Source organism: Winogradskyella luteola, from assembly GCF_019203985.1.
In the GTDB taxonomy this organism is placed as follows: Bacteria; Bacteroidota; Bacteroidia; order Flavobacteriales; family Flavobacteriaceae; genus Winogradskyella; species Winogradskyella luteola.
The window spans coordinates 1-57,671 of the sequence record NZ_JAGSPD010000014.1; the positions used below are offsets into that span (position 1 = coordinate 1).

Annotated in this window: 56 protein-coding genes and 1 other RNA gene (1 of these 57 running past the window's edge); 27 read left to right on the top strand and 30 right to left on the bottom strand. The window is 34.2% G+C overall.

The features are described 5' to 3' along the window. Nucleotides 1-187 precede the first annotated feature (187 nt). Both KCG49_RS14050 and KCG49_RS14055 read left to right on the top strand, forming a co-directional pair. Nucleotides 188-1,543 carry a serine hydrolase domain-containing protein gene (locus KCG49_RS14050; protein WP_218547387.1) on the top strand — a complete coding sequence of 452 codons (1,356 nt, stop codon included), beginning with the start codon at nucleotides 188-190 and terminating at the stop codon, nucleotides 1,541-1,543. A 196-nt stretch (nucleotides 1,544-1,739) separates the two neighbouring features. Beyond that, nucleotides 1,740-2,543 (top strand): alpha/beta fold hydrolase, encoded by an 804-nt coding sequence (locus KCG49_RS14055; RefSeq protein ID WP_218547388.1) that lies wholly within the window; start codon nucleotides 1,740-1,742, stop codon nucleotides 2,541-2,543. A gap of 21 nt (nucleotides 2,544-2,564) precedes the next feature. On the opposite strand, the gene KCG49_RS14060 is transcribed toward KCG49_RS14055, so the two are convergent. The 6 genes from KCG49_RS14060 to KCG49_RS14085 all read right to left on the bottom strand — a co-directional run bounded on the left by KCG49_RS14060 (nucleotide 2,565) and on the right by KCG49_RS14085 (nucleotide 7,653). Beyond that, nucleotides 2,565-3,629 carry a T9SS type A sorting domain-containing protein gene (locus KCG49_RS14060; protein WP_218547389.1) on the bottom strand — a complete coding sequence of 355 codons (1,065 nt, stop codon included), beginning with the start codon at nucleotides 3,627-3,629 and terminating at the stop codon, nucleotides 2,565-2,567. Between the two features lie 35 nt (nucleotides 3,630-3,664). Beyond that, entirely contained in the window at nucleotides 3,665-4,759 is a 1,095-nt protein-coding gene (locus tag KCG49_RS14065; protein WP_218547390.1) for a hypothetical protein, read from the bottom strand. Then, nucleotides 4,749-5,147 (bottom strand): lipocalin family protein, encoded by a 399-nt coding sequence (locus KCG49_RS14070; RefSeq protein WP_218547391.1) that lies wholly within the window; start codon nucleotides 5,145-5,147, stop codon nucleotides 4,749-4,751. Before KCG49_RS14070 ends, KCG49_RS14065 begins: the two co-directional genes overlap by 11 nt. A 93-nt stretch (nucleotides 5,148-5,240) precedes the next feature. Beyond that, a complete protein-coding gene (locus KCG49_RS14075; protein ID WP_218547392.1) occupies nucleotides 5,241-5,783 on the bottom strand; it encodes a hypothetical protein in 543 nt (180 codons plus the stop codon). A gap of 24 nt (nucleotides 5,784-5,807) precedes the next feature. Next, on the bottom strand, nucleotides 5,808-6,824 hold the full coding sequence (locus KCG49_RS14080; RefSeq protein WP_218547393.1) for a C45 family autoproteolytic acyltransferase/hydrolase: 1,017 nt from the start codon (nucleotides 6,822-6,824) through the stop codon (nucleotides 5,808-5,810). Nucleotides 6,825-6,834: 10 nt separating this feature from the next. After that, the gene (locus KCG49_RS14085) at nucleotides 6,835-7,653 is read right to left on the bottom strand and encodes a class I SAM-dependent methyltransferase (RefSeq protein WP_218547394.1); all 819 of its coding nucleotides are present in this window, start codon (nucleotides 7,651-7,653) and stop codon (nucleotides 6,835-6,837) included. 208 nt (nucleotides 7,654-7,861) lie between these two features. On the opposite strand from KCG49_RS14085, the gene KCG49_RS14090 reads away from it, so the two are divergent. Beyond that, a complete protein-coding gene (locus KCG49_RS14090) occupies nucleotides 7,862-8,647 on the top strand; it encodes a LamG domain-containing protein (protein WP_218547396.1) in 786 nt (261 codons plus the stop codon). Between the two features lie 60 nt (nucleotides 8,648-8,707). Here the strand turns inward: KCG49_RS14090 and KCG49_RS14095 are convergent, their stop codons facing one another. Next, nucleotides 8,708-9,625: a helix-turn-helix domain-containing protein gene (locus tag KCG49_RS14095; protein WP_218547398.1), complete on the bottom strand. Its 918-nt coding sequence runs from the start codon at nucleotides 9,623-9,625 to the stop codon at nucleotides 8,708-8,710. 44 nt (nucleotides 9,626-9,669) lie between these two features. Next, nucleotides 9,670-11,109: a T9SS type A sorting domain-containing protein gene (locus KCG49_RS14100; protein WP_218547400.1), complete on the bottom strand. Its 1,440-nt coding sequence runs from the start codon at nucleotides 11,107-11,109 to the stop codon at nucleotides 9,670-9,672. Between the two features lie 433 nt (nucleotides 11,110-11,542). Here KCG49_RS14100 and KCG49_RS14105 point away from each other — a divergent pair, with 433 nt between their 5' ends. Beyond that, on the top strand, nucleotides 11,543-11,905 hold the full coding sequence (locus tag KCG49_RS14105) for a DUF4870 domain-containing protein (RefSeq protein ID WP_218547402.1): 363 nt from the start codon (nucleotides 11,543-11,545) through the stop codon (nucleotides 11,903-11,905). Nucleotides 11,906-11,977: 72 nt separating this feature from the next. Here the strand turns inward: KCG49_RS14105 and dnaN are convergent, their stop codons facing one another. From dnaN to KCG49_RS14135, 6 genes are all read right to left on the bottom strand, one after another. Continuing rightward, nucleotides 11,978-13,096, bottom strand: a complete 1,119-nt coding sequence (dnaN, locus tag KCG49_RS14110) for a DNA polymerase III subunit beta (protein ID WP_218547403.1) — start codon at nucleotides 13,094-13,096, stop codon at nucleotides 11,978-11,980. 133 nt (nucleotides 13,097-13,229) lie between these two features. After that, the gene (gene gldG / locus KCG49_RS14115) at nucleotides 13,230-14,891 is read right to left on the bottom strand and encodes a gliding motility-associated ABC transporter substrate-binding protein GldG (protein WP_218547405.1); all 1,662 of its coding nucleotides are present in this window, start codon (nucleotides 14,889-14,891) and stop codon (nucleotides 13,230-13,232) included. Next, a complete protein-coding gene (locus KCG49_RS14120; RefSeq protein WP_218547406.1) occupies nucleotides 14,881-15,375 on the bottom strand; it encodes a hypothetical protein in 495 nt (164 codons plus the stop codon). The genes gldG and KCG49_RS14120 overlap by 11 nt, the downstream gene beginning before the upstream one ends. 2 nt (nucleotides 15,376-15,377) lie before the next feature. Further along, complete coding sequence (gene gldF, locus KCG49_RS14125) at nucleotides 15,378-16,100, bottom strand: gliding motility-associated ABC transporter permease subunit GldF (protein ID WP_218547407.1); 723 nt, start codon at nucleotides 16,098-16,100, stop codon at nucleotides 15,378-15,380. 149 nt (nucleotides 16,101-16,249) lie between these two features. Further along, the gene (locus tag KCG49_RS14130) at nucleotides 16,250-16,546 is read right to left on the bottom strand and encodes a putative quinol monooxygenase (RefSeq protein ID WP_218547408.1); all 297 of its coding nucleotides are present in this window, start codon (nucleotides 16,544-16,546) and stop codon (nucleotides 16,250-16,252) included. A gap of 3 nt (nucleotides 16,547-16,549) precedes the next feature. Continuing rightward, complete coding sequence (locus KCG49_RS14135; RefSeq protein WP_218547409.1) at nucleotides 16,550-17,386, bottom strand: SAM hydrolase/SAM-dependent halogenase family protein; 837 nt, start codon at nucleotides 17,384-17,386, stop codon at nucleotides 16,550-16,552. A gap of 153 nt (nucleotides 17,387-17,539) precedes the next feature. Between KCG49_RS14135 and KCG49_RS14140 the strand changes: the two genes are divergently transcribed. Both KCG49_RS14140 and KCG49_RS14145 read left to right on the top strand, forming a co-directional pair. Continuing rightward, nucleotides 17,540-18,493: a PhoH family protein gene (locus KCG49_RS14140; RefSeq protein ID WP_218547410.1), complete on the top strand. Its 954-nt coding sequence runs from the start codon at nucleotides 17,540-17,542 to the stop codon at nucleotides 18,491-18,493. A 45-nt stretch (nucleotides 18,494-18,538) separates the two neighbouring features. Further along, nucleotides 18,539-19,486 carry a phosphoribosylaminoimidazolesuccinocarboxamide synthase gene (locus KCG49_RS14145; protein WP_218547411.1) on the top strand — a complete coding sequence of 316 codons (948 nt, stop codon included), beginning with the start codon at nucleotides 18,539-18,541 and terminating at the stop codon, nucleotides 19,484-19,486. 13 nt (nucleotides 19,487-19,499) lie between these two features. Here the strand turns inward: KCG49_RS14145 and KCG49_RS14150 are convergent, their stop codons facing one another. The 5 genes from KCG49_RS14150 to rlmD form a co-directional block, all read right to left on the bottom strand. After that, complete coding sequence (locus KCG49_RS14150) at nucleotides 19,500-19,856, bottom strand: hypothetical protein (RefSeq protein ID WP_218547412.1); 357 nt, start codon at nucleotides 19,854-19,856, stop codon at nucleotides 19,500-19,502. Next, nucleotides 19,856-20,380 carry a DinB family protein gene (locus tag KCG49_RS14155; protein ID WP_218547414.1) on the bottom strand — a complete coding sequence of 175 codons (525 nt, stop codon included), beginning with the start codon at nucleotides 20,378-20,380 and terminating at the stop codon, nucleotides 19,856-19,858. Before KCG49_RS14155 ends, KCG49_RS14150 begins: the two co-directional genes overlap by 1 nt. A 148-nt stretch (nucleotides 20,381-20,528) precedes the next feature. After that, nucleotides 20,529-21,284 carry a DUF6048 family protein gene (locus KCG49_RS14160; protein ID WP_256260023.1) on the bottom strand — a complete coding sequence of 252 codons (756 nt, stop codon included), beginning with the start codon at nucleotides 21,282-21,284 and terminating at the stop codon, nucleotides 20,529-20,531. Further along, entirely contained in the window at nucleotides 21,250-21,828 is a 579-nt protein-coding gene (locus KCG49_RS14165) for a DUF6452 family protein (RefSeq protein WP_218547416.1), read from the bottom strand. Before KCG49_RS14165 ends, KCG49_RS14160 begins: the two co-directional genes overlap by 35 nt. Before the next feature lie 30 nt (nucleotides 21,829-21,858). Further along, entirely contained in the window at nucleotides 21,859-23,340 is a 1,482-nt protein-coding gene (rlmD, locus tag KCG49_RS14170; RefSeq protein ID WP_218547418.1) for a 23S rRNA (uracil(1939)-C(5))-methyltransferase RlmD, read from the bottom strand. 99 nt (nucleotides 23,341-23,439) lie between these two features. Here rlmD and KCG49_RS14175 point away from each other — a divergent pair, with 99 nt between their 5' ends. The 4 genes from KCG49_RS14175 (at nucleotide 23,440) to rocD (ending at nucleotide 26,465) form a co-directional block, all read left to right on the top strand. Further along, nucleotides 23,440-23,946, top strand: coding sequence for a hypothetical protein (locus tag KCG49_RS14175; RefSeq protein WP_218547420.1), 507 nt, complete (start codon nucleotides 23,440-23,442; stop codon nucleotides 23,944-23,946). Further along, the gene (locus KCG49_RS14180) at nucleotides 23,947-24,498 is read left to right on the top strand and encodes an RNA polymerase sigma factor (RefSeq protein WP_218547422.1); all 552 of its coding nucleotides are present in this window, start codon (nucleotides 23,947-23,949) and stop codon (nucleotides 24,496-24,498) included. Between the two features lie 128 nt (nucleotides 24,499-24,626). Next, nucleotides 24,627-25,013, top strand: coding sequence for a DUF6768 family protein (locus tag KCG49_RS14185; RefSeq protein ID WP_218547424.1), 387 nt, complete (start codon nucleotides 24,627-24,629; stop codon nucleotides 25,011-25,013). A gap of 171 nt (nucleotides 25,014-25,184) precedes the next feature. Next, a complete protein-coding gene (gene rocD / locus KCG49_RS14190) occupies nucleotides 25,185-26,465 on the top strand; it encodes an ornithine--oxo-acid transaminase (RefSeq protein ID WP_218547426.1) in 1,281 nt (426 codons plus the stop codon). 74 nt (nucleotides 26,466-26,539) lie between these two features. On the opposite strand, the gene KCG49_RS14195 is transcribed toward rocD, so the two are convergent. Continuing rightward, entirely contained in the window at nucleotides 26,540-26,875 is a 336-nt protein-coding gene (locus tag KCG49_RS14195) for a CCC motif membrane protein (RefSeq protein WP_218547428.1), read from the bottom strand. A gap of 8 nt (nucleotides 26,876-26,883) precedes the next feature. After that, nucleotides 26,884-27,183, bottom strand: coding sequence for a DUF2752 domain-containing protein (locus KCG49_RS14200; protein WP_218547430.1), 300 nt, complete (start codon nucleotides 27,181-27,183; stop codon nucleotides 26,884-26,886). 91 nt (nucleotides 27,184-27,274) lie between these two features. Here KCG49_RS14200 and KCG49_RS14205 point away from each other — a divergent pair, with 91 nt between their 5' ends. Further along, nucleotides 27,275-27,493, top strand: a complete 219-nt coding sequence (locus tag KCG49_RS14205) for a hypothetical protein (protein ID WP_218547431.1) — start codon at nucleotides 27,275-27,277, stop codon at nucleotides 27,491-27,493. Beyond that, a complete protein-coding gene (locus tag KCG49_RS14210) occupies nucleotides 27,483-28,040 on the top strand; it encodes a DUF8465 domain-containing protein (RefSeq protein WP_218547432.1) in 558 nt (185 codons plus the stop codon). The genes KCG49_RS14205 and KCG49_RS14210 overlap by 11 nt, the downstream gene beginning before the upstream one ends. Before the next feature lie 15 nt (nucleotides 28,041-28,055). Here KCG49_RS14210 and KCG49_RS14215 read toward each other — a convergent pair whose 3' ends face one another. Next, the gene (locus tag KCG49_RS14215; RefSeq protein ID WP_218547434.1) at nucleotides 28,056-28,991 is read right to left on the bottom strand and encodes a hypothetical protein; all 936 of its coding nucleotides are present in this window, start codon (nucleotides 28,989-28,991) and stop codon (nucleotides 28,056-28,058) included. Between the two features lie 108 nt (nucleotides 28,992-29,099). On the opposite strand from KCG49_RS14215, the gene KCG49_RS14220 reads away from it, so the two are divergent. Further along, the gene (locus tag KCG49_RS14220; RefSeq protein ID WP_218547435.1) at nucleotides 29,100-30,245 is read left to right on the top strand and encodes a cysteine desulfurase family protein; all 1,146 of its coding nucleotides are present in this window, start codon (nucleotides 29,100-29,102) and stop codon (nucleotides 30,243-30,245) included. Here the strand turns inward: KCG49_RS14220 and KCG49_RS14225 are convergent. From KCG49_RS14225 to KCG49_RS14235, 3 genes are all read right to left on the bottom strand, one after another. Then, nucleotides 30,235-32,052, bottom strand: a complete 1,818-nt coding sequence (locus KCG49_RS14225; protein WP_218547437.1) for a T9SS type A sorting domain-containing protein — start codon at nucleotides 32,050-32,052, stop codon at nucleotides 30,235-30,237. The two genes, KCG49_RS14220 and KCG49_RS14225, sit on opposite strands and share 11 nt — an antisense overlap. Before the next feature lie 137 nt (nucleotides 32,053-32,189). Continuing rightward, nucleotides 32,190-34,655: a TonB-dependent receptor gene (locus KCG49_RS14230; RefSeq protein WP_218547439.1), complete on the bottom strand. Its 2,466-nt coding sequence runs from the start codon at nucleotides 34,653-34,655 to the stop codon at nucleotides 32,190-32,192. A 103-nt stretch (nucleotides 34,656-34,758) separates the two neighbouring features. After that, a complete protein-coding gene (locus KCG49_RS14235) occupies nucleotides 34,759-36,447 on the bottom strand; it encodes a M23 family metallopeptidase (protein ID WP_218547440.1) in 1,689 nt (562 codons plus the stop codon). 177 nt (nucleotides 36,448-36,624) lie between these two features. Between KCG49_RS14235 and KCG49_RS14240 the strand changes: the two genes are divergently transcribed. The 4 genes from KCG49_RS14240 to rny all read left to right on the top strand — a co-directional run bounded on the left by KCG49_RS14240 (nucleotide 36,625) and on the right by rny (nucleotide 39,139). After that, the gene (locus tag KCG49_RS14240; protein ID WP_218547442.1) at nucleotides 36,625-36,915 is read left to right on the top strand and encodes a coiled-coil domain-containing protein; all 291 of its coding nucleotides are present in this window, start codon (nucleotides 36,625-36,627) and stop codon (nucleotides 36,913-36,915) included. Between the two features lie 22 nt (nucleotides 36,916-36,937). Further along, a complete protein-coding gene (locus KCG49_RS14245; RefSeq protein ID WP_218547444.1) occupies nucleotides 36,938-37,225 on the top strand; it encodes a cell division protein ZapA in 288 nt (95 codons plus the stop codon). 57 nt (nucleotides 37,226-37,282) lie between these two features. After that, nucleotides 37,283-37,428, top strand: a non-coding RNA gene (gene ssrS, locus KCG49_RS14250) — 6S RNA. Between the two features lie 133 nt (nucleotides 37,429-37,561). Then, nucleotides 37,562-39,139, top strand: coding sequence for a ribonuclease Y (gene rny / locus KCG49_RS14255; RefSeq protein ID WP_218547446.1), 1,578 nt, complete (start codon nucleotides 37,562-37,564; stop codon nucleotides 39,137-39,139). A gap of 159 nt (nucleotides 39,140-39,298) precedes the next feature. On the opposite strand, the gene KCG49_RS14260 is transcribed toward rny, so the two are convergent. Continuing rightward, a complete protein-coding gene (locus KCG49_RS14260; protein ID WP_218547447.1) occupies nucleotides 39,299-40,450 on the bottom strand; it encodes a sensor histidine kinase in 1,152 nt (383 codons plus the stop codon). Nucleotides 40,451-40,507: 57 nt separating this feature from the next. Beyond that, on the bottom strand, nucleotides 40,508-41,416 hold the full coding sequence (xerA, locus tag KCG49_RS14265) for a site-specific tyrosine recombinase/integron integrase (RefSeq protein WP_218547449.1): 909 nt from the start codon (nucleotides 41,414-41,416) through the stop codon (nucleotides 40,508-40,510). Nucleotides 41,417-41,635: 219 nt separating this feature from the next. Here xerA and KCG49_RS14270 point away from each other — a divergent pair, with 219 nt between their 5' ends. The 4 genes from KCG49_RS14270 to KCG49_RS14285 all read left to right on the top strand — a co-directional run bounded on the left by KCG49_RS14270 (nucleotide 41,636) and on the right by KCG49_RS14285 (nucleotide 43,831). Further along, nucleotides 41,636-42,154 (top strand): outer membrane beta-barrel protein, encoded by a 519-nt coding sequence (locus KCG49_RS14270; protein ID WP_218547451.1) that lies wholly within the window; start codon nucleotides 41,636-41,638, stop codon nucleotides 42,152-42,154. A 160-nt stretch (nucleotides 42,155-42,314) separates the two neighbouring features. Continuing rightward, complete coding sequence (locus KCG49_RS14275; protein WP_218547453.1) at nucleotides 42,315-42,854, top strand: hypothetical protein; 540 nt, start codon at nucleotides 42,315-42,317, stop codon at nucleotides 42,852-42,854. 82 nt (nucleotides 42,855-42,936) lie between these two features. Further along, the gene (aroQ, locus tag KCG49_RS14280; RefSeq protein WP_218547455.1) at nucleotides 42,937-43,356 is read left to right on the top strand and encodes a type II 3-dehydroquinate dehydratase; all 420 of its coding nucleotides are present in this window, start codon (nucleotides 42,937-42,939) and stop codon (nucleotides 43,354-43,356) included. A 1-nt stretch (nucleotide 43,357) separates the two neighbouring features. Then, nucleotides 43,358-43,831 (top strand): porin family protein, encoded by a 474-nt coding sequence (locus KCG49_RS14285; RefSeq protein WP_218547457.1) that lies wholly within the window; start codon nucleotides 43,358-43,360, stop codon nucleotides 43,829-43,831. A gap of 337 nt (nucleotides 43,832-44,168) precedes the next feature. Here the strand turns inward: KCG49_RS14285 and lpdA are convergent, their stop codons facing one another. The 3 genes from lpdA to msrB all read right to left on the bottom strand — a co-directional run bounded on the left by lpdA (nucleotide 44,169) and on the right by msrB (nucleotide 46,817). Continuing rightward, entirely contained in the window at nucleotides 44,169-45,545 is a 1,377-nt protein-coding gene (lpdA, locus tag KCG49_RS14290; protein WP_218547458.1) for a dihydrolipoyl dehydrogenase, read from the bottom strand. 127 nt (nucleotides 45,546-45,672) lie between these two features. Beyond that, the gene (locus KCG49_RS14295; protein ID WP_218547460.1) at nucleotides 45,673-46,227 is read right to left on the bottom strand and encodes a DinB family protein; all 555 of its coding nucleotides are present in this window, start codon (nucleotides 46,225-46,227) and stop codon (nucleotides 45,673-45,675) included. A 104-nt stretch (nucleotides 46,228-46,331) separates the two neighbouring features. Beyond that, nucleotides 46,332-46,817: a peptide-methionine (R)-S-oxide reductase MsrB gene (msrB, locus tag KCG49_RS14300; protein ID WP_218547462.1), complete on the bottom strand. Its 486-nt coding sequence runs from the start codon at nucleotides 46,815-46,817 to the stop codon at nucleotides 46,332-46,334. A 231-nt stretch (nucleotides 46,818-47,048) separates the two neighbouring features. On the opposite strand from msrB, the gene glgA reads away from it, so the two are divergent. From glgA to KCG49_RS14330, 6 genes are all read left to right on the top strand, one after another. Then, entirely contained in the window at nucleotides 47,049-48,260 is a 1,212-nt protein-coding gene (glgA, locus tag KCG49_RS14305; protein WP_218547464.1) for a glycogen synthase, read from the top strand. Next, on the top strand, nucleotides 48,257-49,525 hold the full coding sequence (locus KCG49_RS14310) for a glucose-1-phosphate adenylyltransferase (protein ID WP_218547465.1): 1,269 nt from the start codon (nucleotides 48,257-48,259) through the stop codon (nucleotides 49,523-49,525). The genes glgA and KCG49_RS14310 overlap by 4 nt, the downstream gene beginning before the upstream one ends. 128 nt (nucleotides 49,526-49,653) lie before the next feature. After that, a complete protein-coding gene (locus KCG49_RS14315; protein ID WP_218547467.1) occupies nucleotides 49,654-51,591 on the top strand; it encodes an alpha-1,4-glucan--maltose-1-phosphate maltosyltransferase in 1,938 nt (645 codons plus the stop codon). Between the two features lies 1 nt (nucleotide 51,592). Further along, on the top strand, nucleotides 51,593-53,224 hold the full coding sequence (locus KCG49_RS14320; RefSeq protein WP_218547469.1) for a trehalose synthase: 1,632 nt from the start codon (nucleotides 51,593-51,595) through the stop codon (nucleotides 53,222-53,224). A 3-nt stretch (nucleotides 53,225-53,227) separates the two neighbouring features. Then, nucleotides 53,228-55,237, top strand: a complete 2,010-nt coding sequence (glgB, locus tag KCG49_RS14325) for a 1,4-alpha-glucan branching protein GlgB (protein ID WP_218547470.1) — start codon at nucleotides 53,228-53,230, stop codon at nucleotides 55,235-55,237. 182 nt (nucleotides 55,238-55,419) lie between these two features. Further along, nucleotides 55,420-57,671 carry the 5' portion of a glycoside hydrolase family 31 protein gene (locus KCG49_RS14330; protein WP_218547472.1) on the top strand. The gene runs 166 nt beyond the window's last position, so 2,252 of the gene's 2,418 nt are visible here — the first part of the coding sequence; its start codon is at nucleotides 55,420-55,422; its stop codon lies off the right edge, out of view.

Genomic DNA, 57,671 nt, shown 5'->3' on the forward strand with positions numbered 1-57,671 from the left:
CCCAACAGGTATAGCTTGAACACAGACTTGTTTTTAGATTTTTTATTTATTGCCCTTTTAGAGATTTTTTGAATTTACCTTATAAGAATACATGCTATCCTCTTGATATCAAAAAGTGATTTTTTGACAATCATTTTTTATCTAATCAAATTAGATTTGCTCTTTCAATACAAAAATTTTCTATCAAATGTTTGTTATAAAAAGAGTGATGGTTATAATTGGTATTTTTTTTAATATACTGAGTTATGGTCAAGACGTAAATAAAAAGCAACTCGATCAATATTTTAATGAAATAGCCAATCAAAATTCCTTTATGGGAGGAATAGCGATCTTATCAAACGATAGAGTAATATACACACGTAACATTGGCCATGCTGATATCGAAAGCAATACAAAAGCAGATATCAATTCAAAATATAGAATTGGTTCTATCTCAAAAACTTTTACTGCTGTTTTAACCTTAAAAGCCATTGAACAAGGTTGTATTGATATTGATGAAACCTTAGAAAAGTATTTTCCATCCCTTAATAATGCGGATATAATAACCATTGAGCAGCTATTATATCACAGATCGGGTATTTATAATTTTACGGATGCGAAAGATTACGACAATTGGAAAACAGAGCCAAAGACCAGATCAGAAATGATTGAAGTCATTAAAGATGGAGGCTCAGTTTTTGAACCTGGTACTAAAACAGAGTACAGTAATTCAAATTATGTATTGTTATCATATATTATAGAGGATTGCTTTAAAATGTCTTATGCCGATGCCATACAAAAACACATTGCCAAACCGCTCAATATGGTAAACACTAAAATGGGTAAGGACATTAATCCAAAAAATGGGGATTGTAATTCTTATGTGTTTTATGAAGATTGGACTAAACAAATCGCAACTGACATGTCAATTCCATTAGGTGCTGGTGCAATCATAACTACACCTTCTGAGCTTGTAGAATTCAGTAATACTTTATTTAATGGTAAACTTTTGGATGAGAAAAGTCTATCAAAAATGAAAACCATAAAAGAAAACTTTGGAATGGGAATATTTCCAATTAATATAGAGAATAAAACAGCATTTGGACATACTGGCGGAATTGATGGCGCATCTGCCTTATTCTCATACATACCAGAAATCAATACGTCTTATGCAATTATTTCTAATGGCAGTAATATGAATAACTATGAAATAGCTACCGCTGTGGTAAAAGCCATATATAATCAACCATTGGATGAAATGATAGCACAACTTCTTGAGTCTGAAAGTAAAACGGAAAGTGTTAAAACATATACTGGAGAACTTGATGCATACGAAGGTGTTTATATAAATGAAGATCTACCGTTTAAGTTAAATATCAGAGTTGAAAACGAGCAACTTTGGGCACAAGCTACAGGTCAGGATGCAATTCCCTTAGAGCGCTTTGCGCCTAATAAGTTTAGATTTAAGCCCGCCAATATTGTACTGCACTTCAATCTTGATGAAAAAACGGTGACTCTCAACCAAAGTGGGGCAGAGTTTAAGTTTGGTATAGAAAAAAAATGAAGAATTGATTGGTGACTCGTTTTCATAATAATAGTTAAAGTTGATACCAATAGTAAGCTTCCGTAAGTTTTAATTGTTCAAATAAACTAAATCTTTCATCAATCAATCAATTGGTTTTTTTGGAAATTACGGAAGCTCTATTGGTTTTTCAATTGTTAGTTAAAAGACTAATGTAAATACTTTATATACCATTTAGATGACAAGCCTCATCAGTTTGGATAATAGCCAAATAGAATATCGATTTTCAGACAAAAACCATTGTGAAACTTTACTCTTTCTGCATGGTTTGGGTGCAAATCTTTCACAGTTTGATGAACAATATATTTTCTTTAAAGACATTTACAATGTTTTATTGGTTAACTTAAGGGGTCACGGAAACTCCAAGGTGGCCGAACCGTCAAATGCTTGTGATTACCAATTATCAAAAATCGCAGAAGATGTCACCGCCTTAGTAAATATTCTTGGGATTAAAAAAGTGCATCTTGTGGGTAATTCTATGGGTGGAAATATCGGTTTTGAGATTTTAAATAGTCATGGATACCTCTTGAGTTCACTAACTACATTTGGTACAACGGTGAAATTAAAAGCGTCTTGCTGGCATATTTTAACCTTGCGGTTACTATACAAACTTATTCCCAAAGCGTGCATTGCTGAGATATCTTCATGTACAGGTCGTACGCACCTTTCGAGACAAAAAATTAAGAAAATGATGCTTTGTGCGCAAAAGTTAACATTACAGCTTGTGCTTCCAAACATTTCTGAATTCGATTATTGCTCCGTGATAAGAAACTCTAAAATACCAATATTGGTAATTAAAGCAGAGAAAGATAAGAGTATTAACAAAGCCATAAATAGCACTGTAGAAGAAATAGAAAATAAGAAGAACGTTCAGCTCATTTGCATGAAAGATGTTGGGCACTTTGCTAATTTAGATAAACCACACCATTTCAATAACATGTTGAGAGCTTTTATAGCTAGTAAATCAAGAATCTCTAAATAAATATGTAAAGGGAATCTATTTTCATTTTTTTACGAACATAAGCGGTTCGCTGATTCCACTTCCAAGAGATAGATAATAGATACCACTTTCTAAATCAACAACATTTATTTGCTTGCCAGATTCATAGATGCCTTTTTTTACTTCTTGGCCTAATATATTGTATATGCTGTATGGAATATCGCTGTTTATGTTTTTAAGCATTAACTTCTCTGAAGCTGGATTTGGATAGAGTTTTATTTGTTCGATATTGGGTTCATCATTGACACTTAAAGCACCGTCGAATTTAGAGATTCTATTCAATGAAGCCTCGATAAAGTAGATGGTATTCCCAGAAATTTCTAGTTCATAAGGAAAGTTAAGTCCAGAAACAATTTCTTGTGTTGTAGTTATTGGTAGAATAGTTGATGTATCAATTCTAGAAATATTTTGATTTCCTAGTTCCGTTACAAAGAGATCATCATTGACAAATTCTATATCCAATGGGTTACTTAAGGTTGTAATAACATCTATTGGTGTTGGGGTTGATAATGCTATGTCTATTTTTATAATCTTATTTCCATCTCGTTCTACAATATAAAGTTCGTTGTTATTGCCGGCTAAACCCCAAGGGCCATTGAGCCCTGTAAGTACTGTTGTGAGTTGACTGGGAATTGAGCCAGATATATCGGTTTTGTATACTATACCGGCACTGTAATCTGCTATAAACAGTTCATTCCCCATAATAGCCATACCTCTTATGTCTGAAATGCCTGTAACTACATCAACTGGTGTGGGATTAACGCTGGTAGCATCAAACCTTATAATTTTATTACTGCCTATATTGGCTACATATAGAAAATTGCCGTCAAGTAAGATTTCATTTGGGAAATTTAATCCTGTAGAGAGTACATCTATTTTGCTAGGGTTTGCTATAGTTACATCTATTTTGATGATCTTGTTCGATGAATATTCTGAGATAAATAATTCATCATTTAATAAAGCTATGCCCAGTGGGTTATTAATATTGTCTATTACTTCTTGTATTTGTGCGCTAGCAGACTTTACAATTAAATATAGCATTATTGTAATGATTTTAATCTGTTTCATAAACATTGGTTTTATAGATTTTTATTTTATAATTTTTAAAAATTGAAACCTACTGAAATCTCAAGTCCTATATCTTGAGTATAAATTTCTGAGTTTTGAATTTGCTGAAAAAATTCTACGCCGAGAACCAATCCATAGTTTTGCCATGGAATGATTTTCATGCCTTGGCTTGCACCTACACCAATCAAAAATTTATAGATGTCATTATCATTACCAAGGCGTCTCTTTACTTCAACACCTATGGGTATATTAACACCAACAGTACCATAAACCCCAGATATTATTTTTTTGTATCCAAATATTCCTGGCCGTAACATCGTTGCATCAACGTACTCAAATCCTTCTCTACGGGCAAAATTATCTTTGACATCGTAAAATTCTATATTGATTTCGTAGGGAATAATAAAAGCACTGTTGTCATCTAAGAATCCTGTATATCCCAAAGCCCAGCCGTTATGATATGTACTTGTTAAAATCTGTCTGTACTCAATGATGTTGTACCAATTGTTGAGTTTATTGTCGTCATTTTCATCAAAATTAGATATGTCAAAATGCGTTGATGATTTATCGATAGAACTATTTTTATGTTCTATAAAAGCAAGAAAACAGTATTCTAAAGCAGCTCTTATGCGCTGATCATGGCTTAAAAACACATCTTCTATAATAGAGGTAAATCCAAATACAGATGCGGCAAAAACTTGGTCTTCGTTGCGTTGAATACGATATAATTCTTTGAGTTTTCCTTTTCTCATTTCGCAAAATGATAGATCTACTGTAGCCCTGGAAATGACTTCTTCTGTATTGCGACGTGTTTCTTGAATACTTAGAGCATTTATTTTTACATAAATTTTTTGGCTATCTGAAGTTTCTACCAATGAACTATCTATAAAAGATTTTACGGCGTAAGCAGCATTTGGAAACAGTTGAAGTTTTACAGTTTCACCCTTTAGGTTTTTATGAATTCCGAGGTTCTTTTCTTTGCGGTCATCTATAATTTCCTTGATGTAGAATTTAATATTACCACTATCAAAAGGCACAGTTTTCAACTTAATGAAATCTTGACCACTAACTACTATAGAAAATAAAACAGCAAAAAAGAACAAGTACTTCATGGCAGCATTATTTTTCACATGTACTATAATGAATTTCGGTATAGCGGTAATAGTCTAAATCGAATATGGCAACCAAACTATATGTACCCAAACACTTAATCCTTAGCTTATCTACTTCCTCGGTGTTGTATTTTAACTCTATGTATTTACCGTTGATGTTTAACATCCATGTTCCAAAATATGTTTTATCTTCCATTTTAGTGGTAAAAGTCATATCTCCATTAAATTGAATATAGTCTTCCTTTTCGATCTCTTCAGGTGCGTAATATTCTCCTTCTTCATAATACTTTTCTAGTTTCCATGTTTTTAAAAGTGCGGTTTTGGAGAGTTGTTGAGCACTGATTTTGTGTGTAATTACACCTAATGTTATGATGCAAAAAATTATAATTCTTCTTCTAAAATCCATGTAATATTTATTTTATAGTCTTGCATATAAAAAGTGCTTAAAATCCAAAGATGAATCATGGTAGTATCTGTTCAGTAAACATTTTACTCAATGTTATCTTATAGAATAGAACTCTTCTGTTATAGTATATTTTATTTCTTCATCTTCCTTAAAAAGAAAAAAAGCTGCTCCCCAAAGCGTTGAACTATCCTCCTCAATTTTTGAAGCCATCAAGCTATACAAGTCTTGCCCTTTCATTTTAAGAAAATCTTCTTTACTTATCCATTTAATACTGTCCCATCCAGACTTGGGTTTAAGATTTCCAGTTTTATAATTGGCTACATAAAACATTCTTAATGCTGCTTGTTCATTAAAGCTATACGTAAAAGAGAATATACCTCCTATTTCGGGTTTTGTAATTTCAATACCCATATCCTTTGCCAAATTATTTAAGGACTGATTAATGGATTCAGATTGATTATATCTTAATGCGGGAACATTCCAAGTATCACCATACTTTACGACAATAAGCTCGTCTTTCTCATTACATATTAATAAGCGTTTTATGGTATAGTTGTCCAATTGTTTTTCGGTTTCTTGTCCATATGAAAAACCAAAAACAAGAAATAGAGTGAAAGTGAAGTAGATTGTTTTCATTGCGTGTTTCATAATTAATTTTTATTATTTATCTAATTTTTTTGATTGCTTTTTTAACCACCAATCTAACCTTGTTTCAGTTTTATAATTGGTAATCCTGGGTTTTGTTTCTGCTCTTTCTATGGTTAGAGAATTCAGTTCTGCAACCACAGACCATATAGTGCCGAACTTTTCCTGTCTAAGATTAAGACAGACACAGGGGTCTGATAATATTTCTTTGGCTTTCTGTAAATCTAATTTTGATAGCTCTTTTAAGCTTTGGTATATACCTTGGTAGCGTTCTATACTCTTTGACCAGCCAACTTTTCCTTTGTCATAAGGTTGCATCTCTTTTGAGGCAAATTGATTGGTAATATGAAGGTATGCTTTGCCCTCTGTCGGTTTTATAACATGAGTTTTTTCAGGGGCAGACTCAACAATCGCCATATCTCCATTTGCATCGGCAATTAAAAAATTATTAGAAGACGCAGCTTTGGCTTTTTTTATTATGGTTATAGCTTCTTCTATATTATAAGCGTTTTCTAATACTTTTCTTACAATAAAATGAAAGCTCACACCTGGCTGTATTGTGGTTCCGTTTACAAAAGACATTGCTATGAAGACCCCTTTTTCATTAATACCGTCAGATCTACCAATAAAAACATCTGATTGTGAGATATAGGCCAGTTTATTTGTTGGTGCTATTAAACTGCTTTCTGTGAATTTTTTAAATTGAAAAAGCATATCATAGTTCCTCCCAATTACCATAGAGTCTCTATTTTTAAATGCAAAGACACTACATCTACCATTATAATCGAAAGCAACTAAGCTTAGCAAAAATGATGCTACATTATACGGGTGATCTTTAATACCATCTGCAAATCCATAGATTTCATCCATGATTTCTGGGTAGAAGCGTTGTAGTTCAACCATGCTTTCCTCACCAAAATCTTTTTGTCTTGTTTCGATATGTGGTAGTTTAAAACCAGCTTTTTTATGTAACAGATTGCCGTACTTATATCCCATATCGTAAAAACTGCCATATAATCTTGGGTGATACATAATTTTATTTTTATTTCTTTACAGCTACCATTATATGTGGGCTTAGTGCAAGAAGATTTTTATCATTTTCCGTGATTTGTAGTAACTCTTCTAAGGTTTGTCTTTTCTTTGGGGTAGACATATTTGAGAAGTAATCCTTATCTAACCAAATGATTCCTTCTACTGCGTAAGTATTAAGATATGAGAAGCTTTGTTCTAGCAGTTCACCCTTTAAATCTTCAGGCTTATGATAATACGCTTCTGTAAGTAGCCAGGGTAGAGAAGTAGGTGGATCATGCAAACTGGTTGTCAGTTCCCTCTTGCACATCTCAAAAAAATCACTATTATGAATATGACCATTCATCAGACCAGCAATGGTAGATGCTGTATAGTTTATACCAAAGACCAAACAAATACCATCTTTTCTTAGTACACGATGAGCTTCTTGTATAGCTTTAACTCTTTCTGTGTGGTCTTGTAAATGATAAAGTGGACCATGTAGTATTATTAGGTCAGCAAAATTTGAAGGGTAATTGAGTTTTTGTGCATTTCCTTGTTTTATAATTATTGGTCTTGCTAATTTCTTATTTCGGTTTTCTACTAGCTTTACATGCTTCATTACAGGCTCAATAAGATGAACTTCGTGTCCATTGTTTGCCAACCATTCTGAGTACTTTCCTGTGCCACCACCTATATCCATTATAATTGAATGGTCTTTGTTTATGTGTTTTTTAATAAGTTGTTTAATCCTTTCAAACTCAAAAACTCCCATTCCGCTTTCCAGTCTGGTTTCTTCAGATGCTTTTGTATAAAAATCCTCAATTTTTTTGCTAATGAAAGTATTGCTCATTTCGTCCGTTTTTTGCTTAAAAACAAACCTCTAAACTATTAATACAAATTGTATTGTATTTGTCAAAAAATCAATATTTATATATTATTAAAAACCAGATTATTATTTACTTTTTGACAAATGAAATTGTTTTACTAGAAATAGGTTTGTAGAAAAATTGCTGTACAGAACACATTTGTGCAGCCTAATTATTAAACAAATTTATGTTATGAAAAACAATTTATTATTTCTTTCAATCCTAGCTTTAACGCTAGTAGTGTCTTGTTCAGATAACGATGACAACTCAAATGACACCGTTAATTTATCTCAGGGATTGGTTGCTCATTATTCTTTAAATGGTAATGCAGATGATGCCAGTCTAAATAATTTTGATGGTACTATTACAGGAAACCCTGAGCTTTTTGAAAATGCCATAAGTGGTGATGGAAATTCCTATAAGTTTACAAACGACAATCCTTTTATAACAACATCCGTAGAGATCGATAATAATCTTGGTTCTGGGAGTAGCTTTTCAGCTTGGGTTTATCTCAATGATACTGATTTTACAGGTAGAATACTCTCGAATTTTAATGGAGATGACCCAAATGATGCTAATTGTAACAAAAGAGTAGGTTTTGTTTTCGGTGTAACCGATAATGGGGCAATCAATGTGTTTTATGCTTCAAGTTCGCCGCTTTACTATGGGAGAATCACTGCAACAGAGTCTTTAGAAACAGAAAAATGGCATCATATAGTAGCTACATGGGATGGCAGAAGAACTTCTTCAAGTTTTAAAATCTATATAGATGGAGAAAGAAGGGATGTTGACGATTTTCAGGCTGGGCAAGAAACATCGTTTTGCGATAGTTATATACAATCAGACCAGCCATTTCTCATAGGATTAGGAACATGCGAAACGGGACCTTGTTCACCTTTTAAGGGTGCCATTGATGAGGTTAGAATTTATGATAGAGTAATTAATAGTGACGAAATAGAATCACTTTCCAACGAATAACATTTTAAGAACTAATTAGTTAAATAAGGTTTGTGAGGTGTTAATTTATCCTTGCAAGCCTTATTTTAATATTAATTTTGAAGGCGGATTTTTATAGGCTTTTTTAAAGAGTTTGCTGAAGCTATATATGTCATTAAAGCCTAAAGCATCTGTAACTTCACTGACAGAGTATTGATTGCTCAATAGCATTTCTTTTGCTTTCATCATTCTAAACGAGTTTGAATATTGATGCGGAGTTTTACCAAAAACAGTTTTAAAGGAACTGTACAGATGAAACTTAGATAAGCATGAGATATTTGATAATTCATCTAAAGAAATCTTCTTATCCAAATTATCATGGATATATTCTCTGGCAATAAGGAGTCGCTTTAGAGTCTCTATCTTAGTAGACTGTTTTTTAACGTTGATATTGTTTGCATGCCTGTAAGCTCTAATTTGATCTTTGTGCAGAGCATCAAGAATGGTAAGTGAAAGTTCCTCGGCATCAAAAAATTCAAATTCCTCTCCCAAGCTTATATCATGAACCTTTTTTAATAATAAGCCACTTGGATAATGATTTGCAGAAAAGGTTTTCTCGATGAAAAAGTTTTTATCATCTTTTAAATGGAATGGATTGTTCAGGATGGATTTGGTATCTGAATGAAAAAAAGTATCAAATTCTTTTTTCAATTTTTTAGTAACTACTAGACTGAGTACATCAATACATTTTTCTTCTTCATTTAAATATATCCATCCATCACTGGGATTTGTTACGATAAAAGTATCGTTATTCAGCGTTTGTCTTTTGTTGCGCCACTCAATACTACCATGCCCTTTTTTAAAGAAAATAATAACAAGATTATTATTCTCGTAAGCATAACTTTTCATGTGCGTATTAAACCGCATCATGTAGTTAGAATCAGAATGAAAGTCGGGTGCAGTTGAATGCACCTTCTTTGCAAAGTGATCGTAGTATTTATCGATATAAATTTTTTTCAAAATTCAATAGCACATAAGTTAATAAGACAAAACTAAAGAAAAGCTTATCGAACTACTATTTTTGTGGTCATTTCTTTGTTGTCCTTAGTGCGTAATTTTAAAAGATAAAGGCCACTTTTAAAGTCTGATACATCAATAGTCTGATTTTTTGATCGTAAAATTAAATGGCCTAAGACATCGTAGATAAGTATGTCTTTTAAAAACGTTTCGTCTTCAATTGATACATTAATAATTTTTGATGTAGGGTTAGGATATACCAAAACGTTAATTAGGGAATTGTCAGGCAAAGATAAAACACTTGAAATGTCATAGGCTTGTGCAAGTCCAAAATTGTTTGTTCTAAGGTAGTTTCCCAAAGCTAAAATATTTCCACTATCAGAAATTGCTAAAGCACCACGTAAGCCGTCTATGGGAATAGTAATTCCCCTTTGTACGTAATTGTTACCATCAAACTGATAAATACTCACAGATCTGTCATCGACGTTATTTGCTGAAGGACTTAAAACCGTAGCAACATTTCCGTTTGCAGAAAGTTCAACTGAGTTACCAAAAAATTGCTCTGACGTATTGCCTTGTATTGCATTTCCGACTTGTGTCCAGTTTTGATTTGTAAAGTCATAAAAAGTTACTTTCCCTGCTCTGAATGTAGATTCACTATCAAATGGAATTCCTACGGCAATTCTATTTCCGTCGTTGGTTATGGAAACAGAGGCACCAAGCCTTACTTCTTGGGCATTACCTAATATATCGGTACCTTTTTGTACCCATTGATTGTTTTGAAACTCAAATACCTTAACCATTCCCGCATTGGTAAAGGCAGAATTATCTCTTGGTGTACCAATTGCTATTGTAGTACCGTTATCTGATAAATCGATGTCCAAACCAAAGAAAACGGTTGAGGTATTGCCACTTATTTCACTTCCAATTAAGTTCCAAGTGTTACTAGCAGAATCAAAATCAAAAACATAGACCAAACCGGTATCATTACTAATATTAGGAGAACTTGCAGCAATTCTATTTCCATTGGAATTTATATCTACACTAAAACCAAAAAGAGCACTTTGAGCAGCACCATAAAGTTTTTGTCCTTTTTGAATCCAATCCGTTCCATTAAAAGTATAGACAGTAACACCACCAGAATTTACGCCGCCTCCGCTACTAGCAGGTGAGCCTACTATTAAAGTTTCGCCATCATCAGAAAGTTTTACACTTGCTCCAAAAGCTTCGCTGTAAACTCCAAATAAGGAACTGCCTTTCTGAACCCATTGATTATTGATAAGACTAAACACTTCAACTTCGCCTACGGCTACAGTATTTGGATTACTGTTTCTATTTCCTATTGCCATTGTAAGACCATCTGAAGACAATGCTATTGAATAACCGAAATCTTCACCAAGCCTGTCAGCTAATAGGTTTTGACCAATTTGTATCTGTGACAATAAGATTATTGGGCATAACAAAAGTATATAGGTAAGCTTTTTCATAGACTTGTTTTTTCTACAAAAATAATATGAGATCACTTTTTTGGTTTGTCAAAAACTCTCTTTTCTTATTGTTTATGTGCTCCTTAAAGTGAGCCGTATTTCGTGTTTATATTTTTTCTTAATCTGATATTTATCATATTTCTAAGGGAATCCTTATTGTAATTTTACCGTTAGAAATTAAATATGAATATGATGATTAATAATTTAATAGCATTAGTTTATGATTGGTCAATGGGAGTAATAATGATTGGGGTGTTTGCCCTAGTTTGTATTATTTTAATCGGTGTTCTTGTCAATTTTATGTCAAGTGGAAAAAAGAAAAATGATATTAAAGAGGACTAAGTCTCCTTTTTAAGGAATATAAAATATTTGTATTCTTTTTTGTAACATTTCTAAGTAATTTACGTCATATAGGTGTAAACATAAATAGATTATGGAATCAAATTATCACACCTTAAAACGTACAGACAATCAATTATTGATGATTACGCATTTGGCACAATTACTTACTTATGTCACAGGTTTCGGTGGATTAATAGTACCGCTGATTATTTGGGCGACGCAAAAAGATAAAGTAGATGGCATGGATGCTCATGGTAAATCAATTTTGAATTTTCAGTTAAGTATTATTGTCTATTGTATTCTAAGTATTCCTCTAATGATCGTATTTGGATTGGGTATATTATTATTGATACTCATAGGAATTTTAGCATTTGTAATGCCAATCATAAACGCAATAAAGGCTAGTAATGGAGAATTACCTAGCTATCCATTATCTCTTAATTTTGTTAGTTAGTTATTAAAGAAATGGAAATGAAAAGGCTTACCAACTGGTAAGCCTTTTTTAGTTGTACTAATGTGTAACTTTTTAATTATTTAGCATCACAGGCATCACAAGCATGGTTACATGCTCACCCTCATCCAATCCATCAATTGGGGTTAAGATACCAGCTCTGTTTGGCAAGCTCATTTCTAACTGTACATCATCAGAGTTTAGGTTATTGATCATCTCTGTTAAAAAGCGTGAGTTAAAACCAATTTGCATATCGTCTCCTTGATAATCACAGGTTAAACGCTCTTCTGCTTTATTGCTGTAATCGATATCTTCTGCTGAAATATTGAGTTCTGCACCTGCAATTTTCAAGCGAATCTGATGTGTCGTTTTATTGGAGAATATACTAACACGACGTACAGAGTTTAAAAACTGCGTTCTGGCGATAACTAATTTATTTGGGTTCTCTTTTGGAATAACTGCTTCGTAATTAGGATACTTGCCATCAATTAGTCGGCAAACCAAAACAGAATTATCAAACGTAAATTTAGCGTTAGATTCGTTATACTCAACCAAAACATCATCATCGCTTCCTGCCAAAATACCTTTTAATAAATTTAATGGTTTCTTAGGCATAATAAATTCTGCTGATTCAGTAGCACTTACATCAGCTCTTGTATATTTCACTAATTTGTGAGCATCCGTAGCCACGAATGTTAAATTGTCTTGAGAGAATTGGAAGAATACACCACTCATAACTGGTCTTAAATCATCATTACCAGCAGCGAAAATAGTTTTGCTTATGGCTGTGGCCAATATATCTCCCATAATGGTAGTTTTGCTTGCATCTTCTACCGAAATCGCATTAGGGAACTCCGCACCATCTGCATAGGCTAGTGCATATTTACCATGATTAGAACTGATTTCTACTGTATTGTTTTCTTCAACAACAAAAGTTAAAGGTTGCTCAGGAAACGTTTTTAAAGTATCTAATAATAAACGTGCAGGTAAAGCTATGCTGCCTTCAGAATCACTTTCTACATCAATGGTTGAAGACATCGTTGTCTCTAAGTCACTTGCAGAAACGGTTAATTTCGATTGGCTTAATTCAAATAAAAAATTATCTAAAATAGGTAGTGTGTTGCTGTTATTAATTACACCTCCCAAAACTTGAAGCTGCTTTAATAAATAAGTACTTGAAACAATAAATTTCATGCTAATTATATATAGTTTATTACGTTTTAATTTGTCTTACAAATATATCCCAATAGATGGGTTTTGTAAAACAAACTTATTAACAATATATTTTTATAAAAGTGGTATTCTCGTTATATGAAAACGGGCATATCTAAGTGTATTTACGTTTCCTCAAATAATTGAAGCCAAACCCAAATAAAGCCAAAAGCAACAGCGGTAAGGCAATGTTTATGAATTGCCATTTGCCTTTGTTTTCTTTAATGATATCTGAATCTAGATAGGCAATATTAATTTCTTTGACTCTAATGTTTATAAGTCCTGTGTCATCCAACAAGTAATTAATGGTGTTTAAGAGAAATTCCTTATTTCCATATTCAAAACCTCTATAATCAACACCAAGCTCTAGAGGTCTATTTCTTCTAACATCGTTTTTTATAACATCACCGTCAGAAATGACTACGATTTTTGTTGGCTCGCTTTTAGACTTAAAGTTTTTTACCTTAAATGGGAGTATACGTTTGTCATAAACCGATGTAAATTCACCATCTAAAAGTACAGCTAGATTTTGTGGGCCATTACTGTAAGTCGCTTCATTTGGGGTTTTGGTAACATCTGATAACGAAATTTGTGCAGGCGCACCTTCTAGTTTAGAACGCGGGGAACTCTGCAATAGAATTGTTTTGTCAATTCCGTTTTTTAATGTATCCATCGGACTTGCAAAATCATATCTTACCAAATTGAGATTTTTTGTAATTGGATGATCGGGGTTGGATGAAGCTAAAGGAGAATATTGCCATTGTACTGGCTGCAGTTGAGCTTGACTACCTTCGCCAATCGCTAACATTATGGGTGCAGAATATAAATCCTTTACCAAACTGTGATTTACCCTAACCCCATACTTAAAGAAAAAATCATTAAGATTTAAATCGCGCATTATGGAAACAGCAGTGCCACCATTGTATAAGCTATCCTTATCCATAATTACAGATTCAGTTAGCCATAAGCTTTTTCCTCCATTCATGGTGAATTGGTCTAGGACTAATTTCTCCTCTTCAGAAAATGCTTCACTTGGTTTAGCGGCTACAATTAAATTGTAGGTTTTTAGCTTGTCTAAAGTACCTTGGGGATTTGTGGCCACACTATCTAAAGTAAATTGTGCCAGATTGTAGTAAGGTTGAATGGTTTTTAGGAAATCTGCAATATAGATGTCGCTCAATTCTCCATTGCCTTTTAAAACCGCAACCTTCTTTTGTTTTGGTTTCACTAATTTGCTAAACCCATCAGCAAAAGCATATTCCAATGATTGTACAGAATTATTAATTTGCTCTTGTAGACCTTGGGTAATACTTCGTTTCAAGAGTGGTATTTTAACTCTTTTTTCCTTGTAACTTGCGTAAGCCCAAGGAAAAATAAGTTCTTGAGTAACCTTACCTGTATTAGTATCTGTATTGACATAAGGCTCTAAACCAGATTTCGTAAGCTCTTCAATAATTTGTTCTCGTGTAGCTTCATCTTCAATAGGATTGATGTAATTAACTTTAATGTTGTTGGTCTTCAGCTGAAATTCTTCAATAATCTGACGTACTTCAGTTTGAAGTAATCGAAATTCCGAAGGAAAATCACCTTCTAAAAACACGTCAATAATCAAAGGGTAATCTATATCTTCAACAAGAAGCTTTGAAGCTTCAGAAAGTGTGTAGCGTTTATCTTTGGTTAAATCGAAACGGCCATATAAATTGCTGGAAATGAAATTAATGACGATTAATCCAACGATAACAACGAGTATGTAAATAAGTGCTTTATTATTTTTCATCCTCGTATATAATTTCTTCTTGATAGTGTCTTAATGCTTTAACTTTATCATTTTCAAAAGTGATTTCAACACATTCTTTCTCATGATTGAAAGCTCCTGGCTCTATACCTAAGCCATAATTCCATCTGTCTGTGTCATGGCCTTTCTTGGTGTCATCCCACGACAACCATTCATACATGCCAAGTGTGTGCGCAATTTTTTTTCTTGAAGTACCAATAAGCGTATCAGATTCAATAATATCATCAATCATTTCGTAACGCAAAGCCGGTTTCTCTATCCAAGCTTCTGCATCAAAATACTTTTGGTGGTGGTAGTTGCTCACAATATTTACAAAAGGATAGAACATATAGAAATATACAAAAGGTGTCAATATTAGACTAATTAAACCCGTGAGCCATTTGCGGCGATCTACCGTGTTCAAAAACAAAAAGAGTAGTGTAAACACCACAAGCATAAAAATGACTAAAAAAGGAGTGATAATCATAATTACTGTTTTTGAATTCTAAGTTTCGTGACTATTAAAAATGCTAGGGCAATGCTAATGAAATAAACCAAGTCTCTTGTATCTATTACACCACGACTCATGCTATTGTAATGTGCTGACATACCAAGATTTTCCATATATACGACATCGCCGAAAACTTTATAATTTGAAAGACCTTCAAAACCAAAATAGAAAAAGAAACAAATGAAAACAGCTATTATGAATGCTACAATCTGATTGTCGGAAAGGGTAGAGGCAAACACTCCGATAGCGGTATATGCAGCAATTAAAAATAAAAGTCCAAAATACGAACCAATAGTACTTCCCATATCGAGGTTATTTTCTGGATTTCCTAATTGTGAAACGGTGTACACATAAAGCAAAGTTGGAATCAGTGCCAAAAGAATTAACACTAACGCACCCAAATATTTACCTAAAACAATCTGAAAACGAGAAATGGGTTTAGTTACCAATAACTCTAAAGTACCTTGTTTCTTTTCATCACTAAAACTGCGCATGGTTACTGCTGGCACAAGGAAAATTAATATCCAAGGTGCTAACAAAAAGAAAGACGACAAACTCGCCAAACCATTATCTAGAATATTGAAATTACCTTTAAATACCCATAGAAATAAGCCATTTAACAGTAGAAAGACACCGATAACCAAATAGCCTATTGGTGAAGCAAAGAAGATGTTTATTTCTTTTTTTAGGATTGCTAACATTTTATATATTCAGTATTCAGTATTCAGTATTCAGTATTCAGTATTCAGTATTCAGTATTCAGTATTCAGTATTCAGTATTCAGTATTCTAATTTTTATATTCACTCATCACTCATCACTCATCACTCATCACTCATCACTCATCACTCATCACTTAAGCGAAGCTAACTTATCCACACTCCAAGCTTCAGGCTTTGCATTAAATAAAGGTTTTGTTTTTGCCCAAACCGCCTTAAACAACTCTGAATGCCTGTAATTATTTAAATCGCTTTCAGCATTCCAATAACTATACGTAAAAAAGATGTTGGTATTGTTTTGATCGCGATATAATTCTAAAAAATTACAGCCTTCAAAATTTCTAATCTCATGTTTATTAGTTTCAAAATTAGCTAAGAATTCATCAATCTTAGAAGGTTCAAAACTCATTTTTACAATTCTTACTAACAAAGCCTAAGATTTAAAAAAGTTTATCGTTACGGTATCCATGGTTTTCAATCCCATTAAAGTAGATGCACTACCAACAGTACTACAATTGCTTTTATAGACAGCAATTTCTAAATATCCAGAAGAATTAAAAACGACAAGCCCTTTGCCTTCGTCATTTCGCTTAGACTCTTCAAGATTGAAATTTACAATATCGCTATACTTACTATGTATTTTTTTGAACTTATGGTTACGGGCTGAAATTTCATAAGCTCTTGTCTTTTGAACGTCCTCAAAAAATTTCTGTTTAATATTGGTCACAACATTACCATAATTATCAATATAAATAACACTGCCAATGATTTGATTTTTTTCATCATTAACAAATGGAATTAAATTTTTAATCGGTTTAATGGTGTTAATAACTTTTCCTATAATTTCAAGTGTACCTCCACGAGCAATATGACAGGCCACTTTTACAAACACATCTAAAACAGGAAAACTGGTTTCGATTTTATCATGAATGTTAATTTCTACGATTTTTTCTGGAGCAATTTCAGCACAAATCATACTCATTATACCATTGTTAGCACATATAAAGTAATGGTCATCTAAATTAACTGCAATATGCTTGTTTTCAGGACTTAACTCAGAGTCAATTCCTATAATATGAATTGTACCCTTCGGAAAACTACTATAAGCATTTAAGATAATATATGCCGCTTCGGAAATATTAAATGGAGATATGGAATGTGAAACATCTACAATTTTTACATCCTCTAGCTCACTATAAATCGCACCTTTTATGGCTCCAGCAAAGTGATCTTTTTCACCAAAATCAGTCGTTAAAGTGATTATTGCCATGGATTAATTGTTGATATTTTTTTTAGAATCGAGGTTGTAAAATTCTTAGATTTGTTTGTGTACAAATGTGACACAAAACTAATAAAAGAAAACAGATTAACACACCAAACGAATTTTAATATTTATTTGGTGTTAACTAAATAAAGCACGCTTTTGAACGAACTTATCTTAGAACTCGAAGAAATTACTCCAAAAGAATTCTTCGGTGCGCAAAATGCAAATATCGAACTTTTAAAAAAATACTATCCGAAACTGAAAATCGTAGCCAGAGGCAATAAAATTAAGGCCTATGGTGATGAAGACCTCCTCGAAGAGTTTGACCATAGAATGACGATGTTAATGAAACATTTTGGTAAATACAATAAACTAGACGAAAATGTCATAGAGCGTGTCCTTACCAGTAATAGTAGCGATGATTACAATACTTCGACAAAAAGTGGCGAAGTTATAGTACATGGGGTTGGAGGTAAATTGATTAAGGCACAAACTGTAAACCAGCGTAAACTTGTAGAAAGTGTTCGTAAAAACGATATGGTATTTGCTATTGGCCCTGCAGGTACCGGTAAAACCTATACTGGTGTGGCACTGGCTGTACAAGCCTTAAAGAGTAAGGAGGTAAAGCGTATTATTCTAACACGTCCTGCAGTCGAAGCTGGTGAGAATCTTGGTTTTTTACCTGGTGATCTAAAAGAAAAATTAGATCCTTATATGCAACCGTTGTATGATGCCTTGCGCGATATGATTCCTCATGAGAAATTAGATAATTACATAGAAAAAGGTGTAATCCAAATTGCTCCATTGGCCTTTATGCGTGGACGCACTTTAGATAATGCTTTTGTAATTTTAGATGAAGGACAGAACACTACACATGCACAAATGAAGATGTTCTTAACACGTATGGGCAAAAACGCTAAATTTCTATTGACTGGCGATCCAGGTCAGGTAGATTTACCACGTCGTACCATTTCTGGATTAAAGGAAGCCCTTTTAGTTCTGAAAAATGTCGAAGGTATCGGTATGATTTATCTCGATGATAAAGACGTGATTCGTCATAAGTTGGTTAAAAAGGTAATCGCGGCATATAAGAGTATAGAGAATAGAGATTAGTCGTATTTAGCAGTAACAGCATACAGTTAAACGCACAAACAAAAAATGAGTAATACAATAATAGATACTAACTTCAACTTTCCTAACCAGAAATCTGTTTATAAAGGAAAGGTTCGAGAAGTGTATAACATCAACGATGAGCAATTGGTAATGGTTGCCACGGATAGATTGAGCGCTTTTGATGTGGTAATGCCAAAAGGAATTCCTTATAAAGGTCAAATTCTAAATCAGATTGCGACTAAAATGATGAAGGATACCGAAGATTTAGTCCCCAATTGGTTAGTGGCAACTCCAGACCCTAATGTGGCTGTGGGACACTTGTGCGACCCGTTTAAGGTAGAAATGGTAATTAGAGGTTATATGTCTGGGCATGCGGCTCGTGAGTATAAAGCAGGTAAGCGATTACTCTGTGGTGTGCCAATGCCAGATGGCATGAAAGAAAATGACAAATTCCCAGAACCTATTATTACACCAGCGACAAAAGCAGAAAAAGGGGATCATGATGAAGATATTTCCAGAGAAGCTATTTTAAAACGCGGTATTGTATCTGAAGCAGATTATGTTGTACTCGAAGATTATACCAGAAAGTTATTTCAGCGAGGAACAGAAATTGCAGCTGAACGTGGATTAATTTTAGTAGATACTAAATACGAATTTGGTAAAACCAAAGACGGTAAGATTGTATTAATAGACGAAATTCATACACCAGACTCTTCACGTTATTTCTATGCGGATGGTTATCAAGAACGTCAAGATAGAGGTGAAGCACAGAAACAACTCTCTAAAGAGTTTGTACGTCAGTGGTTAATAAGTAATGGTTTTCAAGGTTTAGAAGGGCAAACCGTGCCATCTATGAGTAATGAGTATATAGAAACTGTTAGTGAACGCTATATTGAACTCTACGAAAATATCACAGGTGAAACGTTTATAAAAGCAGATCTTTCTGATATTCAGAGTAGGATAGAGGCTAATGTTTTGGATTATCTAGGTTGATGCCTTTTGTATATTACTCTATAACTATTTCTATATTTTTATTTGGTATAGGTTTTTCGATTAATTGAAAAATGAATAGATTACTACGTTTTACTTTGAGACTTTTCTGATTTATAAAATCAATTTTGTATCTATCTCTTTTTGGTATATCCAAAGAAAATATTTTCTTAGATCTACTGCAGTTCGAATAGTATTGAACGCGCCATATGGTTCCTTTTGGTCTTATTATTTTCCCATTGGATAAACTAGTCAACTTAAAGCTAAAATCTCCAACCGTGACACCCCAACCTCCAAGAACATTAACTTTGTATATTCCAACAGGTAATTCTACTATTACACCAGAGTTATGGATGTTAATAGGTGGTAACATTAATATCTTGATTTCAAAGTCTCGATATGGTGCTCCACATGATGCGCCGTCCACATAATAATTTCCCGTACTGGCATTTTTCCCATCAGCGGATGGGGAAGTATTACCGTATCTAAATTCTTATCACTTATCTTCTTGGTTTTATACTGTAATTTCTTGCTTTCGGTTTGTAATCGATTAAGAATGTAATTTTTATCCTCAAGTTGTGGTACTTTCATGTTTTCCGACCCTTTAAAGGTTTTACCTTTAGCATCTTCTAAGCGTTCTTGGTAACGCTTTACTATGGCATTATAATCTCTAACGGGTCTGTTGGCTTTACCAAACTTATAGCGCAATAGAAACTTGGGCATGCTCAAAGCATTATTGAGTGGTTTTATACTCTGTAATAAATGTAGTGTTTGTTGCCCTTGCGTCCACTTGCCTTTGGGGCCTTCAGTCCAGGATTCTTCAGGTTGTTGTTGCAACCAATGAATTAATTCAGAATGTTTGGCTTCAATTAAATCTGCAATAGCTTCTTTGTTCATAGATGCAATTTTTATAAACAAAAGATAGGGATTTATTTCTTTAGAATCAAGACCGCCTATTTTGACTGGCTAAATACAAGTCGTTTTTATAAATATAAGTCAAAACGAATTAATGCAAATATGGAATTTAGCTTTTGGTATTTAGAATTTACTCTTCTTCCTTTTCTTGTACCACAACTTTATTTTTTTTGAAGATAGGCACTAAGTAAGATAAATTCAATCCAAAACCTACGCCAAAACTACCACTATCATAGGTTCTGTTGAATCCAGGGATGTAAAGGTTTTCATAATCGTCTGGGGAGGTTTCTGAAACTAAAAACTTAAGCTGTGTATTTATACCAGCAAACAAATTATTAAATAATTCTGCTTTTATCCCTATTAGTATTTCGCCCCAAATTGCAGTTAGACCGTCAAATTCTGTGCCTTCTTCTACTGAAAATTGCTGATTCCAATACTGGTTATTTACATTGTATACTTCGTAGCTGTTTAATGTTTGACTAAAGGTACTCGCACCTACTCTAAAACCAACATAGATCATGTTTTCCATATCTAACCAATTTTTATAAAAATTGAGGTCAATTCCACCTTTAAAGTAGCTTCCTTTTGTGGTATTGTTTAAGACATCGTTATCAATGGTACGCTCTTCATTACCAATCTCACCAGCCAAATAGATTTTTTTTGTGAGACGATAATCTCCCATAATTTCAAATCCTGAGTAGTCGTCATCTAAAAATGTGCGTGCTAGTTTACTCATATCTGCACCCAAACGCAATCCATATTTTTGCTTATAGACCAAAGTATCCTTTACGGTTTTCTTGTTTTCTTGTGCAAATGCCATTGTTGATAACAACAGCAAAATAGCGAGACTTTTAATGGAAGATGCGAACATGTACTGTGTTTTCATTTTCTATGTTTACGACGTCTATTTCTATATCGTCAATCCAATCATCACCATCACTATCTATGGTAATATCTAGTTCCGTAAAAATACTTTTGTACCCGCAGGCTCTAGAGACGTATTCAAATTGCGGTATGTATGAAATTTCAATTATATCTAAATTAGATGTAGCTGTTGGGTCATCATCTATACGCAGATTTGTATCTTTTTCTAATAAAAAGCGTGTTGTAACGTCATCACCTTCTGTTCCGATTAATAGAGGTAACCCAATTGTATTACTGTTTACATCGAATAAAACAGTACCATCATACTCAACAATAGAATCTGATGATTCTGTCGGTGGTGTAAATACTCCATTTTCATCAACAAACAATTCCTCGCCGTAAACAGATATTCTAGGTACATTTTTTAAATCCTCAGGGCTGTCAACATCATAAAACTCAATAATTAATCTTGGCGTGGTAGAAGTACTCTCTGCACAGATATCGTCGCGTTCACATGAAAATATTGCAAGGAACATAAAAAGAAGTAAAAATTGTTTTCTCTTCATTAATCTATTATGAATGTTTCAGTTTATAATTTAGTTAGAATTATTTGTTAAATGCCCGTTAAGAGTTTCAAACAAAACCACAGTTTCTATATGCGCTGTGTGTGGAAACTGGTCAACTAAACTTAACTTTTTTATATTATATCCTGCTTGCATCAATTGCTCTGTATCTCTGGCTTGCGTAGCAGGATTACAAGATACGTAAACCAAACGTTCTGCATTAAGGTTTATTATTTTTTTAAGGGTTTTAGGTGCTATACCAGCTCTTGCTGGGTCTAAAATAATAGTTCTAATTTTGTTAGTGTATTCTGGGTGCTCGTTTAAAAACTTACCAACATCGGATGCGTAAAATTTTAAACCTTTAATATGGTTACGTTTGGCATTTTCTTTAGCATCTTCAATAGCGGAAGCCACAATATCTACACCTACAATTTTAGTATTATTAGCTTTACTCGCTAAGATTTGTCCTATTGTACCAGTACCGCAAAACAAGTCCAAAACCACAGTATTATCTACAGCATCTTTATTTTCTAAAGCGTAATCTACGACTTTAGAATATAATTTTTCTGCACACTTAGGATTGGTTTGAAAAAAGCTTTTCATGCTGATTTCAAAATTTAAGTCTAATAATTCTTCAACAATTTTATCCTCACCATAAACAAGATTTATGTTTCCGTTGGTAGCTATAGTGCGATCACCAACTTCATCATTAATAGTATGAAGCAATCCAGCGACTCTATTCCCAAATAATTTAACCAAATAATTAGCAAATTCATTTAAATTAAATTTTGGTAAATCATAAGATGTCGTTACTAAATTAAATAACAGCTTGTTAGTCTTGTACGACTTACGAACTACAAAATATCTAAAAAAACCTTCTTTTTTTGGTCCATGCCAAGGAGCTAAGCCAGTCGCTTCACAATACTGTCTTATGGCTTTAAGGTGATTCTCCAATTCGGCATCAAATAATCCTGAGTCTTTGTTTAGGTTTTCACCACACCACCAAAGACCACGTCTTTTAAACCCAAGAGTAAATTCGTCGACATCGGTTTTTTGGTCTCTATCGTAACCAATTGCAGAAAAACCATATTCCATTTTATTGCGATAATGGAAGGTATTGGGTGATTTTATAAATTCATCAAACTTTTCTTCTATATCTGTAACCTTGCCGATACGCTTAAACAGTTCTAGTGTGCTTTGTTTTTTATAGTGATGCTGCCTTTCTAATGGTAATTGAATGTAGGGTGCTCCGGGAATATCTTGGTAGTGCATTTCAACTTCATCGTCAGATGCTTTTAAAACATCGATCAATTTACACTCAGCATATTTTTTACTCGATTTTTTTACCTGAGCTTTTACCAATTGACCAGGAAGTGTATTGGGAACAAACACAACAAATTCACCATGCTCATTACGAATACGGCCAATTCCCTTGCCACCAAAGGCATAATCTTCGATTAAAATTTCAATAATTTGTCCGCGTTTAACAAATTTGTTGCGTTCTCGTCTTGGCATGTATTGTCAATTAGAGTGCAAATATAGTCGCATTTTAGACTATCTTTAAAAAGTTTGAAAATAAATTGAACCTTTTTAAACCTTCTTCGTCTTTAGAGTATGCAAGTGGTAAATTTTCATAAAAGAGTTATCCATGAGCCTAAAGAAAAAGTTTCAGAATTATTGAAGACTTTAGCTAGCTCAGAGGATTTGGTGTGGCCTTACGAAAACTGGCCAGCTATAAGATTTAATGATGGTTTGAAGGTGGGAAGCAAAGGTGGTCATGGTCGAATTCGCTATACGATTACTGAGTTTGAATTAGGAGACTATATTAAATTCGAGTTTTCTAAACCTGAAGGATTTAATGGAACACATAAGTTGAAAATTAAAGGAATTGATGATACCTCTTCAGAAATATTTCATGAAATAAAAATGCAAACGTCTTTTAAAGCATTATTGCTTTGGGTTTTTATGGTGAAGTGGCTTCATAATGCATTGATTGAGGAGGCTTTTGACAAAGTTGAAAATCATTTTACAGAAACCAAAAAAGAAAGCAGATATAACTTTTGGGTAAGATTTTTAAGAGAGGCTTACAAGAGAACATCATTTCAAACCAAGTATAGCTAATTGAAAACAGATTACCACATAGATGAAAAATTAGTGAATGCCTACAAAGCTGGTGATAAAAGAGCTCTTGCAACTTTGGTGAAACGATGGCATAGGTTGTTTTGTGATAAAGCGTATTGGTTAGTAAAGGATAAAGATGCTGCAAAAGATATAGCACAAGACAGTTGGGCAATAATTATAAATAAAATAGATAAGCTTAAAGAGCCAAAGCAGTTTAGATATTGGGCATATAGAATTGTATGCAATAAGTCAACAGATTGGTTGCGATTACAATCTAAAAAGCAGAATAAAATAGTTGTACACGATTTAAATATTGAAGGCTCAACTAGCACATATTCAGAAAATGAAGAATTGAGGCAAATTGTCTTAAAAGCTATAAATGCCTTGCCCATTGGGCAAAAGAAAGTAATTAAATTGTTTTATTTAGAATCGTATAGTTTAAAGCAGATAAGTGATTTACTGGGTATATCGGTAGGAACAGCAAAGTCCAGACTGTTTCACGCTAGAGAAAAATTGAAAGCAGAACTATATCTTAATAAAGATAAATTTTAATAATTAACGTCTGTCACATTGATAGTGTCATACTGAGCGCAGTCAAAGTACAGTTGAGATGCGTATAAAAATAAAATGAATATTAACTGTTTCTCATTTTCATGAGAACAACAAAATAAATTTTTGAGATGAAAACTAATATGGAAGACATAGATCGTTTAATTAAAGAAACACTAACAGAAGAAGAGGCAAAGTTTTATGATGACTTAGAAGAACAAAATTTATGGCAGATGGTATCAGGAATTTTTTCTGGTAAAAACAGCTGGATTGTTTATATGATGAGTATGGTACAACTCATCTTTTTCGGAATCTTTATTTATTGCGCCATTCAATTCTTTAATGTAGAAGCTACCAATGATCTTATAAAATGGGGAGTTTTTGGAACCGTAAGTTTAATGGGATCTATTATGTTAAAACTATTCTCTTGGATGCAGATGGATAAGAAAGCCATTATCAGAGAAATAAAACGGTTAGAACTGCAAGTATCATCGTTGTCCGGAAAAATTTCTGAGTAAGTTTTATATACAGCAGATTATTTATTAATTTGCACGCTCTCAGGGATGATTTCTTTCCCACGCTGCTTTTTCGGGCCTCACCTTCACTCAGAAGTTTCTGTGAGCAAAGTCTTCGAAAGAATAAAGGTAGATAAGGAATGGTTATTTTTTTAATTTAAAAACGATATTAAAATGGCTGTTTTAGACCACATTTCATCGCAAGAGGCGATGGCACTAGAAAACAAGTATGGAGCACAAAATTACCACCCATTACCAGTAGTACTGAGTAAAGGCGACGGTGTTTTTGTTTGGGATGTCGAAGGCAAAAAGTATTACGACTTTTTATCAGCGTATTCTTCATTGAACCAAGGGCATTGCCACCCAAAAATTGTGAATGCTATGACTGAGCAGGCACAACGATTAACATTAACCTCAAGAGCATTTTATAACGATATGCTTGGACGCTACGAAAAGTATGCGACTGAGTTTTTTAAGTTCGATAAGATGTTGCCAATGAATTCAGGCGCCGAGGCCGTGGAAACTGCAATCAAACTTTGTAGAAAATGGGCTTATGAGGTAAAAGGTATAGACTTGAACAAAGCAGAAATTATTGTTTGCAAAAACAACTTTCACGGAAGAACAACAACTATCATTTCGTTTTCTAACGATCCTGTAGCACGAAAGAATTTTGGCCCCTACACAAATGGATTCATAAAAGTAGAGTATGATAATCTAGAAGAACTGGAAGCAGTTTTAAGTTCCAACCCTAATATAGCTGGGTTTATGGTAGAGCCAATTCAAGGAGAGGCTGGTGTTTACGTACCTAGCGAAAATTACCTAAGAGAAGCTAAAGCACTTTGTGAAAAGTACAATGTCTTATTTATAGCCGATGAAGTACAAACGGGTATTGCGCGCACAGGCCGTTTATTGGCAAGTTGTGGTAATTGTACATGTTCTGATAAGAACTGTTCTGGTACGCCAGATGTAAAGCCAGATGTACTAATTCTTGGTAAAGCATTAAGTGGAGGTTTATATCCTGTCTCTGCTGTAATGGCTAATAATGAAATAATGAACGTAATTCAACCGGGAAATCACGGAAGTACATTTGGTGGAAACCCTATTGCAGCTGCTGTTGCTATTGCTGCACTTGAGGTTGTGAAAGAAGAAAAACTAGCCGAAAATGCAGATTACCTCGGAAAAGTTTTTAGAGCAGAGATGAATAAGTTTATTGAAACCTCATCTATCGTAAATTTGGTTAGAGGTAAAGGTTTGTTAAATGCTATTGTAATTAATGATGACGAAGACAGTGATACAGCATGGAATATTTGCTTAAAACTAAGGGATAATGGATTATTGGCAAAGCCAACACATGGTAACATTATTCGTTTTGCACCTCCTTTGGTAATGAGCGAAGAACAGTTATTAGATTGTGTTTCTATTATAATTAAGACTTTAAAAGCGTTTGAAGACTAATAGAAGTTGATTCTTTATATAGCAAAAAAGCGATTCTACATAGAATCGCTTTTTTGCTATATATCTTTATAAGTTTATTGACCTTGGGCTTCTAGTGCTTCTTGGTAGGATCTCATAAATTCGTCATACATTTCATCCCAACCAACTGTAGCAATTACATAAATCACTCTTATTATCATTAAGACATTTATTATAACTGCAACTAACGCAATAATTTTTGCAGTATTCATTGATTTCACCTGAGATTGGTCATAACCATCAGGGTCAGCATTTACTTGCTTTAAATTATTTTTTGCTATAAAATAAGCAATACTTGACGGTATAATTCCTAAGCCCGCTATACAACAACATAAAATACCTAAAATAGATAAAACATAAATTATTGCAGGGTTGAGTTTCTTTTCTTCCATTGTTAATTTTATTTAAGATAAAGTTTAAGTAAGTAATTGCCTATGATGGTAACCACATTCAGAATAGCCAATATAGTAATAATTTTAGTTCCTTTTTTAAAATTTTTAAAACTGTTTACGATTATAAAACCTAATAATGCCATAAGCGTATATACAGCAGGATACATAATAAAGGCATCAATAAATTGACCTTCAATTAAAAATGCAATAGAACGTTGAAGCCCACAACCCATGCAGTCAAACCCAAATAACTTCTTATTAAGGCAAGGTAACATGTAATCATCAAGTCCTTTAAGTACCAAAAACATAATGCTAAAATAAGGTTTTGCTTAATAATTTTATAATTGCTGTTCTAAATTGTTCAAAACCTTATTTTTGTACCTGCAATCTTATTTCATAATGAATATATCTAGACTTATAAGTTTTATATGTATAGTTACAGGTGGCATCATTGCCATCTATGCACAAGCAGAAGAACAACAAAACACCTATTTATTAATGGGTGGCATCGTACTACTCATGTTTGGTGTCTATAGAATATCGAGGCATATTCCAAGTAAGTATGATAAGCAAGACGAAGAGACTTTTGTTAAAAGTGAAAAGGAAGATGAAGATTAAGATTGGAGATAGTGTTGAGACCATTGACGATAACATTTCTGGAACTGTTATTAAAACATCAGGAGATATTATAACTATTGAAGATGCTGATGGTTTTGAGTTTCAGTTCGAGGCCAATGAGTTAATGATTTCCAATTCTAAAAATGCTTTGGAAAATGCCATTCACAATTCTGATATTGAAGCTGTAAAAAAGGAAAAAGAGACTACAAAACGAAAAAATGTGCCTGCTGTAAAACCCAAAGAGCGCAACGCACCTAAGTTTGAAGTTGATTTGCACATCCATCATTTAACAGACTCCACGAGAGGCATGACCAATTTTGATATGCTCAATCTACAGTTAGATACAGCCCGTAGACAATTAGAATTTGCCATTAGAAAGCGTATTCCGAAAATGGTATTTATACATGGAGTAGGAGAAGGAGTGCTTAGACAAGAATTAGAAACATTGTTCGGTAGATATAATAATGTAAAGTTCTACGATGCCGATTACAAAACCTACGGCTTGGGCGCTACCGAGGTTAGAATATTTCAGAATATTGAGGGGTAGTTATAATTATATGCCTCATTCTTGCTCTACATCGAATGAATAAATTAATGTACCAAGATCAATTTGCTCTGATGAGAGTATTTGTAGATTAATACCAGTAACCATAAAATTAACTGTTACTGATCTTGTATATTCATTATCATCAGTTACTCCTAAATCTGCAAAGGAATCATCTGCTTCAGAATATAAATATCTATAAACATCCATACCCTCAGTATCTACAACTTCGTTAATGCTAGCTCTTGGATTTTTCTCACCACTATCATCTTCCAATCGTGTATCTACACCATCATTATCATCGTCCTCATCTAAATAATCTGGGTCCTCGTCTCCATCAGTATTTAATGGATTTGTAGTAGGGTCACCATCGCCATCTAAATCATCGGTATCAATCTCAAGACTGGTTGGTACATTGTCATTATCATCATCCTCATCTTGGTAATCTGGAATTCCATCATTATCCCAATCTTGTGCATTGGGGTAATCGCCATTTTCATCCATCTCACCTCTGTTTTCTAAATCAGAGGGAATGCCATCACCATCATCATCTTCTATTGTCACAGTAACATATACTGTACCAGAATCGGCTTCGTAATCTTCAACAATATTTAGGTTTGCTGGCGGAATAGGATCACATAGCTCTCCATCCTCAACAGCTCTATTGTAGGTTCTGTATATAAATCTTATTGACGAACCATTGATAGTTAACTCTGTTGGCATGTCAACAGGAGTAGGTTCCGTATATGGAAAATCTTGATTATTTGCCCTAGGTATTATCAATGATAAAGACTCATTAGGGTCTTCCCTCAAATCATATATTAAAAAGGATTCTGTATTATTGGTACAAAGGTCTAGTACTTGGTCAAATTCTAAATCAACAGTTATAATATCACCATCGTCACAGGTGATTAAACTTAGAAAACAAAAACATATAAATAAACGACGTATCATAGACTCAAATTTGAACAAAAATAACGGATTTGTAAAATTATAACGTTGCATTATCCAAATAATTTTATTTACGATATTTTTGCAACACCTATTAAAGTTAAGTTACATATGAAGCAGGTATATTTAGACAATGCAGCTACTACGGCCTTAAGACCAGAAGTTATAGAGCGAATGACAGATGTACTTCAGAACAGTTATGGTAATGCGTCATCAACACATGGTTTTGGACGTGCTTCTAAAGCTCTTTTGGAGCAATGCAGAAAAAATATTGCGAGCCACTTTAACATCTCTGCTTCAGAAATTGTGTTTACTTCTGGAGGGACCGAAGCTGATAATTTAGCACTGCGCAGTGCCGTGAGAGATTTAGGTGTTACGGAAATCATTACATCTAAAATTGAACATCATGCAGTTTTGCATACCGCAGAGCAATTAAAGGGTGAATACAATATAAAATTGAACTTTGTCAATTTGGATGATTGTGGCTTGGTGGACTATGAGCATTTGGAAACGTTGTTAGATAATGCAGATAAAGCCATTGTGAGTTTGATGCATGTTAACAACGAAGTTGGTAATATTTTGGATGTCGTTAAGGTCGCTAGACTTTGTAAACGCAATAATGTACTCTTTCATTCAGATATGGTGCAATCTGTTGGGCATTTTAAATTAGACTTGAAGGAGATTACTGTTGATTTTATGGCAGCTAGCGCACATAAATTTCACGGCCCCAAAGGTGTTGGGTTTTGTTATGTAAGGAAAGAATCTGGTTTAAAACCATTAATTTTTGGAGGTGAGCAGGAGAGAGGTTATAGAGCTGGCACTGAAGCTGTGCATAATATTGTTGGTATGGACGAAGCGCTAAAAATGGCTTATAATAATCTAGATGTTGAAAAAGCATACGTGTCTGGTTTAAAAACGTATTTTATTGAACAACTGGAGAGTAGTATACAAAATGTAAGCTTTAATGGAGGTTGTAAGGATGTTTTAAATAGTACATATACTCTAGTCAATGTGTGTTTGCCCATTGCACCCGAAAAAGCACCAATGTTACAATTTCAATTGGACCTAAAAGGAATTGCCTGTTCTAAAGGTAGCGCATGCCAAAGTGGAAGTAGTAAACAATCTCATGTGCTTACAGCAATTCTTGATAATGAAAACTTAAAAAAGCCTTCAGTGCGTTTCTCCTTTAGTATTTTTAACACAAAAGATGAGTTAGACTATGTTATAAATGTCTTAAAGGAATTTGTTAATTCTTAACAATAATCTTTTCTGATTTTACGATGTTTGAGTCAGAAATGACTTTAACGATATAAACAGCATCACTTAGATTAACTGTAGACAATTTATATCGATCAGAAACACCATCATATAGGCTATTTAGCATTCTCTTACCTGAAATATCAAAAACCTCAATTGATTTCACATTCAGTCCGTTAGGATTTAAAACTGAAAGTTGACGCAAACTATTATTTTGATTTATAGTAAGTTTACTAATTTCAAAGTCATCAATATTAAGAGATTCACCAGGTACAAATACTATTTCAAAACGCTCAGCGTAATTACCGGGGTCAATATTCAACTCGTAATCTTGTTCTCTAAGATTTACATAGAGTTCATTTTCAATATCATGGATATATATGTCTTGGGCATCATCAAAATTTTGAATATCAAAAACCCTGAAACGTAAAGGCTGTTGATTTTCTACATCAATAACCAATGGGATGGTTAACATTTCATCAAAAGGATATGCCAAACCAGAGTATATATCATCATTTTGGGTAAAGTAAGCATCTGTAGCTAAATTATTTGAACGATGTAATTCTAGACCTCTATCATCCCCAAAAGTGGCACTGTCAAGAAAATTCAATAAAAGCTGTCTTGTATATTGCCCTTCACTAACAGTAAAATCTATATTAATTCTAAACCTTTGGCAATGCGCAGGGACAACAGGTAAGCCATTGTCTTGGTAGTCTACATCTGCATTAGAGTTTGTATTTGCAACATTAGCACCTCTAAAGAAATAACTATTTGCTCCTTCTTTTTGAAAAACACGATGAGAGTTTTTTGTAGTCACCACATTTGTAGTACCAGTTCGCCCTTCAACCATAAAACCCTGTCCTATTGGAATATAGCGTCTTGCTTGTTTTGTGCCACCAGGAGGGCCAGGAGGTATACCTACTGTGTTACCAGCACCATCATAGGTTTCGAATTGAGCAAAAGCGTTTGATATTATTGTACCAAAAGCATCAATTGTGAATTCGTGATAACCACCGATGTAATCTGTTACATTATGAGAAGCTACGGTACCATCTTGTTCCCAGTAAAAAAGGGTTCCGATTATTTCGTTAACGTTGTCCGAATCGTGTATAAAAGCAGCAGAATCCATAGCACTTGGGTACGGATTACCAACCAGTGTAAAATTACCATTAGAAACAGGATTTGTTATCGTTCCGTTATTCGGCTTACCTCTAAAGTCATAAACTTGACTTCCTGTAGTTGCAGTACCATTACCTTTCATGGTAAACCCTAAACCTGGATCTATTGCACCACTTTCACCTACATACACCCAATCTGAATAATTAGACGATGTTTCATAAGTGTATAACCAACGGTTAGAAATCGTTAAAGGGGATGCACTACCATTAAGACCACCAGTAAACAATGCTGGCACGGATGTTATAAGTCCATCTACATCATTCAATAAATTTACTCTACTTGTTTCATTACCACTAAGTGTAGAGTTATTGCCCACGGGTGAACACCAGTAGTTATAGCTCCATTGATTAACCGTACCTGTTTGGTATATACTGAGTTTACCTTCGCCAGAATTGCCAGTAGGCGCGGTTAAATCGCCTTGTATCAATTGTGCCTCGTTGCGCAAATAAATATGACTGTTGTTTTCAAGGCTAATATCATCAGTTACAAATAGTGGTGCCGTAGTCGGTCCACTTGTAAAAGCAGTACCGTCTACATAGACATAACTACCGTTACTTACAAATAAATCGGATTGTGCTGAAGCTATACTAAAACATAGCATTAGGCACGCAATCGGGGTGTATTTCATGCTTAATAAATTTATAACTATAGCTTAGATAGGGTAACCTAGAGTGTATTATATGATTGCAAATTTATGAAATTCAATACTATTCTTACAGTTATAGAACGAGAAATTCGGTAGTTTCATCAAATATTTCGATATAATCAAAATCTAGCCGACAATCTTAAATTAAAAACACGTGGTGTTAAAAAGTTAGGAATAGCAAATTGACGTTTGGTATAGACATCTCTTACCCAAGTATTGGTAATAGTGTTTTGATTGTTAAACATGTTATAGATTTCAAAACCAAGAGAGAGTTCTTTAAACTTCTTTTTCCAACGTGCATTGTATGTTTTTGTAGGATTGACCAACTCTAGTGAAATACCTAAATCTGCACGTCTGTAATCACGCAAACGTATCTGAAAATCATAAGGATCTGCATAACTCGGTGAACCACCAGGTACGCCAGTATTATATACCAAGTTAAGATACATCTTTAAATTGGGCATGTTTGGCACATAATCTTGAAACAAAGCACCAAACTTTAAACGCTGGTCTGTTGGCCTTGAGATATACCCGCGATTATCTATATTCTCTTCAGTTTTTAGATAACCAAAACTAAACCACGATTCCGTACCAGGTACAAACTCACCATTTAATCTCATATCCAATCCATAAGCATAAGCCGTAGCATTATTTTTAGCCCTATATCGAATCCTTACATTTTCTAAAGTGTAAGGATTAACGTCGGTTAACCCTTTGTAGTACGCTTCAGTAACAAGTTTAAAAGGTCTATCCCAAATCTTAAAACTGTATTCGTTGCCTAATACAATATGAAATGATTTCTGCGCTTTTACATTGGGTTGTACTACACCAGAAGAATCTCTTAACTCTCTATAAAAAGGAGGTTGGTAGTATAAGCCACCTGCAACCCTAAAAAGCATATCCTTGTCCCAGTTGGGTTTAATGGCAAACTGTGCTCTTGGACTAAAAACCGTTTGGGTGTTGCTTTCAATGTTTTCTCCACTAACAGTCCAGTTGTGTGCCCTAATACCAAGATTATAAAAGACCTCGTTATCTCCCCATTCTGTGCGCTTGCTATACTGCGCAAAAGCTTGTATACGATCAATCTTCACTCTATTGAGTGCTCTAATATTTTCAAAAGCAGTCAATGGACCTTCAAATGGTTGGTAGGGTTGAAGGTTGGGGATGCTAAAGTTTGGTGGTCTAATGGAGAATCCAGCAGAATCAATAATTTCATATTCCACTAAGCGATCTCTAATATCTTCATGTGTGTATTTTACAGACCACTCAACCGTACTTTCCTCATCAATTTTGTAATCTCCACGATGTTCGGCATTAATAATAAAAGCATCCAAATCGTTACGAGCATGTATTAATTGTGAGCCAATGCCTTCGCTAAATTCTACTTCACCTAAATTTTCATCGCCAATATTAGTGTTAACTTCACCCAAACGGTATTGGGCAAAAATGTCGAAATATTCTTGTTCTAGAGTATGGTATGCGGAACCAATAAACTTTAAAGTTAAATCTTCGTTGACAAAATAATTAGCCTTCAAAGCACCAAAATACGTCTGGTACTGATCTTCTTCGTTGCCTTCATAAAATACCAACAAAGCCACAGGTTCTTGTAAAGTCCCGAAATTGGTTTGTCTGTTCTCTGGTTGAAAATTGTATTGATTTAAAGAAATGTTTCCAAGAAAATTTAAATGAAACTTATCTGAAAAGCGATAGGTTAAATAGGTTTGGGCGTCTGCGAAAACAGGTTCTACGTTACCTTCGGTTTCTAGATTGTTTAAAATTAGACTGTTGTCTCTGTAGCGTACGCCAGCAATACCAGAAAACTTGCCGTCTTTAGAAATGGCCTCTGCGGCAACGCTTCCTCCTAAGAAGCTTAAATCGGTTCTTATACCAAAAGCCACAGGATTTCTATATGTTATATCTAATACCGATGATAATTTATCCCCGTACTTAGCCTGAAAACCACCAGCTGAAAAATCTACATTCTGAACCAAATCCGTATTTACAAAGCTTAAACCTTCTTGGTTTCCAGAACGGATTAAAAACGGTCTGTAGACTTCTATCTCATTAACATACACCAAGTTTTCGTCAAAATTTCCACCACGTACTGAGTACTGTGTACTTAATTCATTAGAAATATTTACACCAGGTAAGGTCTTTAGAATATTTTCTACACCTGGCTGCGCACCTTTTATGTTTCTTAATGTAGCTGGATCTATGGAAACAAGACCATCAATTCTTGTTCTAGTATTATTGTTGATAACAACATCTGGTAATTGCTCAACTTCAACTAACATAACAGGATTGAATTCTAATTCCTGACCATTTTTTAAGTTGAATTTTTGCACTACACGACTATGACCAACATGAGTAAATTCAATAGTAACTTCGGTTCCTGAAGGAATCTTTAGTTCATAAAAGCCATTAGCATTTGTCGCCGTACCTTCTCCAGAAGAAGCTTTAATGTTTACGTTTTCTATGGGATTATTGAACTCATCAAGGATGACACCTCTTATCGTTGCGGATTGCGAAAAGGAAAATGCACTAAAAAGCAAGCTTAAGAGGATAATGAAATGTAAGCGTTTCAAATATTAGATTTTTAGTTAGGTTTTAGAAGCCAAACCTTAGAAATCGAACCAAATTGTTTTTGTTCTTGTTTCTAAATAGTGTAGCGGTCTAAGATCTATTTAATTATTTTCTAAAAAATGTTGCTTCAAATGTAGAACTATTTCCAACATTATCGGTAACAATTATCTTTAATTCGTTCTTTGTATCCTTAACGATGTTATCGTTAAAATCGTGTACAAGCATTTTGGTTTTGTAATCATACTCCATTAAGATCCATTTTCCGTTTACGGTGGCTCTGTACTTACTAATTCCTGATAACTCGTCATCAATTTTCACTTTAAGGTATCTGTATTTGCTCAACCATTTTTTGTCTTGAAAATTAACAGGCGTAATTGTAGGTGATACCGTGTCCATTGCCAAAGTATAGGTACCAAATGTTTTACTGCCGGCACTTAGAACATTACCCTTGCGCTTGGTACGCACATAACTTGGTTTTTTGTAATATCCATATAATCTTGCAATAAAAATCTTGTCTAAATGCTCTGCTTTGTAACGACTTAGATCATAGTTGATGTAAAAGTTTTTTTGAAGCGGGATTTTATCTTCATGTAGATGAAGCGTGTCTGAACTCACCTTAAAATCGATTAAAGCATCTTCATATAACGTGTTTTCATAAAATTCTACAGTGACATTACCAGATTGTAGGGTAGTAGGTTGGCCGCTGTAAACCAAAGACATTTCAGAAGCATCGTTCTCTAAACTATTTTCAAGTTTCTCTTTCTTTCCAGTTACAGGGATGTTTATCCATGTTTCGTTATTGTTAAAATCCCTAATTCTTACTTTGTAGACTGAAGATGTGCTGTCTTCAACATTTATGTAGCCATTATCATAAGCATTTTTATATAGGCTTAATGGATTATTTTTTTGAATAAATAACTTTTGAATTCTAGAACGTTTGGTTTTAAAATATTCATAATCAATCAAACGCTTAATGTGCTTGGCTTCAGCAAAACTAAACCTTTTAAAATCTATTTCTAGACTTTTATTGCCATTAAAAAATGTTTGAATATTGCTTACTCCATTATTGTTTGGTGCTAAATCTTGTTTGTCGTAAGAGGTTATCCCGAAACCGATATTACCATACGCCGTAATTTTTTCAACTTCGTAATAATCACTTTTCTGTGGTATTAATCGTAACGGTACACGTTTGTTTTTACCATTGATAATGGCATTTTCGTCCTTAGGATAAGCGTAAACTGCTGAAACAAAAGGCTGTTTAGTGTCTTTTACATTTATACCAAAAAGCATTGGGTTGATAGGACGTTCTTGATTATCTCTGATTTCAAAATGTAAGTGCGGTCCGCCAGAGCTACCTGTGTTGCCTGAGTAGCCAATAACCTCGTCTGGAGCAATTACGAGTTCATTAGCACTTGGGAATACTTCAACTTCAAAACTTTCCTTTTCGTATTGGCAATCTTTAATATACTTTTCTAAACGTTCTGAAAGCTTTTGAAGATGTCCATAAACTGTTGTATAACCATTTGGATGCGTAATGTATATGGCTTTACCATATCCGTAATGCGAAATTTTTATTCTGCTCACATAGCCTTCGGCAGAGGCATACACCTTTAAACCCTGTTTTTGTTGCGTCTTAATATCTAAACCTGCATGAAAGTGTGAAGATCGTAATTCTCCAAACGTACCAGAAAGCACCAAGGTAATATCTAGAGGGTTCCTAAAATAATCTTGAGGATATTCGGATTGCGCATATACTGAGCTTGTAATTAAAAAAAAGAGTAAAATTTTTTTCATAAGTTATCTGATTCAGCTAAAATATCAATTTGATTAAGATTTGCAAATGCTAAAACTGTATTATTTTTCTTAACGTATTAATTGTGTAGCTATTATGAAGATGAAAAATAATTGTAAAAGAATTGTGTTTTTTCATCAGGTATGTTAACTTTGTTTCAACAGTATTGAATTACTTTAATGAGTAAAATAGAAGACATTGTTGATGCTTTAGAGAATAAAATCAGTAAGGTTTTACACAAGCAAGAGGTCTTAAAGCAGACCAATACCAATCTCTCTGAACAATTAAAAAAGCAACAGCAAGAACTTCTTAGCCAACAAGAAGAAATAGCCTCTTGGGCAGAAAAGTATGAAACACTCAAAATAGCAAATTCAATGCTTGGTAGTGACGAAAATAAACGAGAAACAAAGCTCAAAATAAATGCACTTATCAGAGATATTGACCATTGTATAGGTCAACTCTCAGAATAAAGTTGTAAATTAGTAAGACTAAATGTCAAATCAATTAAAAATTAAGCTTTCAATTGCCAATAGGGTTTATCCTTTAACAATTAATCCTAAGCAAGAAGAAGGTCTAAGAAAAGCCACAAAAAAAATTGAGGTCATGATTGGGCAATTTGAGCAGAATTACTCTGTAAGAGATAAGCAAGATGTATTAGCCATGTGCGCTTTACAATTTGCGGCTCAAGTGGAGCAAAAGTCAATAGATAAAGAGTATGTGAATGAAGAAGTCCAAGAAAAGTTAGAAGCTTTAGACGAACTTCTAAAACAGCACCTATAGCTCGTACGTTCTTTAAAATAAAAGGTTACTGCCTACATTAGTTTCATTTTTTGATAAACTCAACGTTAATTCTTTAAAAAGGGTGAGTTGAAGTTGTAAAACCGTGCTGCTAGTGCTTTATGCTGAATTTATTTCAGTCTCTAAAGTATCTCAGGCAGATTTTTGATCAGCTTGTTAGCCCTAAACTTGTTTTTAAGGAGTTTATACAAAACCGAAAACTGATGTAGGCTTTTTTTTTGTACAACTTTAAATTTTTGAACTTAATTGTACTTATCCCAATTTTAGATTGGGGCCTTTTTGATTAAAAATCAAATTATACTAAACTAAATAACTAAAATGGACACTAACACAATTTTATATATTGTTGGAGGAATAGTATTAGGTCTAATACTAGGCTATATAATCGCAAAATCATTAGAAAAAGGCAAAGCTTCAAAGCTAATTGCTAATGCAGAAAACGAATCTAAATCAATCTTAAAGCAGGCTAAGAAAGATGCAGAAGCGTTAAAGAAAGATAAAATACTTCAGGCAAAGGAAAAGTTTATAGAGCTTAAAGCTGAACACGAAAAAGTTATTCTTTCTCGTGATAAAAAAATGGCAGAAGCCGAAAAGCGTATAAGAGATAAAGAATCTCAAATTTCCAATGAACTTTCAAGAGCTAAAAAATCAAATCAGTCTTTAGACAGTAAAATAAAGGATTACGATTTTAGACTTGAGTTTTTAGATAAGAAAAAAGAAGAGGTTGAGAAAGCTCATAAAAGCCAAATAAAACAGCTAGAAGTTATATCATCGTTATCTGCGGAAGAAGCCAAAGAACAATTAGTGGAATCTCTTAAAGAAGAAGCTAAGACAGATGCTATGGGCTTTATTCAAGATAAGGTAGAAGAGGCCAAGTTAACTGCCCAACAGGAAGCTAAGAAAATTATTATAAACACCATTCAGCGCATTGGTACAGAAGAAGCTATTGATAATTGTGTCTCTGTATTTAATATAGAGTCAGACGATGTTAAGGGTAGAATCATTGGTAGAGAAGGTAGGAATATTAGAGCTATCGAAGCTGCTACAGGTGTTGAGATAATTGTAGACGATACACCAGAGGCCATTATTTTATCTTGCTTTGACTCGGTAAGGCGTGAGATAGCGCGTTTATCACTACATAAATTAGTGACAGACGGCAGAATCCATCCAGCAAGAATCGAAGAGGTCGTAAGAAAAACACAGAAGCAAATTGAACAAGAGATTATAGAAGTAGGTAAACGTACAGTTATCGATTTGGGTATTCATGGATTACATCCAGAACTAATAAAAATGGTAGGCCGAATGAAATACCGCTCGTCTTATGGGCAAAACCTATTACAGCACTCTCGCGAAGTTGCTAAACTTTGTGGTGTAATGGCTGCTGAATTAGGGTTAAATCCTAAATTAGCTAAGCGTGCAGGTCTATTGCACGATATTGGTAAAGTGCCATCATCTGAAACTGATGTTGAAACTCCACATGCTATTTTAGGAATGCAATGGGCAGAAAAGCATGGTGAAAAAGCAGAAGTATGCAATGCTATTGGTGCTCACCACGACGAGATAGAAATGACAACACTGTTATCACCAATCATTCAGGTTTGTGATGCTATTTCTGGCGCAAGACCTGGAGCCAGAAGACAAGTGTTGGATTCTTACATACAACGTCTTAAGGATTTAGAAGATGTAGCTTTCGGTTTTACCGGTGTTAAGAAAGCTTATGCCATACAAGCGGGTAGGGAACTGCGCGTTATCGTAGAAAGTGAAAAGGTGTCTGATGATAAAGCAGCGAGCCTTTCGTTTGAGATTTCACAGAAAATACAAACCGATATGACCTATCCAGGACAGGTAAAGGTTACAGTGATCAGGGAAACTAGAGCGGTAAATATTGCGAAATAATCAAATACAATAATTTACTAAAATAAAGATGCTGTCTGAAAAGTGTCATTCTGAATGAAAATGAAGAATCTCAAGAAATCAACATGCTGATTATTAATAAATTGAGATTTTTCGACTGCGCTCAAAATGACAGTTTTAATACTTTCCAGACAGCCTCTTTTATTTTTTAAAGGTTAAAGTAAAAGTTGAACCCTCATTGAGCCTACTTTCAACTTCAATTGTACCTCCTAGAGCTTCAACTTGAGTTCGTGTTAAATATAATCCTATACCACTAGAATCTTTTCTGTCTGTACCATGAAAGGTCTGGTACATTTCAAATAATTGATTTTTATATTTATCTGTGTCAATGCCTATTCCGTTATCAGCAACGATAATTTTTATAGCTTCACTTGTATCAATAGAACTTATAATCACCTGTGAGGATTTTTTATTATCGGCATATTTTATTCCATTAGATATAAGATTGTATATAATGCTTTCTAAATAAGCTCTGTTGGTAAACAATGTATCTTTAGGTTTCAGAGCATTAAATAGTTTTACTGATTTTTTAGAACCTTCTAATTTAAGACTCTCAATAATATTATCAGTACATTCAAATAGATCAATCGGTTCATTTAACTGAGTGGTTTCCGATTTAGATTTTATACTAATGATATCATCAAGATTTACTATCGTTTTTGTTAGCGATCCAGAAACTGTATTTAAATGGTTTAAAAGCTCTTTTCGTTCATTATCACTTTCTGCTTCGTCGTAAAGCTCAAGAATATTTTTAAGATTGCCAATATGTGTTTTTAAGTTATGAGAAACAATATGTGTAAAGTTGTGTAGTCTTTTGTTTTGATTTGTAATGAGCTGAAGATTTTTTTTAAGTTGATTTTCTGCTTTCTTTCTGCTGGTAATATCAGTATGTGTACCTGTAATACGAATTGGGTTTCCGGCACTATCCCTATCAATAACTTTGCCTTGATCTAATATCCACTTGTAACGACCATCCTTACATAAAATTCTATATTCATGTTCGTAAACATCTTTTAGCCCATTGAGGTGCTGTATAAAAATATTGTAATACGAAGCCTTATCGTCTGGGTGAACACGTTTATCCCATTCTTCGGGCTTATTCTTAAATTCTTTGCCATTGTAGCCAAGCATTTGAATGGACTCTTCTGAGTAGAAGATGTCGTTCGAGGCAGTATTCCAATCCCATACACCAACATTAGAAATTTGAAGACCTATCTTAAAGGCATTATTTTTTAAATTTTGATTTGATTCACCCACAGCCGTGCCTCCTACACGAAATCTTAATAACTTCATTGTTATGATTTATAATTAAGACACTATATATGTAAATATGTCACAAAAATTGTCTTGTCATTTTCGAGGGTGAAATTTGTTTAATACATCACTTAAATGCGATCGGTCAACATGCATATACACCTCTGTAGTTGTAATGCTCTCATGGCCGAGCATCATTTGTATGGCTCTAAGATCAGCGCCATTTTGTAGCAGGTGCGTGGCAAAAGAATGTCTAAAAGTGTGCGGAGATACTGTTTTTCTTAATCCAGATTTTTCAACTAGATTTTTAATAATTGTGAATATCATGGCGCGTGTTAATTTTTTGCCTTTGTAGTTAAGAAAAAGAATGTCTTTAGAATTGGGTTGCACATCGATGTGATTTCTAATAGCTTTCCAAATGTTAATGTATTTTTGTGTGCTATCTCCAATGGGTACAAAACGTTGTTTGTTGCCTTTACCTGTTACTTTTATAAAACCTTCATCAAAAAATAAATCAGAGATTTTAAGCTCTATAAGCTCGCTAACACGTAGACCACAGCTATATAGGGTTTCTATAATTGCTCTGTTGCGTTCCCCTAAATTAATAGTATTGTATTCATAACCCAGATCTATTGTGTTTATTAGTAGATCGATATCTTCCACTGATAAAGCATCTGGTAGTTTTCTACCTATTTTAGGTGTTTCTATAAGATCTAATGGATTATCTTTTCTGTAGTTTTCAAAAACGAGATAATCAAAAAAATTGCGAAGTCCAGAAATCAATCTTGCTTGCGACCTAGGATTTATGGACTTAGAGATGGTATAAATAAATTGTTTTATAATCTCATTATCTATTGAAATGGGAGCGGTTTTTATGTTATGATCTTCAAGATATGAAATGAGTTTTTTAATATCATAGCCATAATTTTCTATGGAGTTACTGGATAATCCACGCTCAATTTGGAGGTAATGCTTGTAATCATTGATAGCTTGCGACCATTTCATATTTAAAAATACCAAAATATTGGTCAAAATATAGTAAAAAACCTACGTATTTCATCGTATTTTTATAAAAAATTGTTAATAAGCTATTTTTTAATATTCTGAAAATCAAATAATTAAATATTTTTGTTTACAAAATTGTTAATAACTGCTTCTAGAAACTTCATTATTTAAAAAAAAAGGCTTTAGTTTGTAGTAATCAATTTTAAAACTTTAAAGATTATGAAAAAATTATTTTTAGCTGCTTTTGCAGTTTTTGCTTTTGCGAGTATCAATGCACAACAATTTGGTGCACTTGCAGGATTCTCAAATGTATCTGCTGATGTTTCTGGTGCTGATTCTGATTCTGAATCTGGATTTCATATTGGTGCATTTGCTGAATTTGAATTATCGGATACTTTTGACCTTCAACCAGAAGTAACATATACTTCTGCAGGTGATTTTGCTGCATTAAACGTTAATGCTATTGTAAAGTATTCATTTTCAGAAGATTTCAACATTCAATTAGGCCCACAAATTGGTTTTGTAATGGGTGATGTTGCTGACTTCTTAGATGAACTTGATGACACTACAAAATTAAACTTACAGTTAGCTGCAGGTGTTGGTTATGACATTGACGAAAACTTTTCTGTGCAGGCACGTTATGGTTTTCAATTGAATGACCATTTTACTGGTGATGGTGATGGTGAAATTAAATTTAATACTCTTACTGTTGGTGTTGGATACAAGTTTGGTGGATAAGCCAAATCAATTTATTATATGGAAAAGAGGCAATTTTGCCTCTTTTTTTTGTGGATTAAAATATCGTTGTATGACCTAAAAATTTAACATTTTTTTATACTTTATAAGTCATCGTAAACTTACATTTGCCGACCAAATTAATTTAAAATTAAACTCAATTATGAAAAAATTATTACTTATTGCTGCTGTTGCAGTTTTTGGATTTACAAATGTTAATGCTCAGGATGATAGTTCTTCTAGCGCACTTTCTGAAGGTTCTTGGTTAGTTGAGGCCAACACTGGTTTTGGTGGTGTAGATGCCCATAGTGCAAACACTGGTTTTGGTTTGTTTTCTTTTGATGACGTAACTGTTTGGGCTATTGGTGCTGAAGCTGGCTATTTTATTATGGATGATTTAGCTATTAAGGCTGGATTAGGCTATAATGATTTTGATGGTGCTTCTTCTTTCACATACAAGCTTGGTGCTAAATATTACGTGGCAAGCCAATTTCCTGTTCAGTTAGATGTAACTGGTGCTTCTGGGGAAGATGTTTTTGGTGATGAAACTCCTTTGTGGTTAGGTTTACAAGGTGGTTATGCTTGGTTTGTAGCCGATAATATTTCTGTTGAACCAGGTTTAAGATATAATATGTCTTTAAACGAGGATTATACTGATGAAGGTGTTCTTGAATTCCGTATAGGATTTGCATTACATTTCTAATAAGAAAATTACTTTCTATAAAATAAAAACCGAAGCACTAAGCTTCGGTTTTTTTATGCCCTAATTTTAATATATTTACTTTATGAAGCAACTCATTATCATCAATGGTCCAAATCTAAACTTATTGGGCAAACGCGAACCAGAAATATATGGCAGTAAAACTTTTGAAGATTTCTTAAAAACTCTTAGATCTAAGTTCAGTGGCATAAATATTGATTATTATCAATCTAATATAGAAGGCGAACTCATAGACAAGCTACAAGAGATTGGGTTTAGCTATGATGGTATTGTATTAAATGCAGCGGCTTATACACATACCTCGGTTGGGATTGGTGATACTGTTAAAGCCATAACTACACCAGTTGTAGAGGTACATATATCCAACACGTTTTCCAGAGAAGAGTTTAGACATCAATCCTATATTTCACCTCACGCAAAAGGTGTAATTCTTGGTTTTGGTCTATTGAGTTATGATTTGGCAGTAGAAAGCCTTATATTGTAGAATGCGAAAGGTAATATTTATAGTTGGGCTTCTCTTTTTTAGTGTCAGTGATATACATGCACAAGAACTCGGAGTAAAAGGCGGTTTAAATATTACATTTTTTAAAGTCACACAAGGAGACTTTGGTACCAACCCAGATACTGAAGTGGGCTTTTATGGGGGTGTTTTTGCAGACTTTAAAATCGATAACGGATTTCATATTCAGCCAGAGGTGTTGTACAAGGGCGTTGGAGATTTAGAGTTTATAAACGCACCAATTTATCTAAAATATGATATATACAACAGTTTTCATATTCTGGTGGGACCAAGCTTAAATTATTTCTTTGATATTTTTAATAATAAATTTAAGGTTAGGGCAGATATCAGCTTAGAATACGATTTTGGCTCAAAATTAAGTATTCATATGAAATACACTCTTGGTTTTGAAGAGTTATCTCCTAATATTATATTCCTTGGTTTAGGTTACAGATTATAGTATGTTGAGAACTCAAAAAAATGAGTTTTTGACAAGTAATCTGACTTTTATTGTGATTTTATTTGAAATTAATTAATTGCTTGTTGGCATAGGCTGTCAAGTGTAATTTTTCAACAAAACTAGATAAATCATAATTTTTTTATGTACAGCTATAATTGCAATTATAGTAATGGTAAATGTTCTAGATGAATCTTCTGGAAAACCATACTTCAAAAGGCAAATGATTAATTGAGGCATTTGCACTGCACTTCTAAAAATGAGATCAAAAAAACCGAATGATTTTCACTCGGCTTTTTTTTTCGATATAAAATTATCTCTTAGATTTTTTATAGTTGTTTTACAAGTGTATCACTTCATCATAAGCATCTGCTACCGCTTCCATTACGGCTTCACTCATTGTAGGATGCGGATGTACCGCTTTTAAGACTTCATGCCCAGTAGTTTCTAACTTTCTGCCTAACACAGCTTCAGCAATCATATCGGTTACACCAGCTCCAATCATGTGGCAACCTAACCATTCGCCATATTTTGCATCAAAGATTACTTTTACAAAACCATCTTTGTTTCCACCTGCACTTGCTTTACCTGATGCTGAAAATGGAAATTTACCAATCTTAATATCTATACCTTGCTCTTTTGCTTGAGCTTCAGTTAAACCAACACTAGCTATTTCTGGAGAACAATACGTACAGCCAGGGATATTCCCGTAATCTAGGGCTTCTACATGTTGGCCTGCAATTTTTTCAACACAAAGAATACCTTCAGCAGATGCAACGTGGGCCAATGCTTGTCCCGGTGTAACGTCACCAATAGCATAATAGCCAGGTATGTTAGTTTGGTAGTAATCATTAACAATAATCTTGTCTCTATCTACTACGATACCAACATCTTCTAAACCAATATTTTCTATATTAGATTTGATACCAACAGCAGATAATACAATATCTGCTTCTAATATTTCTTCTCCTTTTTTCGTTTTTACAGTAGCTTTAACACCATCTCCAGAGGTATCTACCGAAGTTACTTCAGCAGAAGTCATTATTTTAATTCCAGATTTTTTGAAGCTACGCTCTAACTGCTTGGACACTTCGTCATCTTCAACGGGTACAATCTTAGGCATATATTCTACAATGGTAACCTCAGTGCCCATTGAATTATAGAAGTAAGCAAACTCTACACCAATAGCACCAGAACCTACAACAATCATTTTCTTAGGTTGTTTATCTAATGTCATGGCTTTTCTGTAACCAATCACCTTTTCTCCATCTTGAGGCAGGCTAGGCAGTTCTCTAGAACGTGCACCAGTAGCTATAATAATATGATCGGCAGAATATTCTTTTCCATCAACATCAACTTTCTTTCCTGGCTTTACTTTACCGTAACCTTCCAAAACGTCGATTTTATTCTTTTTCATTAAGAACTTAACACCATTACTCATCCCATCGGCAACACCACGACTACGTTTTACAACGGCATCAAAATCGTGTTCGGCATCTTTAACTTTTAAACCGTAATCTTCGGCATGTTTTAAATATTCAAAAACCTGAGCAGATTTTAAAAGTGCTTTTGTAGGGATACAACCCCAATTTAAACAAACTCCTCCAAGACTTTCCTTTTCTACAACAGCTGTTTTAAATCCTAATTGAGAAGCTCTAATCGCAGTTACATAACCACCAGGACCGCTTCCTAACACTATAACATCGTATTTACTCATAAGTAATTTTTTAGTTGAATTTTGAAGCACAAAAATAATAAATTCCAAAAAGATAAATCCGAAATCCTTAAACTTTCATCACTTGGTCTAGAATGAAATTTGAAATATGTGTTTTTAACGTTAGGCACTATAGGTCTTCCGTAAAATGTCTTTTGCCTTTATCCTTTGAGAACTTATCTTTATTATAGTCCTTTGACTTTCCTTTTGGTATGGATAAAGATTGCCAAAGCTTCCCTTTTATGAGCTTACCTAAAAATACAATCTGACCAATATGGTATGCGTAGTGCATCATTTGTCTATTTATAGCTTCCGTAACCGAATGGCCTTGATTTCTAATATATATAACTCTTTCTAAATCATTTTGAGATAAATGTTTTACAGCATCAAAAAGACATTGCCATCCTCTGTCCCAAGCATCAATGAGTTCTTCTTTAGAGGTAAAAGTATCCTGAAATTCTTCATCTCGTTTCCGCCATTCTTTTTCACCATCTTCAGTCAAAAAATTAGTCCATCGGCTTAGCATATTGCCAATAATGTGTTTTACTATTATGGAAATAGAGTTGGAGTCTTCAGCGAATTCTTTTTTCAATTCTTCAAAGGTTAATTGAGTAAAAGTTTTATCCCCAAGACTTTTGTAATATTCAAATTGTTTAATGACGCTGGTTAAATAAGAATTTTTCATATTTTCAAATTATACTAATAAAAATAGTGACATAAAATTATTATAATACATTTTGACTATTGATAAATTTTATATCACTATTATGTAATGGTTGTTGGGAAATCTTATTCCTCAGCAGCAACAAATTTTAGTGCTACACCATTTATACAATGTCGTTTTCCTGTGGTATCCTTTGGACCATCGTTAAAAACATGCCCTAAGTGGCCACCACAAGTGGCGCAATGCTCTTCTGTGCGCGCATAACCAATATTATAATCTGTTGAGAAAGCTACATTGCCTTTAATTTCTTTATCAAAACTTGGCCAACCTGTACCAGAATCGAATTTGTGCTCGCTTTTAAACAATGGTGTGTCACAACCTGCACAATGGTAAACTCCTTTTTTGTAGTTTTTATTTAAGGGACTTGTAAATGCACGTTCCGTACCAGCTTCTCGTAAAACGTAATATTGTTTTTCAGTAAGTTGTACTTTCCATTCAGCTTCAGTTTTTGTGACTGGGAATGTTTCTTTCTCTTTTGCTTTGCTTTTTTGTGCTGTACTATTACAGCTAAAAAACAAACCAACAAGCGTAAATAAGATTATTTTTTTCATAGTATAAATATAAAAATTAATAAATGTTTTGTCGAAGAAATGTATATCGCATTACAAGCTGCGCTAGTTTATTTAAATGTTAATTTATTAGTGTTGAAAGCTTATAAGATTAATATATTTTGTTATTTTACAAATGATCGGAGAATAGGAATTGCAAGACTTATTTTTTTATAAAATAATTACTCTTTACTTTGATCATTTCATTAATTTACAAGTGGTAAAACAACTTAAATGAAAGTATTATTTTTTACAAGAGAATTTCCACCCTATGTCTATGGAGGTGCAGGTGTGCATGTTGAATATCTAGCAGGAGAACTTTCCAAATTATTAGAAATGGAAGTCAGGGCTTTTGGCGATCAGGATATTTCTAGAAAAAGTTTGACCGTAAAAGGTTTCTCTTTTGAAAATTCAACCTTTGATAATGCAAATGATAAGTTAAAGGCTGTGTTTAAAACACTAAGTACTGGGTTGAATATGAATGCCGATGCAATTGATGCAGATGTTGTACATTGTCATACATGGTATTCTCACTTTGCAGGTATATTGGCTAAATTATGTTATGGTACTCCTTTAGTGGTTACTACCCATTCCTTAGAGCCTCTAAGACCTTGGAAAAGAGAACAACTGGGTAGAGGTTACGATGCATCATCTTGGGTAGAAAAAACAGCAATTGAAATGGCAGATTGCTTAATAGCAGTTTCCGAAGAAACAAAAGAAGATATACTTAAGCATTTTAATGTAGATGAAAGTAAGATTGAAGTTGTATACAACGGTATTGATTTAAAAGAATATGTTGTTGTTGAAGAAACTACTATTCTAGATACTTACAATATAGACAAGACAAAGCCGTATATGTTATTTGTTGGCAGAATTACACGCCAAAAAGGAATCATCCATTTGGTCAATGCCATTAAATATATTGATGAAGGCACTCAAATAGTTTTGTGTGCCGGTGCACCGGATACTCCAGAGATTGCCAAAGAGATGGAAGACGCAGTTGCGGAAGCCTCAAAAACGAGAGATAACATTTTTTGGATCGACACTATGCTAGATAAGAAAGATGTTATTCAATTATACTCTCATGCAGCTGTATTTTGTTGCCCATCTATTTATGAGCCTTTTGGAATTATAAATATTGAAGCCATGGCTTGCAAAACAGCTGTGGTAGCAAGTGCTGTTGGTGGTATAAAGGAAGTTGTAGTAGAAGGTGAAACAGGGTTGTTGATTAATTTGGAACAACAAAAATCGGCGCCATTCGAACCGGTAAACCCAAATAAATTTTCGCAAGATTTGGCAAACGGAATTAATATGTTAATTTCAAATAAAAAACAGCGAGACTACATGGCAAAAAACGGGAGAAAAAGAGTTGAAGACTTTTTTGACTGGAAAGCCATAGCAAAGCAAACAGAAGCTATATATAAATCCTTAATAAAGACGCAATGATTAACGACAAAGTTTTAAGTATTATTTTAGGTGGCGGACAAGGATCGAGACTTTATCCGTTAACCGAGAGCAGGTCCAAACCAGCTGTTCCTATCGCAGGAAAATATAGATTAGTAGACATACCCATATCCAATTGTATCAACTCAAATATAAAACGGATGTATGTTTTAACCCAGTTTAATTCGGCATCGTTAAACAAGCATATAAAAAACACCTATCACTTTAGTTTTTTCAGTTCTGCTTTTGTAGATGTTTTAGCTGCAGAACAGACAATACACAGTGACGAATGGTTTCAAGGTACGGCAGATGCAGTCCGTCAAAGTATGCATCACTTCTTACAACACGATTTTGAGTATGCTCTAATACTTTCTGGGGATCAGCTTTATCAAATGGATTTTAATAAGATGATAGAAGCACATGAACAAAGTGGAGCTGAAATTTCAATCGCTACCCAACCTGTTAATGCAAAAGATGCCACATCATTTGGTATTATGAAAACAGACGAAAATAACGTTATAACATCTTTTATAGAAAAACCAGATGCATCCTTGTTACCAGAATGGGAATCTAATGTGAGCAAAGCCATGCAAAATAGTGGTAGGCTATATTTGGCATCTATGGGCATCTATATTTTCAATAAGGATTTGTTGGTTAAATTGATGAAAGAACCTGGGACTGTAGATTTCGGAAAGGAAATAATTCCCAACGCAATTGGTAAACATAAAACGGTAAGTTATCAGTTTGAGGGCTATTGGACCGACATCGGAAATATTGATTCGTTTTTTGAAGCTAATTTAGGATTGACAGATAGTATTCCACAATTTAACCTGTACGATAATAATAAGCGTATTTATACCAATGCAAGAATTTTGCCAACCTCTAAAGTATCAGGGACACTTCTCGACAAAACAGTTATAGCGGAAGGATGTCTCGTCCACGCTGCTAAGATTGAACGATCGGTAATTGGCATTCGATCCAGAATTGGGTCTGAATCCACAGTGATAAACTGCTACATGATGGGTAACGACTTTTATGAGTCCTTAGAGGAAATAGAAGAGAAAAAAATTAAAATTTTTATGGGAATAGGTGAGCGGTGCTTTATTAAAAATGTCATTTTAGATAAAAATTGCAGAATTGGTGATGATGTTCGTATCAACGGTGGTAAACAGCTCAAAGATGTAGAAACAGACAGCTATTTTGTGAAAGATGGCATAGTTGTAGTTAAAAAGGACGCTGTAATACCTTCAAAAACCATTATTCAATAACAACCAAGTTATCTAGCCAACCGTTATTATCAATTTCAAACGTTGTAGGAGCTTATAGCGATGGAATAGCTTTTATATGTGGATAATCTATAGTAATTTCGCAACACAATTAACATTCAACCAACACTATGCATAACCAAAGACGAGTAGTTATAGAAGCAGTTAAACCTCAAATTAACTGTGGGGACTTTTTTATAAAACGTATTGTAAATGAAATAGTTAATGTAGATGCCAATGTTCTTGCCGATGGCCATGATGTCATTGCAGCATCGGTGCTTTACAAACACGAAAAAGAACGAAAATGGTGTGAGGCTAGGATGCATCTGGTTGGTAATGATGAATGGAAAGCATCATTTACCGTAGATAAGCAAGGATTTTATGCATACAAAGTACAAGGTTGGGTAGATTATGCGTTAAATTGGCAACATGGTATTGAGCGAAAAATAGAGGATAACCAGCATGTAAAATCTGAACTGCTTGAAGGTATCACATTTCTAAAGCCTTTATTAAAAAAAGTAACATCTAACGAAAAGAAATATTTACAAGAATGTATAGATGCATTTGGAAATGAAAAATATTACAATAATGCCATTAATGAAGCTAGAGGCACAAAGCTTCATGATATTTTTTATAAATATCCAGAAAAGCATTTGGCAAATGAAACCAAAGAATTACAGGTTTATGTAGATCGAAAGAAAGCATTGTTCAGTACTTGGTACGAATTTTTTCCTCGTTCGGCTTCAGAGAAAAAAGGAGTTCATGGCACATTCAAAGATTGTGAACGTTTGTTACCAAGAATCTCGGAAATGGGATTCGATACGTTGTATTTTCCACCTGTACACCCCATAGGCGAAGTCAATCGTAAAGGTAAAAATAACACCACAGATGCCAAAGAAGGAGACGTAGGTTCTGCTTGGGGAATTGGTTCTAAAGAAGGAGGGCATAAAGATTTGCATCCTCAATTAGGTTCTGTTACTGATTTTAAGCGTTTAATTAAAAAAGCTAAAGATTTAGGAATTGAAGTTGCCATGGATTACGCCTTACAAGCGGCACCAGATCATCCCTGGGTAAAGGACCATCCAGATTGGTTTAAATGGAGGCCAGACGGTACCGTACAATATGCAGAGAATCCGCCAAAAAAGTATCAAGATATATTACCAATTTATTGGGAAAGTAAGGATTATAAAAACCTTTGGAAAGAGTGTTTAGATACCATGTTGTATTGGGTAGATTGTGGGATCAATATTTTTAGAGTAGATAATCCACATACCAAACCCTATTATTTTTGGAACTGGCTCATTTCGGAAGTTAAAAAGAAGCATCCAGATGTCATCTTTTTGGCTGAAGCATTTACAAGGCCAAAGGTTATGCAACGCTTGGCAAAAGAAGGCTATTCGCAATCCTACACCTATTTTACATGGAGAAATACAAAGCAAGAATTTATAGAGTATATAACCGAACTCACCCAAACAGATCAATGCGAATACATGCGACCTAATTTTTGGCCAAACACGCCAGATATTAATCCTTATCACCTTCAAGGTGCTAACGAATCTAAATATCTGCAACGTTATGTGCTTGCAGCTACATTAAGTTCCAATATTGGTATTTATGGCCCAGTGTTTGAACAAATGATCGATGCTGCCATTCCGGGGAAAGAGGAATATTACATGTCCGAAAAATTTCAGGTATGCCATTACGATTGGTTTAAGGAAAACAAACTAACACTTCTAATTTCTAGAATCAATGCCATTCGTCATAATAATGAAGCTTTACAACAAACCAATAATATAAAGTTTTGCAACATTCATAATGACAACTTGATTGCCTTCTATAAATGGAATGCAGACAAAACCAATGAACTGCTAATAGTCATCAGTTTGGACCATCATTATCCACAACGCGATAACGTTCAGCTTCCTTTAGAAGCGTTAGGATTGCAACAGGGGCAACCCGTTTCAGTTTCAGATTTAGTTACAGGAAATAGTTATGTATGGTATAATGAATGGAATTACGTGGAGTTGCATCCAACACTTCCTTTTCATATATTTAAGATAACAAAGTAATATGGCTAAAAAATCGACAAAAACTACTGCTTTACAACCTCCTTATAATTTTAATGATAAGTGGGAAGAACTTCTAGAAAATAAGGAGTTTATTAAAGTATTCTTGTCAGATGTATTAGAAGATTATATAGTTAGGCAACGTTGGTATGGTGGTAAGGCCAGTAAGCTCAAGTACATAGAATTGGCTGAATACTTTAGAATTCAACAGCATGGTGAGGTTTATTACGGTTTAATACTGGAGGTCAATTTTGTTGAAGCTTTTTACCAACATTATTTTTTGCCAATAGCATTTGTGTCTGACGAAAACTTTGCAAAAGATGATAGAATATTATCCATTAGTATTCAAAATCAAGAGGGGTTTATCATTGATGCCATTAACCTTGAGGCTTTTAGAAAAGTAGTGTTTGAGCGTATTTTAACAGCCATACCAAAGGATAAAACACGTGTTAGTTATCATAAGAGTGATTTGTTTAAGGACTGCCAATACCAAACCTCTCGATTTATGGGCTTGGAGCAAAGTAATACATCTATAGTATACAATGAGGAGTATGTGCTAAAGTTCTTTAGAAGAATTTATGCAGACCGTAACCCGGATTACGAAATGAGTCGTTTCCTTTCAGATAAGAAAGACTATAAAAACACACCAGCTTACTTAGGAAGTATACAGATTAAAGATAGTGATAACACCAACATTACCATAGGCTTAATGCAGCAAATGGTGCAAAATGAAGGAGATGCTTGGGATTATATGCTTAGGGAATTACATAAAGTATTTTCTAATTTAGAATATAAGAATATTACAATTTCACAGTTACCGAATACAGAAGATTTTGGACGACTTGAAATTACGGATGTACCACCACAGATTATCGATTGGGTGGGGCTCAATATTTTTCTTAAAATACAGACTTTGGCAAAACGTACAGCCGAAATGCACATTGCATTAGGAAGCGAATTCGAGGATACGGCTTTTACACCATCGCATTTTAATGGAGATTATGAAGTTTGGCTTAAGAATAGATTGCTGTACCAATTTCAAAATAGATTAAACACCATAGAGAATAGCTTACATAAACTGGATGGTTTAGCATTAGAACTCGCCAATGAATTTTTAGAAAAGAAAAACATCATACGAAAGCGTTTTGTGGATTTCGATTGGACCAAACTAAAAGGAGAGCGCATAAGAGTACACGGCGATTATCATTTAGGCCAGGTTTTGGTAAAGGAAGACGACTTCTATATATTGGATTTTGAAGGCGAACCAGAAAGTACCATCCGAGATCGTAAGGTAAAGCAACCACCTCTTAAGGATATTGCTGGTTTATTCCGATCGTTCCATTATGCCATTTACGCCACTATTTTCAATAATTTGGATTTATATAAGCACGAACAAGAAGAACTTTTTGAAGCTGGTGAAGTCCTGTACAGATATTTAAAATCTGTATTTTTAGGTACTTATGTGTCTAACGTTCAAGAAGCAAACCTCAATATAGGTTATAATCAAGAGCGTATATTTTTACTAAAATACGCCATGCTCGAAAAAGCAATTTATGAGTTGGGATACGAGCTCAATTCACGCCCGCGTTGGGCAGTTATTCCATTAAAGGGAATCTCTAATATCATTAACAGTTAATTTATGGCAGAAGTAATACCACATAGTCACTTTACAGATTTTGATATCAATCTCTTTAAAGCAGGAAAACATTATCGCTTATATGAAAAATTTGGATCGCATATTATGACGGTCAATGGTGTGAAAGGCGTATACTTTGCCGTTTGGGCACCAAGCGCCAAAGCAGTTTCTGTAATCGGAGATTTTAATTTTTGGGTTGAAGGTACGCACCAACTCAATGTAAGATGGGATAGCAGTGGTATTTGGGAAGGTTTCATACCAGGTGCAAAAAAGGGTGAGGCTTATAAATATAAAATACAAAGTAACCATGGCAATGTAAAGACTGAAAAAGCAGATCCTTATGCTAGACGTTCAGAACACCCTCCAAAAACAGCATCTATAATTTGGGAAGAATCTTATAAGTGGAAAGATAGTAAATGGATGAAAAAACGTGAAAAGAATAATGCTTTAGATGCCCCTTATTCGGTTTACGAAGTACACTTAGGCTCATGGAAAAAGAAACAAGTAGAGGGAGCTGAAGATCGTTTTATGACTTACGAGGAAATGGCAGATGAGCTCGTATCGTATGTTAAAGACATGAATTTTACCCACGTAGAGTTAATGCCTGTGATGGAATTTCCGTACGATCCGTCTTGGGGTTATCAACTTACAGGGTACTATGCGCCCACATCGCGTTTTGGTTTGCCTGAAGAATTTAAATTATTGGTCGATAAATTACACCAAAATGATATTGGTATTATTCTCGATTGGGTACCATCACATTTTCCTGAAGATGCACATGGGCTAGGTTTCTTTGACGGTTCGGCACTATATGAACATCCTGACAAAAAACGCGGTTATCATCCCGATTGGAAAAGTTTAATTTTTAATTATGGTCGCAACGAAGTAAAATCTTTCTTAATCAGTAATGCCATCTATTGGTTAGATCAATTCCATGCTGACGGATTAAGAGTAGACGCTGTGGCATCAATGCTTTTCTTAGATTATAGTAGAGATGATGGGCAATGGGAACCCAATATGTATGGAGGCAGAGAAAATCTAGAGGCTATATCATTTTTAAGAGAAATGAACGAAGCCGTTTATTCTAATTTTCCAGATGTGCAAACCATAGCAGAAGAGTCTACAGCATTCCCAATGGTCTCTAGACCGACTTCATTGGGAGGATTGGGCTTCGGTATGAAGTGGATGATGGGATGGATGCATGATACTTTGGAATATTTCGGTAAGGAATCTGTATATAGACGTTTTCATCAAAATGATTTAACATTTTCAATGACTTATGCTTTTACGGAAAACTTTATGTTACCGTTAAGTCATGATGAGGTGGTTTATGGTAAACGTTCTATTTTAGGACGTATGCCAGGAGACGAATGGAAACGTTTTGCCAATCTAAGATTATTGTACAGTTATATGTTTACGCATCCTGGAGGTAATCTACTGTTTCAAGGATGTGAATTTGGACAAAGCAGTGAATGGAATTTTAAAACAGGTCTCGATTGGTATTTACTGCAGTACGAACCTCATAAAGGCATTAAAGAGCTTATAAAAGATTTGAACGCACTTTATAAAAATGAACCAGCACTTTATGAAAACCAATTTACTTCAGAAGGTTTTGAATGGATAGACCACAACGATGCACAAAATTCTGTTTTCACATACATTAGAAAAGGAAAACATGAAAAGGATGATTTGGTCATTGCCTGTAATATGACTCCCGTACCACAAGAGAATTATAAATTAGGTATTTCCAGAAAAGGAAAGCTGAAAGAAATCTTTAATAGTGATGCCAAAAACTATTATGGAAGTGCTAATTATAAGAACAAGATGAAAACAGCCAAAACTGATCCTTGGCATTTTAGAGATTATTCTATAGACATAGATATCCCACCTTTAGGTATGGTAGTTTTTAAATATTCGGAGTCAACCAAACGCAAGTCTAAAAGTACAACCGCTGTTAAGACTAAATCTAAAACAGCTACAAAGCAAAAAACAAAACCTAAAGCTGAAAAATAACAGTTTTCTAAGTATATGAAGCCTCACAGATTCTAAATCTTGTGAGGTTTTATCATTTTAGGGGGCGTAAGATATTTTCCGAAAACGATATAGTTAACAATTCGTGCTAATTAAAGTTTTAAAGGTTTTTTTACCTGCAATTTTTTCCGTTTTTTTACAAGCAATTTTACACAAATCTAACTATGATTGTAAATACGGAATTAGAACATAAAGGAAATTTATTCCCTTCTAAAATAATAGATTTTAAAAAGGATGTAGATACCTTGTACTTTTCTACAGATAATGATGTTGTGCTACAACTTACTGTAGTTCGAGATAGTGTTTTACGCTTTAGGTATACCACTATTGGTAGCTTTGGTAATGATTTTTCTTATGCCATTACTAAGTATGCAAGCACGGGCTATAATAAGTTAGAAATCGAAGAAAAAAAGGGCCACTATGAAATTACCACATCAAAATTACGATGCGAGATTTCTAAAGAAAGTCTTAGGGTTTCTATATATGATGTTAAAGATAACGCTTTAATCAATCAAGATGAATCTGGTTTTCATTGGGAAGAAAATTATCAACATGGTGGAAATATTGTAAAAATGAGCAAAGTGTCCAACGATGGTGAGAGCTATTATGGACTTGGCGATAAACCTAATCATCTGAGCTTAAGGGGTAAACGCTATACCAATTGGGTAACAGATTCTTATGCTTACGGAAAAGATACTGACCCTATCTATAAAGCTATACCGTTCTATACAGGCCTACATAGTGGCAAGGCCTATGGTATATTTTTTGACAATACCTTTCAAACCAGTTTCGATTTTGCAACCGAAAGACGAAACGTAACAAGCTTTTGGGCACAGGGAGGCGAGATGAATTATTATTTCTTCTATGGGCCAAGGATGAATCAGGTTGTGGAAAGTTACACGGATTTAACAGGAAAGCCTCATTTATTGCCGCCACTATGGGCCTTAGGATTTCATCAGTGTAAATGGAGTTATTATCCCGAAAGTAAAGTTAAAGACATTACATCTACATTCAGAAAATTGCAGATTCCGTGTGATGCTATTTATTTAGATATCGATTACATGGAGGGGTTTCGTTGTTTTACTTGGGACAAAAATCATTTTCCAGATCCAAAACGTATGGTCGATGAATTGGCAGCTGATGGTTTTAAAACCGTTGTCATTATCGATCCAGGAATTAAAATAGATAAAGACTATTCCGTTTTTAAGGAAGCCTTAGACAAAGATTATTTCTGTAAGCGAGCTGATGGAGACTATATGAAAGGAAAGGTTTGGCCTGGTGAGTGTTATTTCCCAGACTTTACAAATCCTGAAGTCAGAGAATGGTGGTCTGGACTTTTTAAGGAACTTATTGAAAAAGTGGGTGTCAAAGGAGTTTGGAACGACATGAATGAGCCAGCCGTTATGGAAGTGCCCAACAAAACCTTTCCTGATGACGTGCGCCATGATTATGATGGCAATCCATGTAGCCACAGAAAGGCGCACAATATTTATGGTATGCAAATGGCAAGGGCTACATATCAAGGTGTAAAACGATATTCTTATCCAAAGCGACCGTTTGTTATTACACGTGCCGCATATTCTGGGACACAACGTTATACGTCGACCTGGACAGGAGATAATGTTGCTACTTGGGAACATTTATGGATTGCCAATATTCAAGCACAACGAATGGCAATGTCTGGTTTTGGTTTTGTGGGAAGTGATATTGGCGGATTTGCCGAACAACCACAAGGAGAACTATTTACACGTTGGATTCAGCTTGGCATTTTTCATCCGTTTTTTAGGGTACATTCTTCAGGTGACCACGGAGATCAAGAACCATGGGCTTTTGGTGAAGATGTCACAGAAATTGTTAAAAAGTTTATCGAAATTAGATATCAGTTACTCCCTTATTTATACACTGCGTTTTGGAATTATGTAGACCATGGAACTCCATTGTTAAAATCTTTGGTGTTGTTCGATCAAGATGATGTGCATACCCATTACAGAACTGATGAATTCATTTTCGGTGAACAGATTTTAGCTTGCCCAGTATTAGAACCTAATGCAAAAGGTAGGCGCATGTATGTACCAAAAGGTAATTGGTATAATTTCTGGAATGATGAAGTCATAAAAGGAGGTAAGGAAATGTGGGTAGATGCAGATATTGACAGCATGCCAATCTTTATTAAAGAAGGGGCTATAATACCTAAATATCCTGTACAGCAATATGTTGGTGAAAAGGAAATTAAAGAAATTACATTAGATGTCTACTATAAAGAAGGCAAAGAAGAGAGTGAATTATACAGTGATGCTAATGATGGTTATGATTATACAAAAGGCAGATATAGTCTTAGAAACTTTACGCTTACTGGCCGCACAAATGAATTGATTATCAGTCAGTATAAAGAAGGGAAGTTTGTAACACCTTACGA

Coding starts and splice junctions, on each gene's coding strand:
- KCG49_RS14050 (WP_218547387.1), top strand. CDS start 188: ATGTTTGTTATAAAAAGAGTGATGGTTATAATTGGTATTTTTTTTAAT.
- KCG49_RS14055 (WP_218547388.1), top strand. CDS start 1,740: ATGACAAGCCTCATCAGTTTGGATAATAGCCAAATAGAATATCGATTT.
- KCG49_RS14060 (WP_218547389.1), bottom strand. CDS start 3,629: ATGAAACAGATTAAAATCATTACAATAATGCTATATTTAATTGTAAAG.
- KCG49_RS14070 (WP_218547391.1), bottom strand. CDS start 5,147: ATGGATTTTAGAAGAAGAATTATAATTTTTTGCATCATAACATTAGGT.
- KCG49_RS14075 (WP_218547392.1), bottom strand. CDS start 5,783: ATGAAAACAATCTACTTCACTTTCACTCTATTTCTTGTTTTTGGTTTT.
- KCG49_RS14080 (WP_218547393.1), bottom strand. CDS start 6,824: ATGTATCACCCAAGATTATATGGCAGTTTTTACGATATGGGATATAAG.
- KCG49_RS14085 (WP_218547394.1), bottom strand. CDS start 7,653: ATGAGCAATACTTTCATTAGCAAAAAAATTGAGGATTTTTATACAAAA.
- KCG49_RS14090 (WP_218547396.1), top strand. CDS start 7,862: ATGAAAAACAATTTATTATTTCTTTCAATCCTAGCTTTAACGCTAGTA.
- KCG49_RS14100 (WP_218547400.1), bottom strand. CDS start 11,109: ATGAAAAAGCTTACCTATATACTTTTGTTATGCCCAATAATCTTATTG.
- KCG49_RS14105 (WP_218547402.1), top strand. CDS start 11,543: ATGGAATCAAATTATCACACCTTAAAACGTACAGACAATCAATTATTG.
- dnaN (WP_218547403.1), bottom strand. CDS start 13,096: ATGAAATTTATTGTTTCAAGTACTTATTTATTAAAGCAGCTTCAAGTT.
- gldG (WP_218547405.1), bottom strand. CDS start 14,891: ATGAAAAATAATAAAGCACTTATTTACATACTCGTTGTTATCGTTGGA.
- KCG49_RS14120 (WP_218547406.1), bottom strand. CDS start 15,375: ATGATTATCACTCCTTTTTTAGTCATTTTTATGCTTGTGGTGTTTACA.
- gldF (WP_218547407.1), bottom strand. CDS start 16,100: ATGTTAGCAATCCTAAAAAAAGAAATAAACATCTTCTTTGCTTCACCA.
- KCG49_RS14135 (WP_218547409.1), bottom strand. CDS start 17,386: ATGGCAATAATCACTTTAACGACTGATTTTGGTGAAAAAGATCACTTT.
- KCG49_RS14145 (WP_218547411.1), top strand. CDS start 18,539: ATGAGTAATACAATAATAGATACTAACTTCAACTTTCCTAACCAGAAA.
- KCG49_RS14150 (WP_218547412.1), bottom strand. CDS start 19,856: ATGTTACCACCTATTAACATCCATAACTCTGGTGTAATAGTAGAATTA.
- KCG49_RS14155 (WP_218547414.1), bottom strand. CDS start 20,380: ATGAACAAAGAAGCTATTGCAGATTTAATTGAAGCCAAACATTCTGAA.
- KCG49_RS14160 (WP_256260023.1), bottom strand. CDS start 21,284: ATGAAAACACAGTACATGTTCGCATCTTCCATTAAAAGTCTCGCTATT.
- KCG49_RS14165 (WP_218547416.1), bottom strand. CDS start 21,828: ATGAAGAGAAAACAATTTTTACTTCTTTTTATGTTCCTTGCAATATTT.
- rlmD (WP_218547418.1), bottom strand. CDS start 23,340: ATGCCAAGACGAGAACGCAACAAATTTGTTAAACGCGGACAAATTATT.
- KCG49_RS14175 (WP_218547420.1), top strand. CDS start 23,440: ATGCAAGTGGTAAATTTTCATAAAAGAGTTATCCATGAGCCTAAAGAA.
- KCG49_RS14185 (WP_218547424.1), top strand. CDS start 24,627: ATGAAAACTAATATGGAAGACATAGATCGTTTAATTAAAGAAACACTA.
- rocD (WP_218547426.1), top strand. CDS start 25,185: ATGGCTGTTTTAGACCACATTTCATCGCAAGAGGCGATGGCACTAGAA.
- KCG49_RS14195 (WP_218547428.1), bottom strand. CDS start 26,875: ATGGAAGAAAAGAAACTCAACCCTGCAATAATTTATGTTTTATCTATT.
- KCG49_RS14200 (WP_218547430.1), bottom strand. CDS start 27,183: ATGTTTTTGGTACTTAAAGGACTTGATGATTACATGTTACCTTGCCTT.
- KCG49_RS14205 (WP_218547431.1), top strand. CDS start 27,275: ATGAATATATCTAGACTTATAAGTTTTATATGTATAGTTACAGGTGGC.
- KCG49_RS14210 (WP_218547432.1), top strand. CDS start 27,483: ATGAAGATTAAGATTGGAGATAGTGTTGAGACCATTGACGATAACATT.
- KCG49_RS14215 (WP_218547434.1), bottom strand. CDS start 28,991: ATGATACGTCGTTTATTTATATGTTTTTGTTTTCTAAGTTTAATCACC.
- KCG49_RS14220 (WP_218547435.1), top strand. CDS start 29,100: ATGAAGCAGGTATATTTAGACAATGCAGCTACTACGGCCTTAAGACCA.
- KCG49_RS14225 (WP_218547437.1), bottom strand. CDS start 32,052: ATGAAATACACCCCGATTGCGTGCCTAATGCTATGTTTTAGTATAGCT.
- KCG49_RS14235 (WP_218547440.1), bottom strand. CDS start 36,447: ATGAAAAAAATTTTACTCTTTTTTTTAATTACAAGCTCAGTATATGCG.
- KCG49_RS14240 (WP_218547442.1), top strand. CDS start 36,625: ATGAGTAAAATAGAAGACATTGTTGATGCTTTAGAGAATAAAATCAGT.
- KCG49_RS14245 (WP_218547444.1), top strand. CDS start 36,938: ATGTCAAATCAATTAAAAATTAAGCTTTCAATTGCCAATAGGGTTTAT.
- rny (WP_218547446.1), top strand. CDS start 37,562: ATGGACACTAACACAATTTTATATATTGTTGGAGGAATAGTATTAGGT.
- KCG49_RS14260 (WP_218547447.1), bottom strand. CDS start 40,450: ATGAAGTTATTAAGATTTCGTGTAGGAGGCACGGCTGTGGGTGAATCA.
- xerA (WP_218547449.1), bottom strand. CDS start 41,416: ATGAAATGGTCGCAAGCTATCAATGATTACAAGCATTACCTCCAAATT.
- KCG49_RS14270 (WP_218547451.1), top strand. CDS start 41,636: ATGAAAAAATTATTTTTAGCTGCTTTTGCAGTTTTTGCTTTTGCGAGT.
- KCG49_RS14275 (WP_218547453.1), top strand. CDS start 42,315: ATGAAAAAATTATTACTTATTGCTGCTGTTGCAGTTTTTGGATTTACA.
- aroQ (WP_218547455.1), top strand. CDS start 42,937: ATGAAGCAACTCATTATCATCAATGGTCCAAATCTAAACTTATTGGGC.
- KCG49_RS14285 (WP_218547457.1), top strand. CDS start 43,358: ATGCGAAAGGTAATATTTATAGTTGGGCTTCTCTTTTTTAGTGTCAGT.
- lpdA (WP_218547458.1), bottom strand. CDS start 45,545: ATGAGTAAATACGATGTTATAGTGTTAGGAAGCGGTCCTGGTGGTTAT.
- KCG49_RS14295 (WP_218547460.1), bottom strand. CDS start 46,227: ATGAAAAATTCTTATTTAACCAGCGTCATTAAACAATTTGAATATTAC.
- msrB (WP_218547462.1), bottom strand. CDS start 46,817: ATGAAAAAAATAATCTTATTTACGCTTGTTGGTTTGTTTTTTAGCTGT.
- glgA (WP_218547464.1), top strand. CDS start 47,049: ATGAAAGTATTATTTTTTACAAGAGAATTTCCACCCTATGTCTATGGA.
- KCG49_RS14310 (WP_218547465.1), top strand. CDS start 48,257: ATGATTAACGACAAAGTTTTAAGTATTATTTTAGGTGGCGGACAAGGA.
- KCG49_RS14315 (WP_218547467.1), top strand. CDS start 49,654: ATGCATAACCAAAGACGAGTAGTTATAGAAGCAGTTAAACCTCAAATT.
- KCG49_RS14320 (WP_218547469.1), top strand. CDS start 51,593: ATGGCTAAAAAATCGACAAAAACTACTGCTTTACAACCTCCTTATAAT.
- glgB (WP_218547470.1), top strand. CDS start 53,228: ATGGCAGAAGTAATACCACATAGTCACTTTACAGATTTTGATATCAAT.